The 40609-nt window shown below is 48.2% G+C and carries 35 protein-coding genes, 6 pseudogenes and 1 riboswitch; of the genes and pseudogenes, 17 read left to right on the top strand and 24 right to left on the bottom strand.

Annotated features, from left to right (window positions below; translation table 11 throughout):
- The first annotated feature begins 361 nt into the window (after window positions 1-361).
- Window positions 362-814 carry an RNA recognition motif domain-containing protein gene (locus CS022_RS14550; RefSeq protein WP_129122899.1) on the top strand — a complete coding sequence of 151 codons (453 nt, stop codon included), beginning with the start codon at window positions 362-364 and terminating at the stop codon, window positions 812-814.
- On the opposite strand, the gene murI is transcribed toward CS022_RS14550, so the two are convergent.
- Both murI and CS022_RS14540 read right to left on the bottom strand, forming a co-directional pair.
- Window positions 792-1619, bottom strand: a complete 828-nt coding sequence (gene murI, locus CS022_RS14545; protein WP_129122898.1) for a glutamate racemase — start codon at window positions 1617-1619, stop codon at window positions 792-794. The genes CS022_RS14550 and murI overlap by 23 nt on opposite strands.
- Window positions 1620-1718: 99 nt before the next feature.
- Entirely contained in the window at window positions 1719-3518 is a 1800-nt protein-coding gene (locus CS022_RS14540; RefSeq protein ID WP_161569644.1) for a TonB-dependent receptor domain-containing protein, read from the bottom strand.
- Window positions 3519-3564: 46 nt separating this feature from the next.
- Window positions 3565-3762: riboswitch (cobalamin riboswitch) on the bottom strand.
- A 150-nt stretch (window positions 3763-3912) separates the two neighbouring features.
- On the opposite strand from CS022_RS14540, the gene trmA reads away from it, so the two are divergent.
- Window positions 3913-5019: a tRNA (uridine(54)-C5)-methyltransferase TrmA gene (trmA, locus tag CS022_RS14535; RefSeq protein WP_129122896.1), complete on the top strand. Its 1107-nt coding sequence runs from the start codon at window positions 3913-3915 to the stop codon at window positions 5017-5019.
- Between the two features lie 55 nt (window positions 5020-5074).
- Here the strand turns inward: trmA and CS022_RS14530 are convergent, their stop codons facing one another.
- Entirely contained in the window at window positions 5075-5443 is a 369-nt protein-coding gene (locus CS022_RS14530) for a YijD family membrane protein (protein WP_129122895.1), read from the bottom strand.
- A gap of 3 nt (window positions 5444-5446) precedes the next feature.
- On the bottom strand, window positions 5447-6091 hold the full coding sequence (fabR, locus tag CS022_RS14525) for an HTH-type transcriptional repressor FabR (RefSeq protein WP_129122894.1): 645 nt from the start codon (window positions 6089-6091) through the stop codon (window positions 5447-5449).
- Between the two features lie 263 nt (window positions 6092-6354).
- Here fabR and sthA point away from each other — a divergent pair, with 263 nt between their 5' ends.
- Window positions 6355-7770: a Si-specific NAD(P)(+) transhydrogenase gene (sthA, locus tag CS022_RS14520; protein ID WP_129122893.1), complete on the top strand. Its 1416-nt coding sequence runs from the start codon at window positions 6355-6357 to the stop codon at window positions 7768-7770.
- 64 nt (window positions 7771-7834) lie between these two features.
- On the opposite strand, the gene cysQ is transcribed toward sthA, so the two are convergent.
- The 15 genes from cysQ to gspC are packed head-to-tail and all read right to left on the bottom strand — an operon-like array spanning window position 7835 to window position 20393.
- Window positions 7835-8650 (bottom strand): 3'(2'),5'-bisphosphate nucleotidase CysQ, encoded by an 816-nt coding sequence (cysQ, locus tag CS022_RS14515; protein ID WP_129122892.1) that lies wholly within the window; start codon window positions 8648-8650, stop codon window positions 7835-7837.
- Between the two features lie 2 nt (window positions 8651-8652).
- The gene (nudE, locus tag CS022_RS14510; RefSeq protein WP_129122891.1) at window positions 8653-9207 is read right to left on the bottom strand and encodes an ADP compounds hydrolase NudE; all 555 of its coding nucleotides are present in this window, start codon (window positions 9205-9207) and stop codon (window positions 8653-8655) included.
- Window positions 9208-9222: 15 nt separating this feature from the next.
- Complete coding sequence (locus CS022_RS14505) at window positions 9223-9972, bottom strand: type II secretion system protein N (protein WP_129122890.1); 750 nt, start codon at window positions 9970-9972, stop codon at window positions 9223-9225.
- Between the two features lies 1 nt (window position 9973).
- Window positions 9974-10459 (bottom strand): type II secretion system protein M, encoded by a 486-nt coding sequence (locus CS022_RS14500; RefSeq protein ID WP_129122889.1) that lies wholly within the window; start codon window positions 10457-10459, stop codon window positions 9974-9976.
- Entirely contained in the window at window positions 10456-11679 is a 1224-nt protein-coding gene (gene gspL / locus CS022_RS14495; RefSeq protein WP_129122888.1) for a type II secretion system protein GspL, read from the bottom strand. The genes CS022_RS14500 and gspL overlap by 4 nt, the downstream gene beginning before the upstream one ends.
- Entirely contained in the window at window positions 11642-12448 is an 807-nt protein-coding gene (gene gspK / locus CS022_RS14490) for a type II secretion system minor pseudopilin GspK (RefSeq protein WP_235869517.1), read from the bottom strand. Before gspK ends, gspL begins: the two co-directional genes overlap by 38 nt.
- Window positions 12445-12660, bottom strand: a complete 216-nt coding sequence (locus CS022_RS26445; protein WP_235869516.1) for a hypothetical protein — start codon at window positions 12658-12660, stop codon at window positions 12445-12447. The genes gspK and CS022_RS26445 overlap by 4 nt, the downstream gene beginning before the upstream one ends.
- Window positions 12657-13316 (bottom strand): type II secretion system minor pseudopilin GspJ, encoded by a 660-nt coding sequence (gene gspJ / locus CS022_RS14485; RefSeq protein WP_129122887.1) that lies wholly within the window; start codon window positions 13314-13316, stop codon window positions 12657-12659. Before gspJ ends, CS022_RS26445 begins: the two co-directional genes overlap by 4 nt.
- Entirely contained in the window at window positions 13300-13659 is a 360-nt protein-coding gene (gene gspI, locus CS022_RS14480) for a type II secretion system minor pseudopilin GspI (RefSeq protein ID WP_129122886.1), read from the bottom strand. Before gspI ends, gspJ begins: the two co-directional genes overlap by 17 nt.
- Window positions 13656-14219, bottom strand: a complete 564-nt coding sequence (gene gspH / locus CS022_RS14475; protein WP_129122885.1) for a type II secretion system minor pseudopilin GspH — start codon at window positions 14217-14219, stop codon at window positions 13656-13658. The genes gspI and gspH overlap by 4 nt, the downstream gene beginning before the upstream one ends.
- A 3-nt stretch (window positions 14220-14222) precedes the next feature.
- Window positions 14223-14660 carry a type II secretion system major pseudopilin GspG gene (gene gspG / locus CS022_RS14470; RefSeq protein WP_129122884.1) on the bottom strand — a complete coding sequence of 146 codons (438 nt, stop codon included), beginning with the start codon at window positions 14658-14660 and terminating at the stop codon, window positions 14223-14225.
- A 38-nt stretch (window positions 14661-14698) separates the two neighbouring features.
- A complete protein-coding gene (gspF, locus tag CS022_RS14465) occupies window positions 14699-15919 on the bottom strand; it encodes a type II secretion system inner membrane protein GspF (RefSeq protein WP_129122883.1) in 1221 nt (406 codons plus the stop codon).
- Window positions 15919-17445, bottom strand: coding sequence for a type II secretion system ATPase GspE (gspE, locus tag CS022_RS14460; RefSeq protein WP_129122882.1), 1527 nt, complete (start codon window positions 17443-17445; stop codon window positions 15919-15921). Before gspE ends, gspF begins: the two co-directional genes overlap by 1 nt.
- 5 nt (window positions 17446-17450) lie before the next feature.
- The gene (gene gspD, locus CS022_RS14455; protein ID WP_408057247.1) at window positions 17451-19445 is read right to left on the bottom strand and encodes a type II secretion system secretin GspD; all 1995 of its coding nucleotides are present in this window, start codon (window positions 19443-19445) and stop codon (window positions 17451-17453) included.
- A 24-nt stretch (window positions 19446-19469) separates the two neighbouring features.
- A complete protein-coding gene (gene gspC, locus CS022_RS14450) occupies window positions 19470-20393 on the bottom strand; it encodes a type II secretion system protein GspC (RefSeq protein ID WP_129122881.1) in 924 nt (307 codons plus the stop codon).
- A 293-nt stretch (window positions 20394-20686) separates the two neighbouring features.
- Between gspC and hslR the strand changes: the two genes are divergently transcribed.
- From hslR to CS022_RS14425, 5 genes are all read left to right on the top strand, one after another.
- On the top strand, window positions 20687-21097 hold the full coding sequence (hslR, locus tag CS022_RS14445; RefSeq protein WP_235869520.1) for a ribosome-associated heat shock protein Hsp15: 411 nt from the start codon (window positions 20687-20689) through the stop codon (window positions 21095-21097).
- A 19-nt stretch (window positions 21098-21116) separates the two neighbouring features.
- A complete protein-coding gene (hslO, locus tag CS022_RS14440; RefSeq protein ID WP_129122879.1) occupies window positions 21117-21992 on the top strand; it encodes an Hsp33 family molecular chaperone HslO in 876 nt (291 codons plus the stop codon).
- 327 nt (window positions 21993-22319) lie between these two features.
- Window positions 22320-23948 carry a phosphoenolpyruvate carboxykinase (ATP) gene (pckA, locus tag CS022_RS14435; protein WP_129122878.1) on the top strand — a complete coding sequence of 543 codons (1629 nt, stop codon included), beginning with the start codon at window positions 22320-22322 and terminating at the stop codon, window positions 23946-23948.
- 157 nt (window positions 23949-24105) lie between these two features.
- Complete coding sequence (locus CS022_RS14430; protein ID WP_129122877.1) at window positions 24106-25755, top strand: AsmA family protein; 1650 nt, start codon at window positions 24106-24108, stop codon at window positions 25753-25755.
- A gap of 32 nt (window positions 25756-25787) precedes the next feature.
- Complete coding sequence (locus CS022_RS14425; protein ID WP_129122876.1) at window positions 25788-26018, top strand: hypothetical protein; 231 nt, start codon at window positions 25788-25790, stop codon at window positions 26016-26018.
- On the opposite strand, the pseudogene CS022_RS14420 reads toward CS022_RS14425, so the two are convergent.
- From CS022_RS14420 to CS022_RS14410, 3 genes and pseudogenes are all read right to left on the bottom strand, one after another.
- Window positions 26007-26953 (bottom strand): annotated as a pseudogene (locus CS022_RS14420) (bifunctional GNAT family N-acetyltransferase/hotdog fold thioesterase). The gene CS022_RS14425 and the pseudogene CS022_RS14420 sit on opposite strands and share 12 nt — an antisense overlap.
- A gap of 30 nt (window positions 26954-26983) precedes the next feature.
- A complete protein-coding gene (gene dtd, locus CS022_RS14415) occupies window positions 26984-27418 on the bottom strand; it encodes a D-aminoacyl-tRNA deacylase (RefSeq protein WP_129122875.1) in 435 nt (144 codons plus the stop codon).
- Window positions 27390-28360: pseudogene (locus tag CS022_RS14410) on the bottom strand (virulence factor BrkB family protein). Before CS022_RS14410 ends, dtd begins: the two are co-directional and overlap by 29 nt.
- 74 nt (window positions 28361-28434) lie before the next feature.
- Here CS022_RS14410 and CS022_RS14405 point away from each other — a divergent pair.
- Window positions 28435-29045 (top strand): annotated as a pseudogene (locus CS022_RS14405) (DUF2959 domain-containing protein).
- Window positions 29046-29148: 103 nt separating this feature from the next.
- The gene (locus tag CS022_RS14400; protein ID WP_129122874.1) at window positions 29149-29397 is read left to right on the top strand and encodes a GlsB/YeaQ/YmgE family stress response membrane protein; all 249 of its coding nucleotides are present in this window, start codon (window positions 29149-29151) and stop codon (window positions 29395-29397) included.
- Window positions 29398-29499: 102 nt separating this feature from the next.
- Here CS022_RS14400 and typA read toward each other — a convergent pair whose 3' ends face one another.
- On the bottom strand, window positions 29500-31329 hold the full coding sequence (gene typA, locus CS022_RS14395) for a translational GTPase TypA (RefSeq protein ID WP_129122873.1): 1830 nt from the start codon (window positions 31327-31329) through the stop codon (window positions 29500-29502).
- A gap of 566 nt (window positions 31330-31895) precedes the next feature.
- Here typA and glnA point away from each other — a divergent pair.
- The 7 genes and pseudogenes from glnA to CS022_RS14365 all read left to right on the top strand — a co-directional run bounded on the left by glnA (window position 31896) and on the right by CS022_RS14365 (window position 39125).
- Window positions 31896-33304: pseudogene (glnA, locus tag CS022_RS14390) on the top strand (glutamate--ammonia ligase).
- 315 nt (window positions 33305-33619) lie between these two features.
- A pseudogene (gene glnL, locus CS022_RS14385) lies at window positions 33620-34659 on the top strand (nitrogen regulation protein NR(II)).
- Between the two features lie 9 nt (window positions 34660-34668).
- Window positions 34669-36078 carry a nitrogen regulation protein NR(I) gene (glnG, locus tag CS022_RS14380; protein ID WP_129122872.1) on the top strand — a complete coding sequence of 470 codons (1410 nt, stop codon included), beginning with the start codon at window positions 34669-34671 and terminating at the stop codon, window positions 36076-36078.
- A gap of 106 nt (window positions 36079-36184) precedes the next feature.
- Window positions 36185-37188 (top strand): annotated as a pseudogene (gene add / locus CS022_RS14375) (adenosine deaminase).
- Between the two features lie 9 nt (window positions 37189-37197).
- Window positions 37198-37320: a hypothetical protein gene (locus tag CS022_RS27355; protein ID WP_268967903.1), complete on the top strand. Its 123-nt coding sequence runs from the start codon at window positions 37198-37200 to the stop codon at window positions 37318-37320.
- 270 nt (window positions 37321-37590) lie between these two features.
- Entirely contained in the window at window positions 37591-38322 is a 732-nt protein-coding gene (locus CS022_RS14370; RefSeq protein WP_129122871.1) for an iron-containing redox enzyme family protein, read from the top strand.
- A gap of 14 nt (window positions 38323-38336) precedes the next feature.
- A complete protein-coding gene (locus tag CS022_RS14365) occupies window positions 38337-39125 on the top strand; it encodes a class I SAM-dependent methyltransferase (protein ID WP_201746289.1) in 789 nt (262 codons plus the stop codon).
- A gap of 91 nt (window positions 39126-39216) precedes the next feature.
- Here the strand turns inward: CS022_RS14365 and hemN are convergent, their stop codons facing one another.
- Window positions 39217-40590: an oxygen-independent coproporphyrinogen III oxidase gene (hemN, locus tag CS022_RS14360; RefSeq protein ID WP_129122870.1), complete on the bottom strand. Its 1374-nt coding sequence runs from the start codon at window positions 40588-40590 to the stop codon at window positions 39217-39219.
- Window positions 40591-40609: the final 19 nt, after the last annotated feature.

Genomic DNA, 40609 nt, shown 5'->3' with positions numbered 1-40609 from the left:
CGGCCATTCTACTGATTCAAACCCGTGCGTCAAGCACTTATTTTTCATCAATTTTACAGGCTATTTTCGCCGTACCGATTTGAGGTGCTTTCCAAGTTGGTTACTGCACTCCGTGTCGGTGAGGCGGCATTATAGAGATAAGGATCACATTGGCAAGGGTTTTTATAAGAAATATTTTTGAGTGTTTAAATTTCGCCCTAAACTCTCTTAATAACAAGTTATTGCAACATTGGATAATCATCACATTCACTTACTGGTAATTGATTAGCAATCTACGTAATATCAAAATTACTTTTGCTTTATTTTTAATCAGTTTGATTTTTTTCTTTAATATCTGTCCACACATATAAGTTATACGATTATGAGACCAACCATTTCTTTATTAATAACCGCAGTTTTAGCCGTAGGTGGTGCATTGTTACTGGATATATCTAATCCTACTCTGACTCCTGCCTATTCGTTCGCACTTGGCTCTGTAACCACAGGTATTTTACTCACCCTGATGGTTACTAAGCTTCAGGAGACTTATCCTTCGGGTACTGGCGTCGTACACAGTAAAACGATTTACGTGGGTAACTTGCCTTACCGCGCTAATGAGTCAGACGTGAAGGAGCTTTTTGCTCAACATGGTGAAGTATTTGCTGTGCGCCTTATGAAAGATAAGAGAACAGGAAAGCGCAGAGGGTTTGGCTTTGTTGTCATGGCTGCAGAACAAGCGCCTACAGCTATTGAAACTCTTAATAACAGTGAATATGGCGATCGCACACTGAAAGTACGAGAAGCCAATGACCCTAGAAAAACGGAACGCGCCTGATTTCAGTGAATCCAAACGGTGCTAGTTCCTTATTTAATTTTTCGACATCACTGTTTTTAGCGCTGTAGTAGGCAATATTAGGTTCATTTAAACTGGCGGTATTTTCTATATCGCCTTTTTTCTTTCGTTCTGAAAGCAACTGCATTGTTCGATTGGCTATTGCTTCACCAGAATCGATTACTTTATATCCCTTCCCTAATACTTCATTAATTTCTTCACGCAAAAGCGGAAAATGCGTACACCCTAATACAATACAATCGACCTTATCTTTAAAGGGCTGCATTATTCTTTCTAGCTTTTCCTTATCTACGATTTTACCTTGAATTTTCTCTTCTGCTATTTTGACAAGATCTGTTGACCCCACCAATACGACTTCACAATCATTAGCAAATTCGTTAACCAGAGCGAGGGTATATTCACGGTTTACTGTTGCAGGTGTAGCGAGAAGGCCAATTGCCTTTTTAACACTTAAGCCCGCTGCGGGTTTAATTGCAGGCACAACACCCACGATAGGGATGTCTAATTTGGCTCTAAGGCTCGGTAAAACCAAAGTACTTGCTGTGTTGCATGCGATAATGACTATGGAGATTGAGTGAGTTTCGCACAGCGCCAGAATGATGCGATTTACCCTATCAATGAGCGTGTCATCACTCAACTCGCCGTAGGGGAAAGCTTCATTATCAAATGTATAGATATATCTTTTTTCAGGTAGTAACTCCTTAACAGCTTCAAGTACCGAAAGCCCTCCGAAACCAGAGTCGAAAACCAAAATACTACCCACAAGAGATACCTCACCCAAATTCATTCAGCAGCAATCATACGCTTTGTCTTTCATTTTGAAAAACAGCCTGAACTTTGGTTTTGATTACTATTAAGAAACGCCGCCTTTAAAGGCGGCATTAGATTAAAATTGATAGGACAATGTTGCGAAGTAACTACGATCCTGCGTTTTATAATCTTTGGCAATTTCGTACTTTTTGTTGAACACGTTCGCCACCCGACCAGAGACTGACAAACTATCAGAGACTGCATATACGGCAGATATATCAACTAGGGAATATGACGGCATTTCGTATGGTTCTCCAGAAGAGTAGTCATATCGTTGACCTTGATACAGATAGCTAGTTGATAGCCTCAGTTTTTCAAATTCGTATGAAATATTCCATTTAGCCGTTTTCTTTGCGATTCGCGCTGCTTGTCGTTTTCGATCTCTATCTTCTGGGTCGATATATTCAAGGGTCACATCATGATAAAAGTTTCCTGTATCGAATTGGTTCGTAAACTCAATACCAGTGATATCGACACGATCATTGCTGCAGCCTCCACCTTGGCAACTTATACGGTCGGTAATTTCATTTTTAAAAATAGCCAACCTCCAATTTGCAGATAACCCGACACCCTCGAGCGCTATTTCAGTATCTATCGTTTTCTCAGGCTTTAATGTCGGATTTGAGTATCCCGGCCAGTAAAGATCATTAAAGGTGGGTACTCGGAACCCTGTCCCCACATTCGCAGTCAATCGAGAAAAATCTGTTAACTTCCAGCCTCCACCAAGCTGCCAGGTGGTTTTATGCCCATATTGTTCATTATCGTCATGCCGGAGGCTTGCTTCAAGCTGAGTCGATTTCGATTGTCGACTCAGTGTTATATATCCTGCTTTGTTATCTCTGCTGGTAACCTCGTATCGCTGCTTTGCTGACCCACTAATGAGCTCTGAGTCTCCAACATCTTCTTTTACGTACTCTAAACCCCCACCAATAAAATAACCTCTAGAAATCTCATGACTCGAGTGCCAGCTAACGAATGATCTCTTGGTTGTGATTGAGCTACCCTCAACCTTACCCTTTGTTTTTGAGGTGTCGGAGTTTTGTGCAAGTGTGATTGTTGAAATTGCTGTATTATCTCGATACTCCAGTTTGCCCGATAAAGAGGTAAGAGTATCCTCCGATTCATCCCCCGGCCCCCACTGATTATCGTACTCAACATCACCTCTGTGATAATAAGCATTTGTAATCAACTGCCAGTTATCATTTAACTCGCTGCCGAGCTCAACGAGTAAGTCCTTGTTCCGAAATCCGTCATCGTCGTTTTTGCCAAAAGTCGCAACGTCGAAGCCGTCACTTTTTTCATAGTTTGCAGCCATCTTTAACCAGCTACTTTCGCCAGCAGGAGACGCAAAGCTTGCTGCTAATTGGGAGTATTTATCGGAACCACGAGTAACAGAAGCAGTTCCGGTAGTGGTTAAGGCACGATGTTCTGTAATAATGTTGATAACACCTGCGGTCGCATCAGCCCCATATACCGCAGCTCTGGAGCCTCTTATAAACTCAATGCGCTCGATACCTGTGAGAGGTAACTGTCCGAAATTAACGTTACCCAATGTCGCACTGCCAATTCTTACGCCATTCAATAAAACCAGCACATTTTTACTACCACGGACATACACTGTGGCTTGCTGCCCATAGCCACCATTTGAGCTTATTTGGACTCCCGGAAGCTGTTTCAATACCTCAACAACTGAATTGGCTTGCATCGCTTCGATTTCATCTTTCGTCACAATACTGACAGGCGCGATAATATTATTTATTGGCTGCTCAAAGCGAGAGGCAGTAACAATCACTGTTTCATCCGCTGCCAGCGTGGTTTGGGCGTGTATAAGCGCCACTAGAGGTAGCATCCCTGCTACTAAGCGTTTTGTAGACATATTAGATCCATATTCGCGTGTATCCAACGATGTCAGGAGAACCTGATACCATATTTTTGCAGTGGCTGATATTCGGACTTTAGGACAACCTACGGTAACGACTTCCCACAGCGAGCTGCAGTGTCTGGCAATGGCCTTGTTACTTTCGTTTCCTTCACCGCTGCGCGTCAGTTCCGGATTCTCACCGGATTCCCAACCACTTCGCAAGAATTATACGAGGCATATCACTCATTTAATATACAAACGGGAAAAATGTGTCGCTTAACCTGTTGATAGCGCAATAACTGATACGGACATCTCAGAATTGTGTTGATGAAAAAGTCGACGAAGTGCTGGACAATATCAATTAGGCTCTTACAATTTGCGCTCTTTTTGAATTTGTAGGTTTCGTGATATGAGCAACACCCCGTTCGATACCGAACAGTATCAAGTGCAGCTGGATGAAAAGGTTGAGCGCATGCAAAGCATGTTTGCTGACTACCATGCGCCTGATCTTGAAGTCTTCCCCTCGCCTGAAAAGCACTACCGGATGAGAGCGGAGTTTCGTGTCTGGCACGAGGGTGATGACTTGTATTACATAATGTTCGATCAGGAAACCAAGCAAAAATATCGTGTTGACCAGTTTCCACAGGCAAGCCGGATCATTAATGACCTAATGCCTCTGCTGCTTGAGCTGCTCAAGCCTGTCGATACGCTCAGGCGCAAGCTTTTCCAAGTTGATTTTCTCTCGACGCTCAGCGGCGAAGTGCTGGTGTCTCTTCTCTATCATCGTCAGTTAGACGAACAGTGGGAAAAAGAGGCCAATGCTTTGAAACAACGCCTCAACGATGAAGGCTTCAACCTTAATATCATTGGCCGTGCGCGAAAGCAGAAAATCATTATTGACCGTGATTTCGTGGTTGAGCAGCTATGCGTTCATGGCCGTAAGCTGACGTACCAGCAAATAGAAAACAGCTTCACGCAACCTAACGGTAAAGTCGCTGAGAAAATGCTGGAATGGGCGGTTGATTGTACGCAAGACAATACGGGCGATCTGCTGGAGCTTTACTGCGGTAACGGTAACTTCTCACTGGCATTGTCCGACAACTTTGAGCGAGTGCTGGCCACCGAGTTGGCTAAACCTTCTGTTGTCTCTGCGCAATACAATATCGCTGCTAACAACATTGAGAATGTGCAGATAATCCGAATGTCAGCGGAAGATTTTACCGAAGCGATGGAGGGCAAGCGCGAGTTTCGTCGACTTCAACAGGCTAACATTGATCTGAAGAGCTATCAGTGCAATACCATTTTTGTTGACCCACCACGTTCGGGGATGGACGAAGATACGTGCCGTATGGTGCAGGGCTATGAGCGTATTTTGTATATTTCCTGTAACCCGGAAACGCTCAAAGACAACTTGGATATTTTGTCAGAAACTCACCGTATTTCCCGCTTTGCGCTGTTTGATCAGTTCCCCTATACCCATCATATGGAAGCGGGCGTGCTGCTTGAACGTAAGTAAGATTAAAGCAATAAAAAAGGAGCCGATGGCTCCTTTTCTTTATCAACAACGTCACTTATTTCTCAACACTCCCCGACACATTGAATACTCCCGTCTTGTGACAAATCCACAAGCCAAGCGCCATGGTGATCAGGATTGAGAAGAAGTTTCCACCCATGTCCGGCACCTGCACTTTAATAAATGCTGTGTAGCCGAATGCACCGACGAGGAAGCACGCAAATGCGATCAGTGGTGTCCCTTCAGTGAGCGGTTGATTGAGGTGCTGCTGATAAAAGCAGTAAACCGCCAGCACAAATGCAATGATCGGAAAGAGAGAGAAAGATACACTGCTTACAAACAAGGTCGCCAATGACGCACTCCCGCAAACGCCTGCAAGTGCAGCCAAGACGAGAAATTTGCGTTCAGAGTGAGAGTTAGAATCCATATTTTACCTACCTAATGCTAGTTTATCCTTAGGTGCTCCAGCTTCACGTTCCTTTCGGTACGCATAAGCACCCATGGCAATCATCCTTAATTGGATAATCAACCGTTCCGCAAGTTCTGCTCTTGCCCGCGTATCGAGATCGAGAGCTTCAGCACCGGAACTGAACACCAACGTGACACATGCTTCAGCTTGATTATAGGCTTCTTCATGCGTCAGATGGTTACTGGCTTCGAAATACTCAGTTAGTTCAGCGACGAAATGCTGTATCTCACGGGCGACCGCTGCTCGGAAAGCAGACGATGTACCAGAGCGTTCACGCAGCAACAAACGAAAAACGTTTGGGCTGTTTTCGATAAATTCCATGAAAGTTTCGACTGATGTCCTTATCAGGCTGCCTTCCGCGGCAATGCGTTGTCTGGCCTGACGCATTAATTGGCGAAGGATAAGACCTCCCTCATCAACCATGGTCAGCCCAAGCTCATCCATGTCTTTAAAGTGGCGATAGAAAGAAGACGGCGCGATACCTGCCTCACGTGCAACCTCTCGCAAACTTAAGTTGGAGAAACTGCTGTCTGCACTCAGTTGTCCAAATGCAGCGTTAATCAGTGAACGCCGGGTTTTCTCTTTCTGTTGTGCTCGAATTCCCATCGCCTGCTTTATACCCTATGAATCAACTCGGCAGACTATACCGATTTTTTTTCTTTTGTTCAGTTCCTAAAATCAAGCGGCTACTGAATCCTGCACCTGATCACCAATTCGCGACTGTTTACTCGCACGATCATTGCTATTTGAATCTGATATCCGTGATCAGCTACGATAGAACAGTGTTCATTGTTTTATGTAAACTCGCCCATTAGTTACACTATGGGCTCAAAGCATTAACAACACAAAAACAAAAAGGCCAGAAGGATATGAGCAAAGCAACCCCAAGTTTATCTTCCCACTATGATGTCATTGTCATCGGCAGTGGTCCGGGAGGAGAGGGTGCCGCCATGGGGCTGAGTAAAGCGGGCCTGAATGTCGCTATTGTCGAGAGAGAAAACGCCGTCGGCGGTGGCTGTACCCACTGGGGAACTATCCCGTCAAAAGCACTCCGCCATACTGTCAGCCGTATCATCGAGTTCAACCAAAGCCCTATCTATACCCACAATAACAGCCGTATTCACAGTACTTTTTCCACCATTCTCAGCCATGCCGAGTCAGTTATTGGCAAACAGACGAGAATGCGTCAGGGCTTTTATGACAGAAACCAGTGCACCATTTTGCGTGGCTCTGCGAGTTTTGTCGGCGAGCATGAAATCGCAGTAAAACAAGCGGATGGCACCACGGAGACTTATACGGCAGATAAGTTTGTTATCGCCACGGGTTCAAGACCTTATCAACCTGCTGATATCGACTTCTCTCACTCACGTATTTATGACAGTGACTCTATTTTATCGCTGGCCCACGACCCACGCCATGTCATCATCTATGGTGCGGGTGTTATCGGTAGCGAATACGCGTCGATTTTCCGTGGCCTTGGTGTGAAAGTAGACCTGATTAATACCCGTGACAGACTACTCTCGTTCCTCGACAACGAGATGTCAGACTCTCTGTCTTACCACTTCTGGAATAACGGTGTGCTTATCCGTAATGACGAAACCTACGACAGAGTCGAAGGCACGAAAGACGGCGTTGTGTTGCACTTGAAATCGGGCAAGAAGATGAAAGCCGACTGCCTGCTTTATGCCAATGGCCGTACCGGCAACACGGATACGCTGAATCTGGATTTGGTGGGTCTTGAAGTGGATTCACGTGGCCAGCTCAAGGTCAACGACAGTTATCAGACAGGCGTCGAGCACATCTATGCCGTAGGTGATGTGATTGGTTATCCGAGCCTTGCCAGCGCAGCCTATGATCAGGGGCGTATTGTGGCGCAAGCAATCAACAAAGGCCAAGCATCAGCAAGGCTGATTGACCATATCCCGACGGGTATTTATACGATTCCTGAAATCAGCTCAGTGGGTAAGACAGAGCAAGAGCTGACGGCAGCCAAAGTGCCTTATGAAGTCGGACGCGCCCAGTTCAAGCATCTTGCCCGCGCGCAAATCGCTGGTACAGATGTTGGCAGCCTTAAGATATTGTTCCATCGAGAGACCCGCGAAATCCTCGGCATTCACTGCTTTGGTGAGCGTGCGGCAGAAATCATTCACATCGGACAGGCTATCTTCGAACAAAAAGGTGCAGGCAATACTATTGATTACTTCATCAATACTACCTTCAACTACCCAACGATGGCTGAAGCCTATCGGGTAGCTGCGCTAAATGGCTTGAACCGCCTGTTCTGAAAGACACACTAGAACGTAAAAAGGAGCCGAAAGGCTCCTTTTTTCTTGATGATCAGCAAAGTTACTAGCTTTCCAACCGGATAATGTCTTTCCATGGCAGAGCCATATCACCCATGACAATAAAGTTGGGATTTTCGAGAGAGTCACGCTCGTTGTAGGACAAAGGTGACATCGTCATATCGAGTATCCTTCCGCCCGACTCTTCCACAATACATTGCGTTGCGGCTGTATCCCACTCTCCGGTCGGCCCCAGCCTAAGGTAACAATCGACAGCACCTTCAGCCACCAAGCATGATTTCAGCGCGGCGGAGCCAAGAGGAACTAAATCATAGTGACGGCTTGGTTCGAGTCGCTCGGTGATCCTGTTGATGTCCTGACGGCGACTGATTGCCACCGAGAGCGAGCCCATAACGTCTTCATGCTTGTGAACAGAAAGACGGTGTTTGGTACCGTCGGGCATCTCTTTCCAGGCGCCATGCCCTTTGAAGGCATAGTAAACAACGTCAGAAATCGGCACATACACCACCCCCATGATTGGCTGATTATTTTCAACCAACGCAATAATAGTGGCAAAATCGCCACTGCGGGCAATAAATTCCTGCGTGCCATCAAGAGGGTCCACCAGCCAGTAACGTTCCCACTCTCCGCGTTTCTCGAGAGGAACTTCGGCATCTTCTTCTGATAAGACGGGAATATCGGGTGTCAGTGCTTCTAGACGCTGAGTCAAAAGTTTATGCGCAGCGATATCTGCACTGGTGACGGGGGTATCATCGGTCTTAATGTTTTGTTCGTAATTACCTTCCTGATAGATCTTAAGAATCAGTTGACCTGACTCTCTTGCGATCTCCACGACGGAAGGCATTAGCTGTGACAGCTCCATGACTACTCCTGTGAAAGCTGTTTCAATGCCAGTAACAATGCTGTGATGCTACGGGCTTCCCCAAAATCTAAATGTGTTAGCAATTCTTCAGCCTGACTGAGAGGCCAGCGAACAAGTTCCAGAGGCTCAGGTTCATCGCCTTCAAGCTTCTCAGGATATAAGCCTTTCGCCAGCAGCAGGGTCATCTTGCTTGAAAAGTACGATGGTGCAAGCACGACCTCTTTCAATGGCGTCATGACTTCAGCACCAAAGCCGATTTCTTCTTTTAACTCTCGATTTGCCGCTTCCAATACCGACTCACCGGGATCAATCAGCCCCTTAGGAAAGCCTAGTTCATAACTCTCGGTTCCGGCGGCATATTCACGGACCAAGAGAAGATCATTTTCTTCGGTGACGGGCACGACCATGACCGCATTGCGGCCACTGGGCTTCATTCTTTCGTAGGTTCGCTCTACACCGTTACTAAAGCGCAATTCCAGCGATTCAATTTTGAACAAACGGGAGCTGGCAACAACACGGGAATCAAGAATTTCTGGCCCTTTATTTTTCTTTACCATAACAACATTCCGACCTTAGCCATTGAAGTTGAGCTTATACCTGCCATTACTGTCTGGACGGCCCAGAAAACCCAACTGTGAGCGAAGCTGAGGCGGAAACTCGCTACCGGGTGCCAACCAGCCATTCACCTTGTATCGCTGGTTTGGCGAAAGCTCAAGAGAAAACTCTGATGTCAGTGCTGATGATTTACTGTCACCTTTGGCTGCGATACTACCGTCAACACAAGACAACTGCGCCGCAACATCACCCGCTTTGATATCTCCCATTGGGGAGCTTACATTACCATTTACCCAGTTTAGAGAGCCGTCTAGCTCTGCACACCACGGAGAGGCAAACTGGTAGTCTTTCACCAATAGATTTAATGACCCTGACGCGGAGACAGGCACAGGAATTGGCGCATTTTTCATCACCGCTTCTGCAGGCGCCGAGACGAAAAGATTGCTGGCATAGGGGCCACTCAAGCTATACCCCACTCGCCCTTTTCCATCAATTCCGTCTATACCACCTCTAAGAGCAATGGAGACGTCCGCTTTACCTGTAAAAAGTCGCAGCAGATTAGCATCCCAGCTTAGCGTTCCTAATGACCTGTTTTTCCAGGTTACGTTTTTGGCACTGCCCTTCCAAAGCGAACCCTCGACACCTGTAACAACAATCCCCGTCGATGCAGGAAGATAATTCACTGCCAATCTGGCGGGAAGATGTGCTATCACGCTAACAATAAATACCACAATAAGCAGTAAAGAAAGCAAGATCTTTGGCTTCATGTCACTTTTGCCCCAACTGCAAGCGTTTTACCTCAACCTGTCCCTGAGTATTGGTTTTTCCCAGCTCAAGTGCAGTCACATTGACACCGTATTTTGCTGACAGGTAGTCAATCCAGTTCACCAAGGTATTAAATGGCATGGGCTTAAGCCACACCTGAAGTTCATCTTTACTTGGTTGGAACCGAATGAGCTCAAGATTAAATTGCTTTACGCTACTGGTCACGACACGGGTAAGGGGTTGATTACGGTTTGCTGGGCCACCGCCAGTGATTTTGCGAAGGCTCTCGATTTCTGCGGCTTTGGTTTCAGCAAACGTCAGCAGACTCTTTTCAGCTTTCAAACGGCTTTCTGCACGAGCATGACGTTCTTGCAAAGGCTGGACAATGCCCCAATACAAAATTCCGATAAAAAAGAACACTGAAGCAATGAGTAGCATTCGCTGCTCACGCTGTGAAAGGTTTTGCCAATACGTGACGATACCGTTCATCCGTCTTTTCTCCTCAGTACAAAGGAACCTGTTACGCCACCTGACGAATCACGCTTTAATTGTCCGGCTGAATTAGACTGGTATACCTCAGAGAACAGGCCGCCCAGTTTATCGAAGTCACCAAAATCTTTTCCTCGCATGTTCACTCTGAGCTCTTTACGCTTTCCATCGTACTTCAATGATTCAAGCTGCATGGTTCGAACTTTCGATAACATCGGTGTCAGCTCTGCCAGCCACTGCAGAACACTGCCCGAACTATTGCTGCTCCCCGACAGTCGATTCACTTCGTCATTCAACAAGCGACGGAAGTAACTTTCTGTGGGTATACGTTTGATCTGAGGCAAGACAGAGCGAAGGCGATCTTCACGTTGAACCCGATAGGCCGCAGCCTGCGACTCCATTTGCATGATTGACGCAAATTGCTCGCCCGCCAAAACAGCCGCAAGCAATCCAGCAGCAACGGCTGCTGAGCGCCAAGGTTTCAGATACTTCAGAACTTGGCTTTGCTGTTTGTAAGGCCCGGATAAGAGGTTTACCCCAGACCGATGCGCTTCTTGCGCCAGTGTCAGCATCACAAGCTCGTCTGATTCGATGCGCCAGTTACCGATGACGTCATCTGCAGGGTATGGGCTATAGCTCGCCATATCAGGGAGCGTCGCTTCTTCATCTTCGCTATCGAGTGGCTGGTTTGTTAACCAAAGTGGTAACCAGTCCCAGTCGAGTGTTGCGCCATTAAAGCCACCTGCTCTTACAAGCCATTGTTGCTGAAGATTAGCAACACTGATGGCATCGTCCGTCACCGGGAGAGCCATGTAATCGGGTAGCATCCGACGAGCAGTCATGCCAACGTCTTTCAGACGGTTCAACCAAGACTCCATCTGATGATGAGAAACAACAGCCACCTTGGCTTTGTCGCCTTTCTTTTCGAGCAAAGAGAAATGCAGGTGATCAACGTCCTGCGTCAAATCATCCTCAATCAGAAAAGGCAGAACCGTTTCTAACTGCCGTTCGCTGCCTTTAGGAATAGTGACATCAACCAAAGATATCGCAGCGCCATCAACCAGTGCGACAATATCTCTGTCTTTACTGTAACTTTTTATCTGGGCAAGACTGTCCGCTTCGCCAGATGCAATGACATCTTGCAACGTCGGTGACCATACCAGCCATGGTATCGGCGAGCTGTTATCGCTGCTCAGCCTTATCGTCAGAATTTCGCTCACTTACCCCTCCGAACCGGCGACGCACAACCGTATATTCGCCATTATTATCGTCTCGCTTCAACAGTGCTCTAAATCTTAGTCTGGCACTGTCGATAGTCACTGTGCTATCCAGCTCAAAAAATTTGCTGCGCACGTCTATGAATTCTCGCAGAGCCTGCTTTTTGCCTTCTTCCATATTGGCAAAAACAGGCTCTGCCCAAAAGGCTTCGATGTCTCGCCAACCTCCCACGGGATCACGCTGGCTTATCAGGGTTTTCGCCTGATCAACAGAAATTTGAGGATGAAGCATTGCTGCCAGTATGGGAGCATCCTCTTCGGTCAAGGTGTTTACATTTAAGGTAGCTCGGTCCGATGGTAAGGCACAAAGAAAATGCCCTACTTTTCGCATGATATCTTTGGTCACTCCGTAAACAGCACGCCACTCGGTACTGTCTCCCAGCATGCCATTAGGTGTCACATAGCCGGGCGTCCGCGATTCGTATTCGCTGTCTTCCACACCCAACGCCGACTGTTGCTCGGTGTCGGTGTCGATAAATTCCCAGGTCGACGCCGCTATTGTCTCTGCATCCGAACTATCAATCTCTTGCGAGACCAAAAGCTGCTGCAACGCTGATACAAGATGTGGCGTGGTGCTATTCTCTGTGGCTCTAACTGCCACGAATGCATTGAGGTTAAAGCACGCTTGCCTGTCGAACAGGCTGCCTTTTACCGTGGCTCCCTCAAGAGGATATGTTCTGTCTTTTACTGCCCAATCTTGGGCCAAAGTCACCGCGCTTCATCAGGGATCACTTGTTTGAGCAAGGTTTTAGCCATCAGCTCAACGCCTTGATTGTACCAAAATGCCTGCTCGTAGCGGAGTTGGCTCTCGATACGGTTGAAGTTAACAAACAGTCGGCCCGACATACTGACAGCAATAGACGTCATCAACGCGACGATAAACAGCACAACCAAAAGCGCGACACCACGCTGCGCCCTCATCACCGGACTTGCTCCTGTTCATTATTCTCAAAGGCCAAGCTCTGGGCTGGCAACTGGTAAACCCGCTCAATATCACCGTATCGATCAAGTGTCAGTTTGAGCCTTAGGGCCTGAGGCATGACTTCGGGTGTATCCCAGATGGGCGTCCATTCGCCCTCGTTGAATACTTCAAATGACAGTTTTGATACGCCGTCCATCACCATCATAACAGCAGGCTCAGTGGATGGGCTGTCATCAGGATACATCCAACGTACGCGCTCCAATTTGTTGTCTTTTAACCGATAACCTACTTTCACTACCTCGCCGCGAGGAAACAAGCTTTGGGGGTTAATCCAACCTCCGCGCACGAAGCGAACACCCTGCTCTTCAGAATCATTCAAGCCGTCAGACATCTCTATGAGCAGCTCACCACTCTCCTCACCGCTATTTCGATAACGTCTGGCAAGTATCTGCCGAAAGTCACTGTCCAAAATCACTCGCGCACGCTGAAGCTGTTTGAGCTGCTCACCCACTTGCTGACTTTGCTCGTTACTGAACAGCACATTCTTCAGTACCTGATTGGCGGTTATCGATAAGGCAGCAAAAATCGCCAGTGCCAAAATCACTTCCAGCAGAGTAAAACCGGACTGTTGACGACTGACGCTATCTCGCTGGTACATAGGTTCTCACTGAAACAATACTGTTGTTTCTGGACTCAGAGGTGGAGACAAAGAGATCAATCGCGCGGAGTTGGTTGGCTGCCGTCGCTGTGGGTTTGATTGTCCAATACCAGGTTCGCCCCGCCATCTCTGTCTTTCCTTTTTTCTCAGTTCGGGGAGGCGACTTTTGCAACATCATCAGAGTGAGCTGATTATCGGCGACCATGGATGCCAACGCTTTTTCTTCTAGGTAACCAAGAGAATTAATCTGCTCGGTAGCAGACTTAAGCACCGCAACACCTGCCAGTGCAAAAATCGCCATAGCAACCAATACCTCAATCAGGGTGAAGCCTTTTGTTTTCACTCAGACTCCTCACCTGCGGGTTTGATGTCAAAGACGGCAAGCTCATTGCCCTCCACCTGCCACAACGCTTCGTCTTTCTCGTAAAACGTCATTCTGAACGGGATGATTTCACCATTACCCATCAGGATAATTTGTGGCGGGTCGAGCTTTTCTTTCTCTTCTTCATCTTCGAACAAGGTGTCGTCAAATAGGCTTTCACGACTGAAAAGACGGTCATCCTGATCCGTAAATCCAGTGACTTCCAGCTCCACTTCTACGTCCTCAGGAAGTTCAATATCTTTACTGTACCTCCCCTCTTCAACACGCACCCAGTCATCGGAGCTCAGTTTCATCAGGTGGTAGCTTTTGTCTTCAACACGCACACCCAATGTTTCAGAGGACAACATGGCCTCTTCCGACCAAAGTTGCATCAACCTAAAAAAGCGCTGAGACTCCTCTTTCACCGTGTCTTTATTGTTCGATGAAATATTTGGCACCACCACGGCGGCACTTAGCCCTAATACGACGAGTACCAAAAGTATTTCCAGTAAGGTGAATCCACCGTGGCGTCGCGACAACATAAATTACTTATCGCCGTGCATATTCCAATTACCGATATCCTGATTGATACCTTCGCCACCTTCCTGGCCGTCAGCACCAAAGCTGAAGATATCAATTTTGCCGTGCTCACCCGGGTTCAGGTATTGGTAGTCATTACCCCACGGATCTTTCGACAAACGTTTGATGTAGCCATCTTCTTTATAGTTTCGTGGCTCAGGGGAGCCGCTCGGTTTTGACACCAGTGCAGCAAGGCCCTGATCAGTCGATGGATAGACATTGTTATCCAAGCGGTACATATCAAGATTACTTTCGAAAGAACTGATATCAGAGATAACTTTTTGCTTATCGGCCTGATCTTTACTGCCAATTAGGTTGGGTACAACCAAGCTTGCCAATACACCCAAAATAACGATGACAATCATGATTTCTAGCAGGGTAAAACCCTGTTGACGACGTTGCATGAAAATGCCCCTTTTAAAATAGATAAATTCAAATGAAATTAAGCACCAACAAGGCTATTGAGCGCAATGATTGGCATCAGGGTTGCGATCACAATAAACAAAACAACTCCTGCCATCAGCACGATCAGCATCGGCGAAAAGATGGCAAGGGCAATGTTTACCTGTGCTTCAAAGTCACGATCCTGATTGTCAGATGCACGGGTCAGCATAGGTTCAAGCTCACCGCTTCTCTCACCACTGGCTATCATATGGAGCATCATTGGCGGAAAAAGTTTCGTTTTCTCAAGTGATATGCGAAGACTCGCACCCTCTCTAACCCGCTCTGAGGCTTCAAGCACCTGACTTTTCACCCAGGTATTGGTCATCACATCGGAAGCCACTTTCATCCCTTCGAGCAGCGGGATAGCACTAGAAGTACAAATAGCCAAAGTACGGGCAAATCGAGAGGTATTGAGCCCTCGGGCAACACGACCAATAACGGGTAGGCCTAAAATGCTCCGATCCCAGCCAAGTCGCCGTTTCTCGCTGCGAAGAGCCAGCTTAGTGAACATAAAGACTGCAATCGTGACCAGTAATACTAACCACCCCCACGCCGTCACAAAGTCACTCATTGCAAGCAAGACTTGCGTGACTTTGGGAAGCTCTTGGCCTGTTTGCGTAAAATTTCCGACAATTTCCGGGACGACAGAGGCAAGAAGAAACGCAACAATACCAATAGAAACTACGATGAGGACGATGGGGTATACCATCGCCTGAATCAACTTATTGCGTATTTGCTCACGGTTTTCAACATAATCAGCCAGCCTCTCAAGCACTGGTCCTAAGTGACCAGACTTCTCACCAGCAGCCACCATAGCGCGGAAGAGTTGATCGAAGATGTGCGGATAATCTGCAAGGCTGTCAGAGAGCGTGTACCCTTCAACAACTTTTGAGCGTACCGCTGTCATCATATTTTTCAGACGCGGCTTTTCGCTTTGCTCCGCTACGGCTTTCAGGCACTCTTCCAGTGGCATCGCAGCCTGAACGAGAGTCGCTAGTTGCCGGGTGATTAAAGACAGTTCAGTGGTGCTGATCCCTCTTGCAAACGAAAACGCCTGTTTGCTCTTTTGCTGTTCTTTTTCCTGAGTTGCAGCGATATCGACAGGGATAAGGCTTTTTTCTCGCAGAATTTGTCGTGCCTGACGGGCATTGTCAGCTTCCAGAACGCCCTTGGTTGTTTTACCTCGAACATCCAGTGCCTTGTATTCAAATGCGGCCACTACCCCTCCCTGGTCACATTGAGGACTTCCTCAAGCGTGGTAATGCCTCGTCGTGCCTTACTCAATCCATCATCCCGGATGCTTGGTGTTGTCTTCCTGATATGTTTTTCGATTGCCAACTCACCTTCCTCGCTGTGGATGAGCTCTCTCACATCGGAGTCAATGATCAGCAATTCATGAATACCTGTTCTCCCGCGGTAACCTTTCTGGTTACAACGCTTACAGCCAACAGCATGGTACAGAGTCAGCGTTTCGGACTCGTCCATCCCGAACCATTTCTTCTGCTGGCTATCAGCTTCATAAGGTTCTCTACAGTCTTGGCAAAGCGTACGTACCAATCGCTGAGCTAACACACCCAGTAGTGATGAGGAAACAAGGAAAGGCTCAATGCCCATGTCGCGCAGACGCGTAACCGCACCAATAGCGGTATTGGTGTGCAAGGTTGATAACACGAGGTGGCCAGTCAATGACGCTTCTACCGCGATCTGCGCCGTTTCGGAATCACGAATCTCACCGACCATGACGACATCCGGGTCTTGACGCAAAATAGCTCGGAGGCCACGGGCAAAGGTCATATCAACTTTGGTGTTCACCTGTGTCTGGCCAATGCCGTCGATATCAAATTCAATGGGATCTTCGACAGTGAGAATGTTTCGCTCTTCTCCGTTCAAGCTTTGCAAACCCGCATAAAGCGTTGTCGACTTACCCGAACCCGTAGGGCCGGTGACCAGAATAATGCCGTGCGGGCTTTTCACGATAGACTCAAACGCATCGTGAATCGACTTGGTCATCCCGAGGCTTTCTAAATCCAGCTGGGTCGCGTTTTTATCGAGCAGACGGAGCACAACTCTCTCGCCATGTGACGAAGGCATGGTGGATACACGAACGTCGACTGCGCGTCCACCCAAGCGCAATGAGATACGACCATCTTGCGGAACACGCTTCTCCGCGATATCCAACTTCGCCATTACTTTGATACGCGAAACAAGTAGCGGTGCCAGTTTTCGCGCAGGGCTCAACACTTCACGAAGTACACCATCGATGCGGAAGCGTATCGACAATTTCTTCTCGAAGGTTTCAATATGAATATCTGAGGCCGTTTCTTTAATTGCCTCTCCCAGCATCGCATTGATCAGCTTGATGATCGGGGCGTCGTCTTCAGAGTCGAGCAAATCTTCGTTTTGCGGCAACTCTTCTGCGAGAGCGAAAAAGTCGTCATCTGAACCCAGATCTTCCATCAGTTGCTGCGCTTCTGACGAATCACGCTGGTAAAGTTTCTGAAGCTTGGTTTCAAACTCGCTATCAATAAGACCAATCGGTGAAAACGGCAGCGCCAAAAAACGCCTAACTTCGACCAACACCGCGGGCTGGGGTTTACCTCGGTAATAGAGTAACCAGCCTTGCTCAGTATGTTCCACCAAAACGCCATGCCGTTTTGCAAAGCTAAACGGCAGCCGCGTTACGTAGGGTAGCGCAGGCTTATCAATCACCTGCTCCGGAGAAATTTCAGCCAGTTGTGTATCCATGGACACTACCTCAGCTCATCCAAGATCGCTCTGATTTCTGCAGGCAACGTCCTGTTGCTACCGAAAGAAGGTAACACAGGTGTTTTCTCTCCTGGCATCAGACTGATATCGTCTTGCGCTCTTAAAATTTGTTCAGCACGGATGTAGTTGTACTTACGCTGTGTAATACCATCGGCACTCAGGCCATCACGAAGAATTGTTGGTTTGATAAACAACATCAGGTTGCGTTTTTCCCGGGTAGATTTGGTCGATTTGAACAGATGGCCGAGAAGCGGAATATCACCTAGCAGCGGCACTTTTTGCTCACTTTCCGCCGTACGCTCATCAATCAAACCGCTGAGTACAAGCATCTCACCGTCGTTCGCCTGAACAGATGTTGTCAACTGGCGCTTACCAAAACGGATGTCCACCGCGCCACTGGCGCCAATGACATTCGAAATTTCCTGGTTGATTTTGAGCTGAATGGAATTACCTTCGTTGATTTGAGGCGTAATGGTCAGTTTGATACCGACATCTTTACGCTCAACAGTCTGGAATGGGTTGTCATTGTTCGAGCCCGTCTGAGACCCGGTGATAACAGGGACTTCCTCACCGACGATGAATGACGCTTCTTCGTTATCCAGCACGGTAAGGTTCGGTGACGACAAAATGTTTGATTCGTTATCAGAAGCCACAGCAGTGACGAGCGCGTTCCAATCACCAAACGTCGCCGCGGTAACAAGGCCATTAATACCACCCAACAACTTAGCCAAAGCACTTCTGTCGCCGTCTTCGGTGATGGTCACGAGCTTACCATCGACGACCTGGCTTTTCGTGACAGGCTCTGCTGCTTCTTTCGCGCCAATGAAGTTCGTGACTGTCGCACCCGTATTACCGAACTGAATGCCGCCGCCCTCGAGCGAGCCCCACTGTACGCCAAGATTCACACCATTGTTGTCAGATATTTCAACAATCATGGCTTCGATAAGGACTTGTGCCCGACGAATATCAAGCTGAGAAATTACGTTTTCTAGAGCACGGAGAATGTCTGGCGGCGCGGTGATAACCAGTGCGTTAGTGCCCTTGTGCGATGAGATCTTCACTTCCGATTTTTGTACAGGGGCCTTCGCGCCACCTTGCTTTTCAGCAACCAAGTTTTCGGAAACACCTTGCAAGACCTCTACAATGTCTTCGGCTTTGGCATATCGAAGATAAATTACGCGGTTGTTACCGATCGTGGCCATTTCTCTATCGAGCTGCGAAATCAGCTTTTTAGAGCGCGCACGTACTTTCGGTTCACCGGAAATCAGTACCGAGTTGGTTCGCTCATCAGCAACATATTGGGGCTGCAAAAGTGGTGGTGTGCTCTTTTCGTTACCGCTTTTCTTGAGGCTGTCGAGGATACGCACCATTTCTGATGCCGATGCGTGTTTGAGAGGAACAACTTCAACTTCTTTGTTACCCGCTCTGTCTACGACTTCGATTATTCGAGCGAGACGATTAACCACAGCTGCACGGCCCGTGATCATCATAACGTTGGCTGCTTCATAGTGAACAACATTACCTGCACCCGCATTATCAATCAGCTGGCGCAGAAGCGGGGACAATTCACGTACCGAAACATTTTTAACGGCAACAATACGCGTGACGACCTCATCGCCCGAGTAAGAAGCATCGGTTGCAACAGGCACAGCTGATTGCTTGGCATCTTTGTCTCTGACAACTTTCAGCAATCCACTTTCCATTTCGACAACAGCAAAACCATAGGTTTCTAGAACACTGAGAAAGAATCCGTAGTATTGCTCGTCATTGAAGGTATCAAAACTGCGCACGTTGATTTTCCCACGTACTGCGGGGTCAACAATGATCGTTTTTTCAAGATTGCGTCCGACAATCTCAATGAACTCTTGTATGTCTGTACCTTTGAAGCTTGCAGAGAATTCTCCTGCCCATGCCGTGGTACTTTGGAAAGCTAACGCACCTGCAAGAAGCAAGGCACTTGGTTTCATCCAGTTATTCACTCTTCTCTCCAACTTTCCAGTGAATTATAAGCTGATGTAGACAACATGCTGTTGGCCATCTCTTAACACCGTAATACTGATTTCTGAACTGTCTGCGAGACTTTGCCAAATTTGTCCGACTTCAGCCGGATTTCGCAGGTCATTGCCATTAATCTCGGTAGCAATGTCCCCCTCCTCCAAACCGGAGGAATCAAAAAGTCGCCTGTCGCTGCCCGGCCCCACTCGATAGCCTAAAAGGCCCGTCTCATCCTGTGCTTGAGAGAGCGAGATATGTTTTAGCAGCGCTTGTGGATTGCTCAAAATTTCGGCGCGTATAGAAGATACATCGACCTCGCTGCGGGAAGCTGAAGTCGCTTTTGAACTCTGTCGTGAAGGAGCAGTTCTCGCAGCCGTTCTCTGGGATCTTGAGGCTTGTTTATCATCAACGCCATCCAAGAACAGAAGTTCATCACGACCGTTATTTCTAATTATTACCCTGTCAGGAAAAACACGGCGAAGCGTTGCTCTGGTCCCCTGAATTGCTTCACCAATGCCATACACAGCCTGGGCGCCACGATTAGCGATGATCGCCAAACCAGATGCTTCTTCGCTACTCGAAGACACACCGACAAGCTTCAGGTTTAATTTCGTTTTTGGTGCGTTTGTATTGACCGGTTTGACGACGGGCTTGGACGCTTGCTGGCTGTAACGACCAAACAAGTTCTGCTCCAAAATGTCACGCAGGCGGTAACTTTCATCGGCGGGTTGAACATTCACGGATACAGAGGCAGGCGCAGCGACAAAGGCCTCAGACTGGGGTTGCCAGAATTGCCAAACAATTCGACCGAGGATCCATGCGAAAACAATCAACAGGATCAAGGTAACAAGCGAAGCAAGTTTCTTTACTGCTTTTTCGTTTACTTTGTTGTCAACTTCCGAGAAGAAGTTGCTACCTTTTGCAGCCAACATCTTTATGCATCCGAATTAATTCTTGAGTCAGGACCAATATATTATTGCTTCAACACATTACGGGATAATGCTTTGTGCATTCAAGGTACCAAAGAATACTGTTTTTTCGACCTGAGTAATTTATCACTTTTAACATATCACTCACACTTTACGGTTAGTTTTTGCCTGTCACTCTGCAAACTGGTCTTGAAAGGTGCCCACCTCGACCACATATCGACACCGTCAGTGTGATGCTGATCAAAAACTAATCTTATGGTAAGTTTACTCCTTGGTTGGAAATGGGTTTGGAAAAATTGCGTACAAGGCAACACGAAAGTGAAAATGACAAGCAAGTAAGGCTTGATAAATGGCTATGGGCAGCCCGTTTTTACAAGACGCGTTCATTGGCGAAAAACATGATTGACGGTGGCAAAGTTCACTACAACGGACAACGCTCGAAAGCAAGCAAGTTTGTAGAAGTTGGCGCTGAGATAAAAATTCGACAGGGCCATGAAGAGAAAGCAATCATCGTTGACGCACTTAGTGAACAGCGGCGTGGCGCACCTGAAGCGCAACTTTTGTATACCGAAACCACAGAGAGCGTTCAAAAGCGCGAGCAAAACAGTCTTGCGCGTAAGCTACACGCTCACAACCCGAGCCCAGATCGTCGGCCTGACAAAAAACAGCGCCGAGATATCATTAAATTCAGACAAACTAACGATTAACGTTGGAGAGCACGTTTCTATGAGCCAAGACACCTTGCACCGCTATGTATTTGATGGCGTGTCGGTTCGCGGAGAGCTGGTACAGCTTTCTGATACTTTTCAGAAGATGGTTGAGACAAAACAATACCCAGAACCTATCAAACATCTACTGGGTCAAATGCTGGCAGCAACCAGCCTGCTGACCGCTACCCTAAAATTTGAGGGTAATATTGCTGTGCAGATACAAGGCGATGGTCCATTGTCTTTGGCTGTCGTCAACGGCACACACGAACAGATACTGCGTGGTACTGCGCGTTGGAAAGAAGAGATCGAATTACCCAACACGCTCAAAGAACTGGTAGGTAAAGGCCAAATCATCATTACGATTGAGCCAAATGAGGGTGAGCGCTATCAGGGAATTGTCGGTTTAGAGGGTGAAACCCTAGAAGCGTGTATTGAAGACTATTTTGCGCGCTCTGAGCAGCTCCAGACACGTTTGTGGCTTCGCAGTGGCGTAGAGAGTGGCGAAGAAAAAGCAGCAGGTATGCTTTTGCAAGTGATGCCTGATGGGCAAGGTGAAGAGGGTGATTTTGATCACCTGACTCAACTGACTGAAACCGTCAAAAATGAAGAGTTATTCAAACTTGAGGCAGAAGACGTACTGTATCGCCTATATCACCAAGAGAAAGTGAAATTGTATGCGCCGCAACAGGTACAATTTCGTTGCAGTTGTTCGCGCGAACGAAGTGCATCAGCAATCGCTGCTATTGAGCGTAAAGAAGTGGAGAAAATGGTCGCTGAAATGGGCGTAGTGAGTCTTCACTGTGACTACTGCGGCACAGACTATAACTTTGATAGTATTGATATTGCAGCAATTTTTGATCAAACCTCTTCCGCGCCAGATCAACTTCATTGATTTTTCGCGAAAATAATTAACTCAGCGCAAATACGTCACAAGCCGCCTAAAAAGGCGGCTTTTTTTGTGCTTAAACGCACAATTTTAACGACGATAAATAGGAATTTTGGATAGATAATTTCGTTTAATAAATAACCGTTTATGGGTAGCGAAGACAGGCAGCATGACGTTACTATATGGGCGCGGGCGGCTAGAAGGGATGGTTGTCTCGATTCGCAGCTTGTAAACATTAATTGCTCTTTTTGGGCCTGTCACACCCTACACTGTAATTTGGCCTAAAGTTTTAGCAAGGACGATAAAATATAACATCTTACCCAAGGAGCACCTATGACCGTTTCGAACGTCGAACACAAGGTTGCAGAACAGATTGATCTGTCACGCCACGGTCTTAATGAGGTTAAAGAAATCATTCGTAACCCTTCGTACGAACAACTCTTTACCGAAGAAACAAACTCAAGCCTCGAAGGCTATGAAAAAGGCGTAGTAACTGAGCTCGGTGCGGTTGCCGTTGATACAGGCATCTTTACCGGACGTTCTCCAAAGGACAAATATATTGTCCGTGACGATACAACCAGAGATACACTTTGGTGGTCCGATCAAGGTATCAACGATAATAAACCCATTTCCAAAGAGATCTGGGATGACCTAAAAAGTCAGGTTTGCGAACAACTTTCCAATAAACGTGTTTTTGTTGTCGATGGGTATTGTGGTGCAAACCCAGATACCCGCCTGTGTATCCGAGTGATCACAGAGGTTGCTTGGCAGGCTCACTTTGTGAAGAACATGTTTATCAGGCCAACAGAAGAAGAATTAGCAACGTTTGAACCTGATTTCGTGGTAATCAACGGTGCAAAATGTGTAAACAAAAACTGGCAAGAGCAGGGACTGAATTCAGAAAACTTTACTGTCTTCAACCTGACCGAGAGAATGCAGCTTATCGGCGGCACATGGTACGGCGGTGAAATGAAGAAAGGGATGTTCGCAATGATGAACTATTTCCTTCCTCTCAAAGGTATAGCTTCAATGCACTGCTCTGCCAACGTCGGTGAAAAAGGCGATGTTGCGGTATTTTTCGGCCTGTCTGGTACGGGAAAAACAACACTCTCTACCGACCCGAAACGTGAACTCATTGGTGATGATGAGCATGGCTGGGACGATGACGGCATCTTCAACTTTGAGGGCGGTTGTTACGCGAAAACCATCAACCTCTCCAAAGAAGCTGAGCCTGATATCTACAACGCGATTCGCCGCGATGCCCTGCTGGAGAATGTATCAGTAAGAGATGATGGTTCGATTGATTTCGACGACGGTTCGAAAACCGAAAATACCCGTGTCTCATACCCTCTCTATCACATCGATAATATCGTCAAACCCGTTTCAAAAGGCGGTCACGCCAACAAAGTTATCTTCCTGTCTGCTGATGCCTTCGGCGTACTACCACCTGTTTCTAAGCTCACACCAGAACAGACCAAGTATCACTTCCTGTCTGGCTTTACAGCAAAATTGGCAGGTACTGAGCGCGGGATCACCGAGCCGACACCGACTTTCTCGGCATGTTTCGGTAACGCTTTCCTGACACTTCACCCAACGCAATATGCAGAAGTGCTGGTGAAACGTATGGAAGATGCAAACGCTGAGGCCTATCTGGTAAACACGGGCTGGAACGGTTCAGGTAAGCGAATTTCTATCAAAGATACTCGTGGCATTATCGACGCAATTTTGGACGGCTCAATTGACGAAGCTGAAACGAAAGATATTCCAATCTTTAATTTGTCAGTTCCGACGTCGCTGCCCGGTGTAAATCCAGATATTCTGGACCCGAGAGACACTTACGAAAACAGTGCCGACTGGGAACAAAAAGCAACGGACTTAGCAGCCCGCTTCATTAAAAACTTCGACAAGTACACAGATACTGCCGAAGGTGAAGCCTTGGTCAAAGCTGGACCGCAACTTTAAGTTTTCTGCAACTTTGATGAAAGCCCCGCACTGTCGGGGCTTTTATTTTATTAACCTCTTCACGTGCGCCCCCTATCAAGGTTGAATAGCGAACTTTTTTGCGCCAACCTGAACTCATCATGGACGAAATATCTTCATTCTTCGCGGAGAAAACTGAGTGGCGATTCGCTTTTTTTTGAAATTCATAACCATTTTGGTGGTTATTGCTTTGTTATTGGCGGGCTCGGTATTAGCCATTCTTCATACCCAGGCAGGTCTGCCAATGTTTCAGCTCTATCTGACGTGGCTGACCCCGTATCGTCTCGAAGCGAAAGAGATGGGCTATTCGATGCAAAAGCCATGGACGGTGACGCTTTCTGATTTAGAAGTTCGGAACAAATCAGAGCCGCTGGTCGATGCCAAGTTTCTCTCAGCCACACTCGACCCCAGCTCTCTCATTACAGGTCCGCTTGAGTTAAAAAACCTGACGGTCAGTGGCACAACCATTGAAAAGACCTTACCAGTAACCTTCCCTGAAGGGCTCAAAATCGGTGTTTTTGCCATTGAAAACCTCACTTATCGCAGCGATACACTTTCTCTGACTGATGCAAAAGTACAAGCCAGTGACTGGCATGTTGACGGTAATGGTCGACCGGATGTACTTGGTAGTTTTCAGTTGGAAGCGCCCAAAGCCGTCTGGCACAAACAAACCGTTTCCGATTTATTGGTCAACAGCTATCGGGAAGATAGAGACTGGTATATCGACGGTCTTTCCTTTGAGCTCGAAAATGCATCGATTTCGAGCCGCGCCGTTTGGACACCAGACGACACACTCACCATCAGCCAACTGACCGTCAATAATGGCAGGCTTCAGTCAGAGAAAAATACCCAAGCATTACTCAACAACATTCAAGACTTTGCCAAAGCGCACCGCATTCAAGTTGAACGTCTCGACATCCTTGACCTCAGCGCAGATCTCACTGATTGGGGGTTGGAGCACATCAACCTTTCCGCACATAACTTTGCGTATGAAAACGGTCAGGTTGACTGGCTACCCGACGCGGGTACCAAGGTTTCGTTCAACGCCGCATTGATGCGAACAGGTGATTATGTGATGGCAGATGCGATTGTCGATCTCACAATCAGCCCGGATAAGGTGAAAATTTCAGGCCTGTCCGCCCGTTTCCAAGATGGATTTGTCCGCCTCTCTGGGCAAGCATCCACTGACGCTCTGTCTCTGGACAACCTGCTGATAAGTGGTGTTAACCTGACTTTCGAGCCCGAAGAAGCTGCACGCCTCCAAACTTGGTGGAATGCGCTTAATTCAGTCAAAGTGGGTCAGCTGACCCTCAAACACATGGGGCTGGCCGTTTACGATGATAACTTCCCTGTGTTTATTGAAGCGGTGAACGCGAGAGGCTCCGATCTCACTCTCAAGCACAACGGGCAGACCCAAATGTGGCAAGGAGAGCTCACTGCAGACGCTGCACTAGCTAACATCAACCGTATTGCACTGATGACACCGTTTTTCAAAATGCGTTCAACAGAAGGGCTCTGGCAGCTTGATCGTGCAACATTGTCATTTAAAGACGGACAGGGTACTGCAGAAGGCGAAATTGACCTCAAAAGTCCGAGCCAGAAGTGGCAGTTTAAAGCCGAGGGCTTGGGTATTCCGACCAATATTTATCAACGTTGGGCGGGGCTGGATTTACCTCTGAGCGGACAGCACGATCTCTCGCTGTCACTCTCAGCCTCGCGACAGACTGGACGAGCTTCAGTTTCAGTCTCGACGGCACAGTCGATGCCGATCTTCATGATAGCGCACTAGAGGTAACCGATAATGGTTCGCTTGAGCAGTCGTTGCAAGCCCTGTTAACAGATGAGAACGCCGATGTACCTGCCACGCCAATGGCGATTTCAGTGACTCCTGTTAAGCTGGTTGCTGACAGAGGCAGGATCAGCATGAAGTCAGTAACGGTCTCGACCAATACACCGGGCAATTATCGCGTGAGAGGGAAGTGGGACTTAGTCAGTCAGGAAGGGGGCGTGCGGGTCAGCGACGCCCCAGTTAAAGCGGCATCAGGAAACTAATTCTTCCTGTTCATTCTCTTCAATTGAATCGGTACTTTTGTTGTTAGGCACCAGCACAAAAGTACCGGTAAATGTCCCGACCGGGGTTTCATCACTCAAGATAGTCACTTCGAGTTTCACCCTCGCCTTGCGGCCGGATGCCAGACGGTCCAGATCGCCACTGAGACTGTCGAGTGATACCACTGCACGCGGTTTATCCGTCACTGGTGCTTGATAGCGGATATGGCTGTCAGCGAGCACGATATCAGCCTCAAGGCGACGCTCTTTCATCAACAGCCACACCATTCCCCAGCCTGTCAGGGTCGCCATACTGAAAATACTGCCGGCGAACATACTCTGATGCGGATTAAGGTTAGCATTGAGCAGCGCAGTCACTTCAAATCGATACCCTGTGAATTGCCCAATACGGATGCCCATTTTGTCACTGATGGGAATTTGGCTTTCCCAGCGCTCTTGCAGCTCAGCACACCACTCCGGGCGGCGAACAACATCTGACAGGGGGTCTAGGGTCTTCAACATCTGTTGGTGACGCACAGGACCTCGCTCTTCGCTCAACTCCCCCTGACTGCAAAAGCCGTGTTGGTTGTAAAAACCGATCGCATCCTCTCGCGCATTACAAACTAAACGCTGAGCGCCTTCCTGTTTAGCCAGTGATTCGAGTGCCATCAACAACAATGCACCAAGACCGCGGCTCCTGAATTCAGGCGCAACCGCCATGAAACGGATTTGGCCGTCGTTCTCAGGCGTCAGATACAAGCGACCGACAGCAACAGGCTCGCCCTTGCTGTCAACAATCATTCGGTGACAAGCACTGACATCGTAAGCATCACGTTCAGAGCCCGGAGCTGACGCCACGGCTCTCGCAACATCTTCCAGCGAAACTGGTAGTAATCAGACAGCTGTTGTTCACTCGTTGGTGTTAACAGTCGGAACATAATTGTCACTCTCCTGGTGTCATTAATCCTTTAAACCTGAAGCCAGAATGTCACCGGGCCATCATTGGTCAGGCTGACTTTCATGTCGGCTGCAAAGCGCCCTGTTTCCGTGCGTACCCCCGCTTCACGGCAGTGGCTATTGAACACCTCATACAGACGATTCGCCTCATCCGGTGCCGCACCGGAAAAGCTCGGGCGCATCCCTTTTTTGGTGTCTGCAGCAAGGGTAAACTGAGAAACAACAAGCACATCTCCCCGCGCCTGCTTCACATTCAGGTTCATTTTTCCATTTTCATCTTCAAATACCCGATATCCGAGCACTTTTTCATGGAGTCGGTGTGCTTTTTTATCGTCATCACCTTTTTCAACGCCAAGCAATATCAACAAACCCTTGTCGATAGCACCTATCGTTTCACCATCGACAACAACGCGCGCGTCACTTACCCGCTGTATCAGCGCAATCATTCACTTTCACTCCTGCATTCAGTTCAGTGATTTTTTCGGATGAGGCTGTTGCGCCACTGTCGTCTGATGAACCGCCTTTCTTTCGCGAAGGCAGCCATGATTTGGCTTCTCCCAACGCGGCGGTCATTTCTGCGCCAAGCAATACGATGCACCAGCTGATGTAAACCCAAAAGAACAAAATAGGGATCACGGCTAATGCACCATAGATAAGCTGATAAGACGGAAAATTCGCCAGATATAATGCGAAACCTTTCTTACTCAACTCAAACAACACACTGCCCGTCATCGCACCAATCAATGCATGCTTTAGCCTGACTTCCCGGTTAGGACGAGTGTATAAAGCCCAAGGAACGCCAGCGTGGTAAGCAAAAACGGCAGTAACCTGAGCAGGCTCGGTACCAGCTGGTCGGCCACCCCATTTTCAAACACCACCAGCGATGTGATGTAAGAACTGACCGCAATGCTGGTACCTACTAGAATCGGGCCTAGAGTAAGGACCATCCAGTAGATAGAAAACGATACCACAAGTGGCCGTTTTTGTTTCACTCGCCATATATAATTCAGACTCTTATCAATCGCAGAGATCAACATCAAGGCAACGACAAACAAAAATGCAACACCAATAGCGGTCATTTTCCCGGCATTAGCGACAAACTCATTGAGGTATTTCTCAAGCGTTTCCCCTGAGGCAGGAACGAAGTTTTGCAGCACAAACCTCTGCACTGATTCAGCCACACCATCAAAACCGGGAAACGCAGAAAATGCAGATAACACGACGGTAAGCAGTGGAACCAGTGATAACAGAGTGACATAGGCCATATAACCTGCACTGACAGTCAACCTGTCATGGCTGAGACGCAGGCGTAAATGATGGCCAAAGGCCAGTGCTATTTTCAGCCAATTATGTAACGCTTCTCGATGTTGTTTCACGACGCCTATCATAAGTTCATAAACCGAAAAACTATCATACACCAAAACGCCAAGGAGATTACTGTGCGCAAATTAGCCATTGGCTGATGTTATTGGCCCTTGCTGGCTGCCAGTCGGCTATTATTCAACCCTCGAAAAAGTGGGGATCCACAAACGCGATATTATGGCAGAGAGGGTAGAAAATGCTTCAGCCGCGCAGCAGGATGCGCAGGAAACCTTTACCGATGCATTGAGCTCATTCAGTGCATTGACACAGTTTGATGGTGGTGAGCTTGAGCAAGTTTACAAGACCCTGAATGACAAGTATGAAGCAAGTGAAGATGCCGCAGAGCAAGTGCGCAGCAGAATTCAGTCTGTTGAGGACGTATCAGACGCGCTGTTTACTGAGTGGGAAGAAGAATTAGACTTGTACTCCAGCCCACGTCTGCGTCGTGACAGTCAGGCGAAGTTGCTCAAAACCCGTCGCAGCTACCAGCAAATGGTGAGTGCGATGAGAAAAGCAGAGAATAAGATGGCGCCAGTGCTGGATACACTCAGAGACAATACCCTGTATCTGAAACATAACTTGAACGCAGCGGCGATTGGCTCGTTGAAACAGGAGTTTTCTGGCTTAAAGCAAGATATTTCTGTGGCCATAAAAGACATGAAATCAGCCATTGCAGAGTCAGAACGTTTCCTTGCGACGCTCAAGCAATGAGTCGCAGTTAGGATAAAATCGCAGCTTTAAGCCAATGTGAGGATGAGACATCAACTAGTTTGTTGGCTGTTGAAACGCTTGTTTCGCAGCCAGGAGCGGAGAGATGGGGTTGGTGTCATGGCTACTTTTAGGCCTGTTGGCGGGGGTTATTGCCCGGTTACTGTTCAAACGCGAAAGACATGGCGGTCTTTTTGTCACTGCATTGTTGGGCATTGGTGGGGCAACCGCCATTTGCTGGGTTGCATCACTACTGGGCTTTATTAGCCCCAAAGAAGTCACGTTTATCGGCGTCGCGCTGGCCTCTGCAGGCGCAAGCATTCCTCTTGCCATTTATGCGCGACATTTTAGCTAGTGCTCTGTCACGCTCTTTCAATCACATCATGTCGCAGACACAAAAAAAGCCTCCTAAGCGGAGGCTTTTCTATCTGACGTTTCTCACTGAAATAATCGGAGATTATTTTGCGCCACGGCTTGCACGCTTACGATCCGTCTCAGTCAGCAGTTTCTTACGAATACGGATGCTTTCCGGCGTCACTTCTACCAGCTCATCGTCATCGATAAACTCAAGTGCCTGCTCCAGCGTGTATTTGATTGCTGGCGTCAGTACCTGCGCTTCATCAGTACCCGATGCACGAACGTTGGTCAGCTGCTTACCTTTCAGGCAGTTTACTGTCAAATCGTTAGAGCGGTTGTGAATACCGATAACCTGACCTTCATAGACTTCGTCCGCATGCTCAGAGAACAGACGGCCACGCTCCTGAAGATTAAACAGTGCGTAGGTCAGGGCTTTACCTGTTGCGTTCGAAATCAGAACACCGTTGTTACGCTGACCGATAGTACCGCCTTTGTGCGGGCCATAGTGGTCAAAGCTGTGGTACATCAGGCCAGAGCCTGAAGTCAGTGTCAGGAATTCAGTCTGGAAACCAATCAGACCACGTGATGGCATCATGAAGTCCATACGAACACGGCCTTTGCCGTCTGGTGACATGTCAGTCAGCTCACCTTTGCGCAGACCGATGTTTTCCATGATACCGCCCTGATGCTCTTCAAGAACGTCAATGGTGACAGTCTCAAACGGTTCCATCTTCTGGCCGTCTTCTTCTTTGATGATAACTTCAGGACGCGATACAGCCAGCTCGAAGCCTTCACGACGCATGTTTTCAATCAGAATAGACAGGTGAAGCTCACCACGACCAGATACGCGGAACTTGTCTGGGTCATCGGTTTCTTCAACGCGCAGGGCAACGTTGTGAACCAATTCTTTTTGCAGACGCTCAAGGATGTTACGCGAGGTCACGTATTTACCTTCTTTACCTGCAAACGGTGACGTGTTTACCTGGAAGGTCATGGTCACGGTTGGCTCATCAACGCTCAGTGGTTCCAGCGCTTCAACATTGTTGATGTCACAGATGGTGTCAGAGATTTTAAGCTCACCAAGACCGGTGATTGCGATGATGTCACCCGCTGTCGCTTCGTCCACTTCGTGGCGCTCAAGACCCAAGTAGCCCAGTACTGTGCCCACTTTACCGTTACGTGTTTTGCCGTCAGCGCCAATGATGCTGACTTGCTGGTTAGGCTTAACAGAACCACGCGTCACACGGCCTACACCGATAACGCCGACGTAAGAGCTGTAATCAAGCTGAGAGATCTGCATTTGCAGAGAGCCTTCAACATCAACAGAAGGGGCTGCAACGTTATCAACGATCGCTTGGAACAGGGCTTCCATATCTTCGCCTGTCTCACCTTCTTCCAGCGTTGCCCAGCCATTCAGTGCTGATGCGTAAACCACTTGGAAATCCAGCTGCTCGTCAGTCGCGCCGAGGTTATCAAACAGGTCAAAGACCTGATCCATCACCCAGTCAGGACGCGCACCCGGGCGGTCAATTTTGTTGATAACAACGATTGGCTTTAGACCGTGAGCAAACGCTTTTTGTGTGACGAAGCGAGTCTGAGGCATTGGGCCATCTACAGCGTCAACGATCAGCAGAACCGAATCAACCATCGACATGATACGCTCAACCTCACCACCGAAGTCGGCGTGTCCCGGAGTATCTACGATGTTGATACGGTAGTCGTTCCAGTTAATTGCCGTGTTCTTTGCCAGAATCGTAATGCCACGCTCTTTCTCGATATCATTCGAGTCCATGACACGTTCTTCAAGTTCACCACGGCTTTCCAAGGTGCCAGACTGCTGAAGCAGCTTATCGACCAGGGTAGTTTTACCGTGATCAACGTGCGCGATAATCGCGATATTTCTCAGTTTATCTATCTGTAACGTAGACATGGGTACTCTTTCACTCAAAAAAGTCGTGCTGCTGGCCAGCCGAATACCATTATTCGGATGCCCACCGCCACTTGATTAAAAAAACGGCCGTAATTTAACAGATTTTCGACCAAAACCCACCAACTATGTGAAGCGGGTCAATGGTTATTTTAGCTTTGAAGCGCAAGGGTGCGGATTTTACACACAAATAATGAAAAACCGATGGCAAACAGATATGCCTGTAATCCACATCATACTGGCGCTCTCTACTCGCAATCTGGGCAGCGATCGCGATCACATAGACACATTTCGTAAACAAAAAGCCATCGCCTTCTCATTGACAATAATTGCGATCCACTGCTGAATGGATGCGACGAAACAGGCAACGCCTGACTGCTTGCACTTTTTTGGTGCGTAACAAGCACCAGTTTAGTGCATTTCATTTGCGCCAATACCAAGCAAAATCGGTTAAACGCAGGTGGAGACTGGTTTTTAGAACTTGGCACGCTTTTAGCATTAATGCACTTAACTCACGTGACAAGCAGTAAACGTCGCGTAACTACATTTGACAACGGAGGTTTATTCACATGTCAGCCGAAAACGTACTCTCTCTCATTCAAGAGCACGAAGTGAAATTTGTCGACCTGCGCTTTACCGACACAAAGGGTAAAGAGCAACACGTCTCGATCCCTTCTCATCAGATCGACGCTGACTTCTTCGAAGAAGGCAAAATGTTTGACGGCTCTTCTATCGCAGGATGGAAAGGCATTAACGAATCAGACATGGTACTGATGCCTGACGCGACTACAGCTGTTCTGGACCCATTCACAGAAGACAGCACGCTGAACATCCGTTGTGACATCCTTGAGCCTGCAACTATGCAAGGTTATGACCGCGACCCACGCTCTATCGCACACCGCGCAGAAGAGTACATGCGTTCAACGGGTGTTGCAGACACCGTTCTTATCGGCCCTGAGCCAGAGTTCTTCCTGTTTGACGACGTGAAGTACTCTGTAGACATGTCTGGCGCGTCTTACAAAATCGACGACGTAGAAGCAGCTGGAACAGCGGTACTGACTACGAAGGCGGTAACAAAGGTCACCGTCCAGGCGTTAAAGGCGGTTACTTCCCAGTTGCACCTGTTGATTCATCACAAGATATCCGTTCAGCAATGTGTCTGATCATGGAAGAGATGGGTCTGGTTGTTGAAGCGCACCACCACGAAGTAGCCACTGCTGGTCAGAACGAAATTGCTACTCGTTTCAACACGCTGACGTCTAAAGCTGACGAAATCCAAATCTACAAGTACGTTGTTCATAACGTTGCTCACGCATTTGGTAAAACAGCAACCTTCATGCCTAAGCCAGTTGTTGGCGATAATGGTTCTGGTATGCACGTTCACCAATCACTGGCGAAAGACGGTCAAAACCTGTTCGCTGGTGACAAGTACGGCGGCCTGTCTGAGACTGCACTTCACTACATCGGCGGTATCATCAAGCACGCACGTGCAATCAACGCCTTTGCGAACGCATCAACCAACTCATACAAGCGTCTGGTTCCTGGCTTCGAAGCACCTGTTATGCTTGCATACTCTGCTCGTAACCGTTCTGCTTCAATCCGTATCCCTGTGGTACCAAGCCCGAAAGCACGTCGTATCGAAGTTCGCTTCGGTGATCCAACTGCTAACCCATACCTGTGCTTTGCAGCAATGCTGATGGCGGGTCTTGACGGAATCAAGAACAAGATCCACCCAGGCGATGCAATGGATAAAGACTTGTATGACCTGCCAGCAGAAGAAGCAGCGGAAATCCCAACAGTTGCATCTTCACTGGAGCAAGCTCTGCAAGCACTGAGCGATGACCGTGAGTTCCTGACTGCAGGTGGCGTATTCACTGATGACTTCATCGATTCTTACATCGGTCTTAAGTCTCAGGACGTTGAGCGTCTGCAAATGACAACTCACCCAGTTGAGTTTGAACTGTACTACTCTGTATAAGTTCTGACGCTTTACCAACGACTTCCAAAGCCCGCATTTTGCGGGCTTTTTTATTTCAGCCCGATTACCTACGCAAGTAAATCTTGTGATCGCAGATAGTGCTTTCAATACAATGACTTTCGCTCTATCAAGGTGCTAAAACTGGCAAGCTAATTGCTTTTGTTATCAGTGAGCAGATATATCTTGGTGTTGGCGCAAAGAAGCCAGTAAAAGCAATGAGATAGTGCATCACCGAACAAAACCTCTGCACAACAACACCGCATTGAGTAAACTTAATGCACTAATTTGGTGCACAAGGAAGGGACCGTGGCTTCAATGACAGAAACAATTCTGGATAACTTAATCACTGCCGTGTTGGTGCTGGACGAAAACCTGACCGCCATCTATGCCAATCCCGCTGCAGAGCAATTGTTTTGTCAAAGCGCACGCCGCCTTGCCGACAAACCCTTACCCGAACATATGCAACACTGCTCCGCCGAGCTTGGCCTCATTCGAGACACATTGGAAAGTGGTCAGGGTTTAACTGACAGTGATGTCACTGTGGTGATTGACGGCAATCAACGTAAAGTTGAACTGAGCGCAAGCCCATTAAGCTGGCAAACCCAGCAAGCCATAATGCTTGAAATCAAACCCATTGGGCAACAGCAGAGGATCAGCCAAGAAATCACGCAGCATGCGCAGCAGCAGGCGGCGAAAGAGTTAGTGCGGGGTCTTGCCCATGAAATCAAGAACCCACTGGGTGGACTTCGCGGGGCCGCGCAGCTGATGGAGAAAATGGTGCCCGATCCTGAAATCAGTGAATATACGGGCATCATCATTGAACAAGCCGATAGACTCCGAAATTTGGTCGACAGGCTGCTCGGCCCGCAAAAGCCGGGGGCGCAAGTACACCAAAACTTGCACGTGGTATTGGAAAAAGTCAGGCAACTTGTGGCACTGGATATGGCTGACAACGTCTCTATCAGGCGCGACTATGATCCGAGTCTGCCGGATATTCAGATGGATGAAGATCAGCTGGTACAGGCGATTCTCAACGTAGTGAACAACGCCTGCCAGATACTCGCCGAACATGACGGCGGTGAAGTGCTGCTGCGCACCCGTACCGAACATCAGGTTTTATTACATGGCAAACGCCACAGGCTGGTTGCCAAAATAGAGGTCATCGACAATGGCCCGGGCGTCAATCCATCACTGATTGATACCCTCTTTTATCCCATGGTAACAGGGCGTGCCGGAGGAACAGGGCTTGGGCTTTCGATCACTCGAAACCTCATTGACCAGCATCAAGCAAAATAGATGTCATGAGCTGGCCCGGACACACTGCGTTCACCATTTTTCTGCCGATTCGACGTTAGGGGACAACTATGAGTAAGGGATTAATCTGGGTAGTGGATGATGACAGTTCAATTCGCTGGGTACTGGAAAGAACACTGATAGCCGCAGGGATGGCATGCGAAACGTTCGCAGATGCTGACAGCGTGCTGGAAAACCTCAACCGGAGTGTGCCCGATGTGCTGGTATCAGACATCCGTATGCCGGGTACCGATGGCTTTGAGCTGTTGAAAAACCTGCAAACTGACTACCCCGAGCTGCCCGTGATCATCATGACCGCCCACTCCGATTTGGATGCGGCTGTCGGCGCCTACCAAAAAGGCGCGTTCGAATACCTTCCCAAGCCCTTTGACATAGATGAAGCGGTCACACTCGTCGAGCGTGCGCTTAGCCACAGCCAGGAACAGAAACGTAAGCGACAGCCCAATACACCTGACCAGCCTGTACCTGAAATCATTGGTGAAGCACCGGCAATGCAGGAAGTGTTTCGTGCTATTGGCCGGCTTTCACGCTCATCGATTTCAGTGCTCATCAACGGTGAATCAGGCACAGGTAAAGAACTTGTTGCACAGGCACTTCATCGACACAGCCCAAGGGCGAAAAATGCTTTCATCGCCCTCAATATGGCCGCTATTCCCCGCGACTTGATTGAATCTGAGCTATTTGGTCACGAAAAAGGTGCGTTCACAGGTGCGAATACCATTCGTCAGGGGCGCTTTGAACAGGCCCATGGTGGGACCCTGTTTCTTGATGAAATCGGTGATATGCCGCTCGATGTACAAACTCGCCTGTTGAGAGTGTTAGCAGACGGCCAGTTTTATCGTGTCGGCGGACATCAGGCAATTAAAGTGGATGTCAGGATCATCGCGGCTACCCACCAAAACCTCGAACAACGCGTCACCGATGGCGATTTTCGTGAGGACTTGTTCCACCGCCTCAACGTCATCCGGGTGCATATTCCCGCCCTCAAAGAGCGCAGACAGGATATCCCTAAACTGGCGAGTCATTTTCTCAACCTTGCCGCGAAAGAGCTTGGTGTGGAAGAAAAGACACTGCATCAGGACACCAAAGACATCATGGCGGATATTTCCTGGCCCGGAAACGTCCGCCAGCTCGAGAATACCTGTCGCTGGCTGACGGTGATGGCAAGTGGAAAAGAAGTGCTTCCCAGCGACCTACCACCAGAATTACTCGACGGTGATGAGAAATCAGGCGCGGTGATCGAAGCGGGCAGCTGGCAACAAGCCCTGTCGAGCTGGGCGAAAGAGTCCCTCAGCAACGGCAACGAAAACTTGCTCAGAGATGCGTTGCCTGAATTTGAGCGCATCTTGCTTGATGAGGCCCTGCAACATACCCGGGGTCGAAAGCAGGAAGCGGCAAAGCTGCTTGGCTGGGGTCGAAATACCCTGACACGGAAGCTCAAAGAATTACACCACGAATGATCGTCCTTCCATTGGTGGGCTTTTCATCGTCGGAGAGGTGCTTTTATCTAGCTTAAATCACATTGGTCATTATACTTGGTTTTCATTTGCACTAAGGACCACGGCTATGATCACCTCGAACTTGCCATTGACAGACTTGCACCGTCACCTTGATGGCAATATTCGTATCTCCACGATTCTCGAACTTGGCCAGAAATTTGGTATGTCGCTGCCCGGTGACACCATCGAGACGCTTCGCCCACACGTTCAGGTTATGACTAATGAACCTGACTTGGTCGGCTTCCTGTCGAAACTTGACTGGGGTGTGGCTGTATTGGGTGATCTGGACGCAGCACGACGTATTGCCTACGAGAACGTCGAAGATGCACTCAATGCACGCATTGATTATGCGGAACTTCGCTTTTCACCGTATTACATGGCGATGAAACACAACCTCCCTGTTGCTGGTGTCGTTGAAGCAGTGGTTGATGGTGTTCAAGCGGGTAGTCGTGATTTTGGTGTAAAAACCAACCTGATCGGTATCATGAGCCGCACGTTCGGTACAGAAGCTGCATGACAGAGCTTGATGCGCTGCTGACACAAAAACAGCATCTGATCGCGATTGATTTGGCAGGCGATGAGCTGGGCCAGCCGGGACATCAGTTTACCGAACACTTTAACAAAGCCCGTGCTGCTGATCTCAACATTACCGTGCACGCTGGTGAAGCAGCAGGTGCAGAGAGCATGTGGCAAGCTATCAATGAGCTTGGCGCAACGCGAATCGGTCATGGTGTGAAAGCCATCGAAGACCCAAAACTGATAGATTTTCTGGCTGAGAAAGGCATCGGTATCGAATCTTGCCTGACGTCAAACGCACAGACCAGCACTGTTGCGTCACTCGCCAGCCACCCAGTGAAACAGTTCCTGTCGCACGGTATTTTGGCAACGCTGAACACTGATGACCCAGCGGTATCTGGTATTGAACTGCCTTACGAATATGAGGTAGCAGCACCACAAGCGGGCCTGACAGCAGAGCAAATCCGCCAGCTGCAGGAAAATGGCCTGAAAATCGCTTACCTGTCAGACAGCGAGAAGCGCGAACTGACAGAAAAAGCAGCAGCCAGAGCATAAAGCGGCCTGATGATGGAAAATCTTTCTGTTGCGGGTGAGCTTGTGAGTACCAGTCAGGATGTGTCATCAACACCCGGATTACTGGCAGCGTTGTTGGCTATCGTCCTTACCCTTTTCAGTTCAGGTAGCTGAGCGTTAAGTCATATCCCAAAAGCCGCTTATTGCGGCTTTTTTTCGCTTTACCATCCCCAAAATCAAAAAACTAACGCTAATTCACACCCATTTACTGCTGTTTGTATTCTGTCTTACCCACAGTTAGAAAAGGCTCGAACCCCAACCAATAATCAAATCCAGCCAAATGATTTAATTGATAAAAGTCACATCAAGCCCATCTTCTGAGTGCTAGCGTTGAGTGCTGTTCCGCTGTTTGAACATCCCCTAACTATACAAAAGGAGCACACAATGAGCATTTGTCTGGATAAAGCACTGTCACTTTACGATGAAGCCGCGTTTAACCGCCATATTGGCGAATTAACGCAACTGTTTGTCTCAGCGCCCGACCCAAAACAAGCACTGTCTGTGTATTGCAAAAATTACTACTACTTCTCGTTGCAGCAAATTCATGCCTTTGCACAAATACTCACTTTAATTCCGGCTCATGATAGACGCGCATTGGCACCGATGGCAGAAGCCATCAGTGATGAGTGGGGTAATGGCGACCCTAACAAAACCCACTCAGCCTTGTTTGAGAAATTTTTTGCTGCAGCAGGCATCAGTATCGCGTTACCAATAGCTGACGATGAAATTATTCCGAGCATCAAAGCTTACTTAGGTGTGATGTGGGAGAACTTCAGTGTCACTACCTCAAATGAAGCCAAATCACTGGCGACTTGGCTGTTTTTGGAAAAGTCGGCAGTCGATGTGTATTTGCCTCTGCTGAACGCATTCCGCGCCATGGATATTTTTACCGAAGATGATTTGGAGTTTTTCACTCTCCATGCAGTGCTCGAGCCAGAACACTACGAGGAAGTGCTGCGCATTCTCGATTACAAAACCTTTGACGACGATGAAACCGCTCAGTTTTATGCTGAATACCAACGTATGGGAGAACACTGGGTCAACTTCTGGCAGCAGGTCGTCGAGACCACCCGCTCATCGCTAAAAGCTGAACTCTCTCAGGCCGAGCCAGCATAACAAGGAGTGAAGCCATGATCGTCGCCAATGCAGATAACGCCTTCACCTCAGCGTACAGTTTTCAAAATCAGGTTCAGTATGATGCAGCGATGGCTCTGCTGAATCAGCAATGTTCAGCGCCGCTAAACTTCAAAAGCTACTTGGATATTGGCTGCGGTGACGGGCGCTTGCTGTCTCAATTAAGCCAACAAAACCCTAACGCTAAATGCCTTGGCATTGATTTGTCGGATAGCCTGATTGAAAAGGCAAACCTGTCAGCGACAGGAAATCTGACGTTTCAAAGTCTGGATGCCAGAGCGCTCGAAGTTTTGCCACAGAGTTATCACTTCATCAGCTCCTTTTTTTGTCTGCAATGGCTCAACCAACAAGAAATACGGACGGTATTTGAGCTGGCGCTGGAGAAGCTCGCGAAAGACGGAGAGTTACTGCTTTTGCTGCCTATTGATCAACAGGTGCTCTGTGACGCCAGAAGTCGAGCGCTGGATGCCTTTTTCAGTGGTCACACCATTCCGTTTGGGGTTACCGAGGCTGATATTTATAAGGCATTGTTTACCCTTAATGACGAACAGGCTGAGCAATTCGAGGTATTGCTGTGCGGGGAGCAGTATTTTCCTTTCGATGCCATGGACGAGGTGTTTTCACAGTACATCGGTGGCTGGATATCCGAGCTTCGGGATCTGCCATTTAGCGACGCACAGCGGGATGCATATCTCGCCAAGGTAGTCAGTTTGATGCCAAGAAAATCAGCGGAGCTTGTCGATTTCAGTACTCGCGGATTTTGTGTCCATATTCGGCGAACGTAAAAACACCGCCCCACTCAGGCTTCTTACAAGCAATAAAAAGGCAGTCATTATCGTGACTGCCTGTTATCTCACTGACTCAGTGTTCAAATGTTTAAATCACCCGTGAAAACTTCAGCTGCCTTGCTCTGTCACGCAAGTAGGTGTCAAAACACATACAAATATTGCGGATCAACAAACGGCCTTTCAGTGTCACGCGGATAAAACTGTCATCAATGACAACCAGTTCATCGTCGATAAAAGGCGCTAAAAGCGCGATATCTTCGGCGAAGTAGTCATCAAATGTTAGGTTAAACATACTTTCAACCGCTGACTTATCGAGCAAAAAATTACAAATCAGGTCTTTTATCACTTCACGGCGCAGTAAGTCATCGGCAGTCAGCCCAACGCCTTTCCATAGCGCGTGCTGCCTTTCTTCCACCTGCGTGTAATAGTGCTTTAGCTCTTTCTGGTTTTGGGCGTAACAGTCACCAATCATTGAGATGGCAGAGACCCCCATACCCAACAAGTCACAGTCACCCTGAGTGGTGTAGCCCTGAAAATTGCGGTGCAGAATGCCATCGCGCTGGGCAACAGCAAGCTCATCATCAGGCTTGGCGAAGTGGTCCATACCGATGAACTGGTAACCCGCATCAGTCAATGTGTGGATAGTTTGTTCCAGCATTGCGAGCTTTTCTGACGCGCTCGGCAGGTCTTCGTCTTTGATTTTCCGCTGAGCGGCAAACAAAGACGGTAGATGTGCGTAGTTGAAAATCGATAGGCGGCCCGGCTCCATATCAATCACCCGGGCAAGCGTCTCGCCGAAGGTTTTTGTGTTCTGGTGAGGAAGACCATAAATCAAATCAAGGTTGGTTGACCTGAAACCAAGCGTTTTCGCACGGGCAACCAAGTCGCCAATAAATGCCTCATCCTGCTCACGATTAACCGCCTGCTGAACCTTCTTGTCAAAGTCCTGAACTCCAATACTCAGACGGTTGAACCCTTCTGCACGCAAATGATTGAGTACATCCAGTTCAATTTCGCGCGGGTCGATTTCAATGCTGATTTCAGCGGTATTATCGATGGTAAACAGCGAGCGTAGCAGCCCCATCAAACGCGATATTTGCGCTTTCTCAAGGAAAGTCGGCGTTCCGCCACCCCAATGGATTTGGGTCACTTTACGGCCAGTAAACGCAGCCGCCCGCTGCCTTACTTCCATCTCCAGCACATCAAGATACTTATCTGCTTTGTGACGATGGCGGGTGATCACCTTGTTACACCCACAGTAATAACACAGCGTGTGGCAGAACGGGATGTGCAGATACAGAGAAAGAGGGCGCTCAGGATATTGCTGACAGGCCGCATCAAACTCGGCGTCAGTAAAGCATTCATGAAACTCAAGCGCAGTGGGGTACGAGGTATAACGGGGGCCAGAATAGTTATACTTTTCTATCAAAGCCTGATCCCAAATGATTTGCTGCTTAGACATCATTCTTTCCGCTTGTGGT

The sequence above is a fragment of the Veronia nyctiphanis genome, assembly GCF_004116385.1.
Lineage (GTDB): Bacteria > Pseudomonadota > Gammaproteobacteria > Enterobacterales > Vibrionaceae > Veronia > Veronia nyctiphanis.
Note: the sequence above shows the minus strand (reverse complement) of the source record. Positions and strands in the feature narration are given on the sequence as shown.

Bases quoted from the DNA above. Each gene is read 5' to 3' on its own strand.
- gspE (WP_129122882.1), bottom strand. From the start codon at position 17,445: ATGGATACACAACTGGCTGAAATTTCTCCGGAGCAGGTGATTGATAAG.
- CS022_RS14540 (WP_161569644.1), bottom strand. From the start codon at position 3,518: ATGTCTACAAAACGCTTAGTAGCAGGGATGCTACCTCTAGTGGCGCTT.
- hemN (WP_129122870.1), bottom strand. From the start codon at position 40,590: ATGTCTAAGCAGCAAATCATTTGGGATCAGGCTTTGATAGAAAAGTAT.
- CS022_RS14400 (WP_129122874.1), top strand. From the start codon at position 29,149: ATGGGGTTGGTGTCATGGCTACTTTTAGGCCTGTTGGCGGGGGTTATT.
- CS022_RS14370 (WP_129122871.1), top strand. From the start codon at position 37,591: ATGAGCATTTGTCTGGATAAAGCACTGTCACTTTACGATGAAGCCGCG.
- gspH (WP_129122885.1), bottom strand. From the start codon at position 14,219: ATGTTGTCGCGACGCCACGGTGGATTCACCTTACTGGAAATACTTTTG.
- CS022_RS14505 (WP_129122890.1), bottom strand. From the start codon at position 9,972: ATGAAGCCAAAGATCTTGCTTTCTTTACTGCTTATTGTGGTATTTATT.
- murI (WP_129122898.1), bottom strand. From the start codon at position 1,619: ATGAATTTGGGTGAGGTATCTCTTGTGGGTAGTATTTTGGTTTTCGAC.
- CS022_RS14530 (WP_129122895.1), bottom strand. From the start codon at position 5,443: ATGGATTCTAACTCTCACTCTGAACGCAAATTTCTCGTCTTGGCTGCA.
- glnG (WP_129122872.1), top strand. From the start codon at position 34,669: ATGAGTAAGGGATTAATCTGGGTAGTGGATGATGACAGTTCAATTCGC.
- gspJ (WP_129122887.1), bottom strand. From the start codon at position 13,316: ATGTACCAGCGAGATAGCGTCAGTCGTCAACAGTCCGGTTTTACTCTG.
- pckA (WP_129122878.1), top strand. From the start codon at position 22,320: ATGACCGTTTCGAACGTCGAACACAAGGTTGCAGAACAGATTGATCTG.
- gspG (WP_129122884.1), bottom strand. From the start codon at position 14,660: ATGCAACGTCGTCAACAGGGTTTTACCCTGCTAGAAATCATGATTGTC.
- CS022_RS27355 (WP_268967903.1), top strand. From the start codon at position 37,198: ATGATGGAAAATCTTTCTGTTGCGGGTGAGCTTGTGAGTACCAGTCAG.
- CS022_RS14500 (WP_129122889.1), bottom strand. From the start codon at position 10,459: ATGAACGGTATCGTCACGTATTGGCAAAACCTTTCACAGCGTGAGCAG.
- trmA (WP_129122896.1), top strand. From the start codon at position 3,913: ATGAGCAACACCCCGTTCGATACCGAACAGTATCAAGTGCAGCTGGAT.
- cysQ (WP_129122892.1), bottom strand. From the start codon at position 8,650: ATGGAGCTGTCACAGCTAATGCCTTCCGTCGTGGAGATCGCAAGAGAG.
- dtd (WP_129122875.1), bottom strand. From the start codon at position 27,418: ATGATTGCGCTGATACAGCGGGTAAGTGACGCGCGCGTTGTTGTCGAT.
- fabR (WP_129122894.1), bottom strand. From the start codon at position 6,091: ATGGGAATTCGAGCACAACAGAAAGAGAAAACCCGGCGTTCACTGATT.
- CS022_RS14550 (WP_129122899.1), top strand. From the start codon at position 362: ATGAGACCAACCATTTCTTTATTAATAACCGCAGTTTTAGCCGTAGGT.
- gspC (WP_129122881.1), bottom strand. From the start codon at position 20,393: ATGTTGGCTGCAAAAGGTAGCAACTTCTTCTCGGAAGTTGACAACAAA.
- sthA (WP_129122893.1), top strand. From the start codon at position 6,355: ATGAGCAAAGCAACCCCAAGTTTATCTTCCCACTATGATGTCATTGTC.
- nudE (WP_129122891.1), bottom strand. From the start codon at position 9,207: ATGGTAAAGAAAAATAAAGGGCCAGAAATTCTTGATTCCCGTGTTGTT.
- hslO (WP_129122879.1), top strand. From the start codon at position 21,117: ATGAGCCAAGACACCTTGCACCGCTATGTATTTGATGGCGTGTCGGTT.
- typA (WP_129122873.1), bottom strand. From the start codon at position 31,329: ATGTCTACGTTACAGATAGATAAACTGAGAAATATCGCGATTATCGCG.
- CS022_RS14365 (WP_201746289.1), top strand. From the start codon at position 38,337: ATGATCGTCGCCAATGCAGATAACGCCTTCACCTCAGCGTACAGTTTT.